Origin of the sequence: Rhodopseudomonas sp. P1, from assembly GCF_039642825.1 — a bacterium.
Classification (GTDB): Bacteria; Pseudomonadota; Alphaproteobacteria; order Rhizobiales; family Xanthobacteraceae; genus Rhodopseudomonas; species Rhodopseudomonas palustris_H.
The window spans coordinates 4709655-4764885 of record NZ_CP088006.1 but is presented as its reverse complement, the minus strand read 5'-3'; the positions used below and the strand labels follow the sequence as shown (position 1 = coordinate 4764885).

The 55231-nt window shown below is 65.1% G+C and carries 58 protein-coding genes (2 of these 58 only partly in view); 38 read left to right on the top strand and 20 right to left on the bottom strand.

Features of this window, described 5'->3' with window-relative positions; all coding sequences use genetic code 11:
• Nucleotides 1–751, bottom strand: partial view of a prolipoprotein diacylglyceryl transferase gene (lgt, locus tag LRC39_RS22040; protein ID WP_264053398.1) — the 5' portion only. 113 nt of this gene lie to the left of the window's left edge; only the first 751 of its 864 coding nucleotides appear in the window; its start codon is at nt 749–751; the stop codon falls past the left edge of the window.
• A gap of 12 nt (nt 752–763) precedes the next feature.
• Nucleotides 764–997 (bottom strand): hypothetical protein, encoded by a 234-nt coding sequence (locus tag LRC39_RS22035; protein ID WP_346295634.1) that lies wholly within the window; start codon nt 995–997, stop codon nt 764–766.
• On the opposite strand from LRC39_RS22035, the gene LRC39_RS22030 reads away from it, so the two are divergent.
• From LRC39_RS22030 to ychF, 4 genes are all read left to right on the top strand, one after another.
• Nucleotides 996–1274: an accessory factor UbiK family protein gene (locus tag LRC39_RS22030; protein WP_011159891.1), complete on the top strand. Its 279-nt coding sequence runs from the start codon at nt 996–998 to the stop codon at nt 1272–1274. The two genes, LRC39_RS22035 and LRC39_RS22030, sit on opposite strands and share 2 nt — an antisense overlap.
• 323 nt (nt 1275–1597) lie before the next feature.
• The gene (locus LRC39_RS22025; protein WP_107345931.1) at nt 1598–2290 is read left to right on the top strand and encodes a 50S ribosomal protein L25/general stress protein Ctc; all 693 of its coding nucleotides are present in this window, start codon (nt 1598–1600) and stop codon (nt 2288–2290) included.
• A 21-nt stretch (nt 2291–2311) separates the two neighbouring features.
• Nucleotides 2312–2929, top strand: coding sequence for an aminoacyl-tRNA hydrolase (pth, locus tag LRC39_RS22020; RefSeq protein WP_107356892.1), 618 nt, complete (start codon nt 2312–2314; stop codon nt 2927–2929).
• A 124-nt stretch (nt 2930–3053) separates the two neighbouring features.
• Nucleotides 3054–4151 (top strand): redox-regulated ATPase YchF, encoded by a 1098-nt coding sequence (ychF, locus tag LRC39_RS22015; protein WP_264053396.1) that lies wholly within the window; start codon nt 3054–3056, stop codon nt 4149–4151.
• 146 nt (nt 4152–4297) lie between these two features.
• Here the strand turns inward: ychF and LRC39_RS22010 are convergent, their stop codons facing one another.
• Nucleotides 4298–4591, bottom strand: a complete 294-nt coding sequence (locus LRC39_RS22010; protein ID WP_011159887.1) for a DUF4282 domain-containing protein — start codon at nt 4589–4591, stop codon at nt 4298–4300.
• Between the two features lie 85 nt (nt 4592–4676).
• Between LRC39_RS22010 and LRC39_RS22005 the strand changes: the two genes are divergently transcribed.
• From LRC39_RS22005 to LRC39_RS21995, 3 genes are all read left to right on the top strand, one after another.
• Nucleotides 4677–5153, top strand: a complete 477-nt coding sequence (locus LRC39_RS22005; RefSeq protein ID WP_107345928.1) for a MaoC family dehydratase — start codon at nt 4677–4679, stop codon at nt 5151–5153.
• Nucleotides 5154–5161: 8 nt separating this feature from the next.
• A complete protein-coding gene (locus tag LRC39_RS22000) occupies nt 5162–5644 on the top strand; it encodes a MaoC family dehydratase (RefSeq protein WP_011159885.1) in 483 nt (160 codons plus the stop codon).
• Nucleotides 5645–5792: 148 nt separating this feature from the next.
• Nucleotides 5793–5939 carry a hypothetical protein gene (locus LRC39_RS21995; RefSeq protein ID WP_199851768.1) on the top strand — a complete coding sequence of 49 codons (147 nt, stop codon included), beginning with the start codon at nt 5793–5795 and terminating at the stop codon, nt 5937–5939.
• 141 nt (nt 5940–6080) lie between these two features.
• Here the strand turns inward: LRC39_RS21995 and LRC39_RS21990 are convergent, their stop codons facing one another.
• The 3 genes from LRC39_RS21990 to LRC39_RS21980 form a co-directional block, all read right to left on the bottom strand.
• The gene (locus LRC39_RS21990; RefSeq protein WP_107345926.1) at nt 6081–6521 is read right to left on the bottom strand and encodes a hypothetical protein; all 441 of its coding nucleotides are present in this window, start codon (nt 6519–6521) and stop codon (nt 6081–6083) included.
• Between the two features lie 207 nt (nt 6522–6728).
• Nucleotides 6729–7160, bottom strand: a complete 432-nt coding sequence (locus LRC39_RS21985; protein ID WP_107345925.1) for a nuclear transport factor 2 family protein — start codon at nt 7158–7160, stop codon at nt 6729–6731.
• A 484-nt stretch (nt 7161–7644) separates the two neighbouring features.
• The gene (locus tag LRC39_RS21980) at nt 7645–8100 is read right to left on the bottom strand and encodes a hypothetical protein (RefSeq protein ID WP_346295633.1); all 456 of its coding nucleotides are present in this window, start codon (nt 8098–8100) and stop codon (nt 7645–7647) included.
• 213 nt (nt 8101–8313) lie between these two features.
• On the opposite strand from LRC39_RS21980, the gene LRC39_RS21975 reads away from it, so the two are divergent.
• Both LRC39_RS21975 and LRC39_RS21970 read left to right on the top strand, forming a co-directional pair.
• The gene (locus LRC39_RS21975; RefSeq protein ID WP_346295632.1) at nt 8314–9567 is read left to right on the top strand and encodes an acetyl-CoA C-acetyltransferase; all 1254 of its coding nucleotides are present in this window, start codon (nt 8314–8316) and stop codon (nt 9565–9567) included.
• 392 nt (nt 9568–9959) lie between these two features.
• Entirely contained in the window at nt 9960–10286 is a 327-nt protein-coding gene (locus LRC39_RS21970) for a (2Fe-2S) ferredoxin domain-containing protein (RefSeq protein WP_346295631.1), read from the top strand.
• A 36-nt stretch (nt 10287–10322) separates the two neighbouring features.
• Here LRC39_RS21970 and LRC39_RS21965 read toward each other — a convergent pair whose 3' ends face one another.
• Nucleotides 10323–10604 carry an addiction module antidote protein gene (locus LRC39_RS21965; protein WP_346295630.1) on the bottom strand — a complete coding sequence of 94 codons (282 nt, stop codon included), beginning with the start codon at nt 10602–10604 and terminating at the stop codon, nt 10323–10325.
• Between the two features lie 45 nt (nt 10605–10649).
• Between LRC39_RS21965 and LRC39_RS21960 the strand changes: the two genes are divergently transcribed.
• Nucleotides 10650–11288 (top strand): hypothetical protein, encoded by a 639-nt coding sequence (locus LRC39_RS21960; RefSeq protein WP_346295629.1) that lies wholly within the window; start codon nt 10650–10652, stop codon nt 11286–11288.
• Here the strand turns inward: LRC39_RS21960 and uvrB are convergent, their stop codons facing one another.
• Nucleotides 11289–14351, bottom strand: a complete 3063-nt coding sequence (uvrB, locus tag LRC39_RS21955; RefSeq protein ID WP_346295628.1) for an excinuclease ABC subunit UvrB — start codon at nt 14349–14351, stop codon at nt 11289–11291.
• A 117-nt stretch (nt 14352–14468) separates the two neighbouring features.
• On the opposite strand from uvrB, the gene LRC39_RS21950 reads away from it, so the two are divergent.
• Nucleotides 14469–14825 (top strand): hypothetical protein, encoded by a 357-nt coding sequence (locus LRC39_RS21950; protein ID WP_346295627.1) that lies wholly within the window; start codon nt 14469–14471, stop codon nt 14823–14825.
• A 119-nt stretch (nt 14826–14944) separates the two neighbouring features.
• Nucleotides 14945–16444 carry a hypothetical protein gene (locus LRC39_RS21945; protein ID WP_346295626.1) on the top strand — a complete coding sequence of 500 codons (1500 nt, stop codon included), beginning with the start codon at nt 14945–14947 and terminating at the stop codon, nt 16442–16444.
• A 100-nt stretch (nt 16445–16544) separates the two neighbouring features.
• Here the strand turns inward: LRC39_RS21945 and LRC39_RS21940 are convergent, their stop codons facing one another.
• On the bottom strand, nt 16545–17597 hold the full coding sequence (locus LRC39_RS21940; protein ID WP_346295625.1) for a hypothetical protein: 1053 nt from the start codon (nt 17595–17597) through the stop codon (nt 16545–16547).
• A gap of 228 nt (nt 17598–17825) precedes the next feature.
• On the opposite strand from LRC39_RS21940, the gene LRC39_RS21935 reads away from it, so the two are divergent.
• Together LRC39_RS21935 and LRC39_RS21930 are read left to right on the top strand one after the other, a co-directional pair.
• Nucleotides 17826–19811: an alkyl/aryl-sulfatase gene (locus tag LRC39_RS21935; protein WP_263989636.1), complete on the top strand. Its 1986-nt coding sequence runs from the start codon at nt 17826–17828 to the stop codon at nt 19809–19811.
• Between the two features lie 307 nt (nt 19812–20118).
• The gene (locus tag LRC39_RS21930; RefSeq protein WP_346295624.1) at nt 20119–20814 is read left to right on the top strand and encodes a glutathione S-transferase family protein; all 696 of its coding nucleotides are present in this window, start codon (nt 20119–20121) and stop codon (nt 20812–20814) included.
• On the opposite strand, the gene LRC39_RS21925 is transcribed toward LRC39_RS21930, so the two are convergent.
• A complete protein-coding gene (locus tag LRC39_RS21925; protein ID WP_346295623.1) occupies nt 20802–21593 on the bottom strand; it encodes a crotonase/enoyl-CoA hydratase family protein in 792 nt (263 codons plus the stop codon). The genes LRC39_RS21930 and LRC39_RS21925 overlap by 13 nt on opposite strands.
• Before the next feature lie 92 nt (nt 21594–21685).
• On the opposite strand from LRC39_RS21925, the gene LRC39_RS21920 reads away from it, so the two are divergent.
• The 3 genes from LRC39_RS21920 (at nt 21686) to LRC39_RS21910 (ending at nt 24025) form a co-directional block, all read left to right on the top strand.
• The gene (locus LRC39_RS21920; protein WP_346295622.1) at nt 21686–22336 is read left to right on the top strand and encodes a TetR/AcrR family transcriptional regulator; all 651 of its coding nucleotides are present in this window, start codon (nt 21686–21688) and stop codon (nt 22334–22336) included.
• A gap of 66 nt (nt 22337–22402) precedes the next feature.
• The gene (locus tag LRC39_RS21915; RefSeq protein WP_346295621.1) at nt 22403–22960 is read left to right on the top strand and encodes a DUF4142 domain-containing protein; all 558 of its coding nucleotides are present in this window, start codon (nt 22403–22405) and stop codon (nt 22958–22960) included.
• A gap of 66 nt (nt 22961–23026) precedes the next feature.
• A complete protein-coding gene (locus LRC39_RS21910) occupies nt 23027–24025 on the top strand; it encodes an SDR family oxidoreductase (protein ID WP_430624908.1) in 999 nt (332 codons plus the stop codon).
• A 173-nt stretch (nt 24026–24198) separates the two neighbouring features.
• Here LRC39_RS21910 and LRC39_RS21905 read toward each other — a convergent pair whose 3' ends face one another.
• The 3 genes from LRC39_RS21905 to LRC39_RS21895 form a co-directional block, all read right to left on the bottom strand.
• Complete coding sequence (locus LRC39_RS21905; protein ID WP_430624907.1) at nt 24199–24891, bottom strand: HAD family hydrolase; 693 nt, start codon at nt 24889–24891, stop codon at nt 24199–24201.
• The gene (locus LRC39_RS21900) at nt 24888–25097 is read right to left on the bottom strand and encodes a hypothetical protein (RefSeq protein ID WP_346295619.1); all 210 of its coding nucleotides are present in this window, start codon (nt 25095–25097) and stop codon (nt 24888–24890) included. The genes LRC39_RS21905 and LRC39_RS21900 overlap by 4 nt, the downstream gene beginning before the upstream one ends.
• A gap of 284 nt (nt 25098–25381) precedes the next feature.
• On the bottom strand, nt 25382–26323 hold the full coding sequence (locus LRC39_RS21895) for an aldo/keto reductase (RefSeq protein WP_346295618.1): 942 nt from the start codon (nt 26321–26323) through the stop codon (nt 25382–25384).
• 279 nt (nt 26324–26602) lie between these two features.
• On the opposite strand from LRC39_RS21895, the gene LRC39_RS21890 reads away from it, so the two are divergent.
• Complete coding sequence (locus LRC39_RS21890) at nt 26603–27322, top strand: DNA helicase (RefSeq protein ID WP_346295617.1); 720 nt, start codon at nt 26603–26605, stop codon at nt 27320–27322.
• Nucleotides 27323–27328: 6 nt separating this feature from the next.
• Here the strand turns inward: LRC39_RS21890 and LRC39_RS21885 are convergent, their stop codons facing one another.
• The 4 genes from LRC39_RS21885 to LRC39_RS21870 all read right to left on the bottom strand — a co-directional run bounded on the left by LRC39_RS21885 (nt 27329) and on the right by LRC39_RS21870 (nt 30625).
• Nucleotides 27329–28177 (bottom strand): lysophospholipid acyltransferase family protein, encoded by an 849-nt coding sequence (locus LRC39_RS21885; protein ID WP_346295616.1) that lies wholly within the window; start codon nt 28175–28177, stop codon nt 27329–27331.
• A 213-nt stretch (nt 28178–28390) separates the two neighbouring features.
• Nucleotides 28391–29554, bottom strand: a complete 1164-nt coding sequence (locus LRC39_RS21880) for a PQQ-dependent sugar dehydrogenase (RefSeq protein WP_346295615.1) — start codon at nt 29552–29554, stop codon at nt 28391–28393.
• A gap of 89 nt (nt 29555–29643) precedes the next feature.
• Entirely contained in the window at nt 29644–29835 is a 192-nt protein-coding gene (locus LRC39_RS21875) for an HtrA2 peptidase (RefSeq protein WP_263989624.1), read from the bottom strand.
• A gap of 136 nt (nt 29836–29971) precedes the next feature.
• Nucleotides 29972–30625, bottom strand: a complete 654-nt coding sequence (locus LRC39_RS21870; protein WP_011159866.1) for a glutathione S-transferase family protein — start codon at nt 30623–30625, stop codon at nt 29972–29974.
• A 413-nt stretch (nt 30626–31038) separates the two neighbouring features.
• Here LRC39_RS21870 and LRC39_RS21865 point away from each other — a divergent pair, with 413 nt between their 5' ends.
• The 7 genes from LRC39_RS21865 to LRC39_RS21835 all read left to right on the top strand — a co-directional run bounded on the left by LRC39_RS21865 (nt 31039) and on the right by LRC39_RS21835 (nt 39018).
• Entirely contained in the window at nt 31039–32241 is a 1203-nt protein-coding gene (locus LRC39_RS21865) for a pyridoxal phosphate-dependent aminotransferase (protein ID WP_012497537.1), read from the top strand.
• Between the two features lie 124 nt (nt 32242–32365).
• The gene (locus LRC39_RS21860; protein ID WP_346295614.1) at nt 32366–32887 is read left to right on the top strand and encodes a DUF992 domain-containing protein; all 522 of its coding nucleotides are present in this window, start codon (nt 32366–32368) and stop codon (nt 32885–32887) included.
• Between the two features lie 223 nt (nt 32888–33110).
• Nucleotides 33111–33584 carry a DUF992 domain-containing protein gene (locus LRC39_RS21855; protein WP_107356874.1) on the top strand — a complete coding sequence of 158 codons (474 nt, stop codon included), beginning with the start codon at nt 33111–33113 and terminating at the stop codon, nt 33582–33584.
• Nucleotides 33585–33795: 211 nt separating this feature from the next.
• Entirely contained in the window at nt 33796–35847 is a 2052-nt protein-coding gene (locus LRC39_RS21850) for an elongation factor G (RefSeq protein ID WP_346295613.1), read from the top strand.
• 170 nt (nt 35848–36017) lie between these two features.
• A complete protein-coding gene (locus LRC39_RS21845) occupies nt 36018–36287 on the top strand; it encodes a helix-turn-helix domain-containing protein (RefSeq protein ID WP_011159861.1) in 270 nt (89 codons plus the stop codon).
• Between the two features lie 41 nt (nt 36288–36328).
• A complete protein-coding gene (locus LRC39_RS21840) occupies nt 36329–38080 on the top strand; it encodes a SulP family inorganic anion transporter (protein ID WP_107345905.1) in 1752 nt (583 codons plus the stop codon).
• A gap of 101 nt (nt 38081–38181) precedes the next feature.
• Nucleotides 38182–39018, top strand: a complete 837-nt coding sequence (locus tag LRC39_RS21835) for a shikimate dehydrogenase (RefSeq protein ID WP_164637520.1) — start codon at nt 38182–38184, stop codon at nt 39016–39018.
• Between the two features lie 11 nt (nt 39019–39029).
• Here the strand turns inward: LRC39_RS21835 and LRC39_RS21830 are convergent, their stop codons facing one another.
• The 3 genes from LRC39_RS21830 to LRC39_RS21820 form a co-directional block, all read right to left on the bottom strand.
• Nucleotides 39030–39482 carry a response regulator gene (locus LRC39_RS21830; RefSeq protein ID WP_107356871.1) on the bottom strand — a complete coding sequence of 151 codons (453 nt, stop codon included), beginning with the start codon at nt 39480–39482 and terminating at the stop codon, nt 39030–39032.
• A 165-nt stretch (nt 39483–39647) separates the two neighbouring features.
• The gene (locus LRC39_RS21825) at nt 39648–40463 is read right to left on the bottom strand and encodes an enoyl-CoA hydratase/isomerase family protein (RefSeq protein ID WP_346295612.1); all 816 of its coding nucleotides are present in this window, start codon (nt 40461–40463) and stop codon (nt 39648–39650) included.
• A 142-nt stretch (nt 40464–40605) separates the two neighbouring features.
• Nucleotides 40606–41745, bottom strand: a complete 1140-nt coding sequence (locus tag LRC39_RS21820) for an alpha-hydroxy acid oxidase (protein WP_107345902.1) — start codon at nt 41743–41745, stop codon at nt 40606–40608.
• Nucleotides 41746–41908: 163 nt separating this feature from the next.
• On the opposite strand from LRC39_RS21820, the gene LRC39_RS21815 reads away from it, so the two are divergent.
• The 13 genes from LRC39_RS21815 to LRC39_RS21755 form a co-directional block, all read left to right on the top strand.
• Nucleotides 41909–42070, top strand: a complete 162-nt coding sequence (locus LRC39_RS21815; RefSeq protein ID WP_346295611.1) for a hypothetical protein — start codon at nt 41909–41911, stop codon at nt 42068–42070.
• 201 nt (nt 42071–42271) lie between these two features.
• On the top strand, nt 42272–43624 hold the full coding sequence (gene glmM / locus LRC39_RS21810; RefSeq protein ID WP_107345901.1) for a phosphoglucosamine mutase: 1353 nt from the start codon (nt 42272–42274) through the stop codon (nt 43622–43624).
• Nucleotides 43625–43795: 171 nt separating this feature from the next.
• Nucleotides 43796–45061 carry an MFS transporter gene (locus LRC39_RS21805; protein ID WP_263989617.1) on the top strand — a complete coding sequence of 422 codons (1266 nt, stop codon included), beginning with the start codon at nt 43796–43798 and terminating at the stop codon, nt 45059–45061.
• A 310-nt stretch (nt 45062–45371) separates the two neighbouring features.
• On the top strand, nt 45372–46217 hold the full coding sequence (locus tag LRC39_RS21800) for an outer membrane protein (RefSeq protein ID WP_346295610.1): 846 nt from the start codon (nt 45372–45374) through the stop codon (nt 46215–46217).
• Between the two features lie 145 nt (nt 46218–46362).
• Nucleotides 46363–47151 (top strand): outer membrane protein, encoded by a 789-nt coding sequence (locus LRC39_RS21795; RefSeq protein ID WP_042441295.1) that lies wholly within the window; start codon nt 46363–46365, stop codon nt 47149–47151.
• A gap of 65 nt (nt 47152–47216) precedes the next feature.
• Nucleotides 47217–47810: a glutathione S-transferase family protein gene (locus tag LRC39_RS21790; RefSeq protein ID WP_346295609.1), complete on the top strand. Its 594-nt coding sequence runs from the start codon at nt 47217–47219 to the stop codon at nt 47808–47810.
• 13 nt (nt 47811–47823) lie between these two features.
• A complete protein-coding gene (locus tag LRC39_RS21785) occupies nt 47824–48294 on the top strand; it encodes a GNAT family N-acetyltransferase (RefSeq protein WP_346295608.1) in 471 nt (156 codons plus the stop codon).
• 173 nt (nt 48295–48467) lie between these two features.
• Nucleotides 48468–48992 (top strand): PAS domain-containing protein, encoded by a 525-nt coding sequence (locus LRC39_RS21780; RefSeq protein WP_264074569.1) that lies wholly within the window; start codon nt 48468–48470, stop codon nt 48990–48992.
• On the top strand, nt 48967–50271 hold the full coding sequence (locus LRC39_RS21775) for a methyl-accepting chemotaxis protein (RefSeq protein WP_346295607.1): 1305 nt from the start codon (nt 48967–48969) through the stop codon (nt 50269–50271). Before LRC39_RS21780 ends, LRC39_RS21775 begins: the two co-directional genes overlap by 26 nt.
• A 103-nt stretch (nt 50272–50374) precedes the next feature.
• Complete coding sequence (locus LRC39_RS21770) at nt 50375–50776, top strand: hypothetical protein (protein WP_346295606.1); 402 nt, start codon at nt 50375–50377, stop codon at nt 50774–50776.
• Nucleotides 50777–51014: 238 nt separating this feature from the next.
• Nucleotides 51015–52187: a phosphoserine transaminase gene (locus LRC39_RS21765; protein WP_346295605.1), complete on the top strand. Its 1173-nt coding sequence runs from the start codon at nt 51015–51017 to the stop codon at nt 52185–52187.
• Nucleotides 52188–52356: 169 nt separating this feature from the next.
• Nucleotides 52357–53946, top strand: coding sequence for a phosphoglycerate dehydrogenase (serA, locus tag LRC39_RS21760; RefSeq protein WP_107356860.1), 1590 nt, complete (start codon nt 52357–52359; stop codon nt 53944–53946).
• Nucleotides 53947–54190: 244 nt separating this feature from the next.
• On the top strand, nt 54191–55231 hold the 5' portion of the coding sequence (locus tag LRC39_RS21755) for a methyl-accepting chemotaxis protein (RefSeq protein ID WP_264053363.1). The gene runs 645 nt beyond the window's last position; the window shows 1041 of its 1686 coding nt (coding positions 1–1041); its start codon is at nt 54191–54193; its stop codon lies beyond the right edge, outside the window.

Genomic DNA, 55231 nt, shown 5'->3' with positions numbered 1-55231 from the left:
GCATGCCCATGGTCAGGCCGCCCCACAGGAAGCCGAGCTGCGGATCGGGCTCGCGGAAGAATTCGCCGGTGATGCGGGCGAGGCCATAGAAGGTGAGAAACGCACCGATGATCAGGCCCGGCCGCTTCAGGGCGCCGGCGCGGATCATCAGCGCCAGGATCACGAACAGCCCGATGCCTTCGAGGCCGGCTTCATAGAGCTGGCTCGGATGCCGCGGCAGCGGACCGGCATTGGGAAACACCATCGCCCACGGCACCGAGGCATCGGCCGGGCGGCCCCACAATTCGCCGTTGATGAAGTTGGCGATGCGGCCAAGGAACAGCCCGATCGGGCCGACCGCGCAGGTGATGTCGCCGAGCGACAGGATCGGCACCTTGCGTTTCCACCCGAACAGCACGACCGCCAGCACGCAGCCCATGAAGCCGCCGTGGAACGACATGCCGCCTTTCCACAGCTCGAAGATCTCAGCCGGATGCCGGATGAAGAAGTCGAGATTGTAGAACAGCACGTAGCCGGTGCGGCCGCCGAGAATGATGCCGATGGTGATCCACAGGATGAAGTCGTCGAACGCTTCCAGCGAGATCGGCGACGGGCCGCCCCACAGCCGCTGTCGCTGCAGAAGCATCCGGGCATACAGCCAGCCGATGACGATGCCGGCAATGTAAGCCAGCGCGTACCAGCGGATCGCGAACGGACCGATCGCGACGGCCACCGGATCGAACACGGGAAAGGCGACGGCGAAGAATGGCATTGTTCGTTTGGCTTATCTCCAAAGCCCGCAACGGTACAGCGTCAATTGGCGCCGCGTGTCGTCCAGACCGATGCTTAAATCGACCTTGCGACGGGGGTGCGAACGTCGCAAGGAATGGCAAATCGGATCGGGCCGGCGCAGGTCCCGCCAGGCGGCCTTGAAGTAGGCCCGATCCATCGCCATTGTCACCGCCAACGCCCGTTTGGCTTGCAACCGCGCAAGACGCGCGACGGAGATCTCGACCATGACCCAGACCAACAACCGGCTTTTCGACGAGATCGGCCGCCTGATGAACGACGCTGCCGGTGCCGCCCAGGGCGTCAAGCGCGAGATCGACGGGGTGGTGCGCAGCCAGGCCGAGAAGATCCTGCGCGACCTCGATCTGGTGAAGCGCGAAGAGTTCGAGGCGTTCAAGGAAATGGTCCGCCTCACCCGCGAAGAGAACGAAGCCCTGAAGGCCCGGATCGCCGCGCTGGAAGCCCGCCAGGGTGGCGGCTCCGAGCCTCCGACCGCGCTGGCGTGAGGACGGCGAGCAGGCACCAGTTTGCCCTGCTCGAGTCCCTCATGGTGAGGAGGCCGCGAAGCGGCCGTCTCGAACCATGAAGGCCGATGAGGCTCAGCCTACACCCGGGCGCATCCTTCGAGACGTCCGCCGCCGCCTAGCGGGCGGCGCGGGCTCCTCAGGATGAGGCCGTGCTCGGGAAGCTTGATTTCCTTGTCATTTGCGGCCTTTGCGGCTAGAAACCGGCCACGTCCGCGGCCCCCGCACCCCTGGAGGCTTGCCGCGACGTGTGCAATGGGCCGCTTTGCGGCCTTTAACTTTTTACAGATCAAGGACTTAAGCAGATGACGAGCGTCTTGGAACTGAAGGCGACCGCACGTCCGAAGAGCGGCAAGGGGGCCGCCCGGGCTGAGCGTCGCGCCGGCCGCGTGCCCGGAGTGATCTACGGTGACAACCAATCCCCGCTGCCGATCTCGGTCGAAGAGAAAGAACTCCGCCTGCGGATTCTCGCCGGCCGGTTCCTGACCACGGTGTTCGACGTCGTCCTCGACGGCAAGAAGCATCGCGTCATTCCGCGCGACTATCACCTCGATCCGGTGAAGGACTTCCCGATCCACGTCGACTTCCTGCGGCTCGGCGCCGGCGCGACCATCCGCGTCAGCGTGCCGCTGCACCTGAAGGGCCTGGAAGTGGCCCCGGGCGTGAAGCGCGGCGGTACCTTCAACATCGTCACCCACACCGTCGAGCTCGAAGCCCCGGCCGAGAACATTCCGCAGTTCATCGAAGCCGACGTGTCGACCCTCGACATCGGCGTGTCGCTGCATCTGTCGGACATCGCGCTGCCGACCGGCGTCAAGTCGGTGTCGCGTGACGACGTCACGCTGGTCACCATCGTGCCGCCGTCGGGCTACAACGACGACAAGGCTGCGGCGGGTGCCGCGCCTGCGGCCGCTGCTGCCCCGGCTGCTGCGGCGAAGGCTCCGGCTGCTGCCGCCAAGGCTCCGGCCGCGGCTGCTGCGCCGGCCAAGAAGAAGTAATCCGGCGCGGGGTTCCGCGTCATGCGGCTGTTCGTTGGGTTGGGCAATCCCGGGTCGAAGTACCAGGGCAACCGGCACAACATCGGCTTCATGGTCATCGACGAAATCGCGCGGCGTCATGGCTTCTCGCCATGGCGCCGTCGTTTTCAGGGCGAGACCGCAGACGGCGTGCTCGACGGCGAGCGCATCACACTGCTCAAGCCGCTCACCTACATGAACGAGTCTGGCCGCGCCGTGCAGGAAGCGACGAGCTTCTACAAGATCGGCCAGAGCGAGGTCGCCGTGTTTCACGACGAGATCGAACTGCCGCCGGCGAAAGTTCGGGTGAAGGTCGGTGGCGGCATTGCCGGGCATAACGGCCTGCGCTCGATCTCGGCGCATATCGGCAACGATTATCTTCGCGTGCGGCTCGGCGTCGGCCATCCGGGCGCGAAGGAGCTGGTGCACAATCACGTGCTCGGCGATTTCGCCAAGAGCGAGCGGCCATGGGTCGAAGCGCTGTGCGAGATCGCCGCCGACAACGCCGGCCTGATCGCCAAGGGTAAGGACGCCTCCTTCGCCAACAAGGTGCATCTGGCGATGCAGGCGAAGGGTTTCTACGACAACGACAAGGGCGAGCCGAAGGGCAGCAACAAGTAACAGCGTCATCGCCGGGCTCGACCCGGCGATCCATCGTCTCGCGAAGGAGATGGATACGCGGGTCAAGCCCGCGTATGACGCGGTACCTTAGTTGCGGCGTCGGCCTCGAACAGCAGGACATATCATGGGCTTCAAATGCGGGATCGTCGGTCTGCCGAACGTCGGCAAGTCGACGCTGTTCAATGCGCTGACCGAGACCGCGGCGGCGCAGGCGGCGAACTATCCGTTCTGCACCATCGAGCCGAATGTCGGCGAAGTGGCCGTGCCGGATCCGCGGCTCGATAAGCTGGCCGAGGTCGGCAAGTCGCAGCAGATCATCCCGACCCGCCTGACCTTCGTCGACATCGCGGGTCTGGTGAAGGGCGCCTCCAAGGGTGAAGGCCTCGGCAACCAGTTCCTCGCCACCATCCGCGAGGTCGATGCGATCGCGCATGTCGTGCGCTGCTTCGAGGACGGCGATATCACCCATGTCGAGGGCCGGGTGGCGCCGCTCGCCGATATCGACACCATCGAGACCGAGTTGATGCTCGCCGATCTCGAGAGTCTCGAAAAGCGCGTCGACAATCTGACCAAGAAGGCCAAGGGCGGCGACAAGGATTCCAAGGAGCAGCTCGAGCTGGTCACCCGCGCGCTGACACTGCTTCGCGACGGCAAGCCGGCACGCTTCCTCGAGCGCAAGCCCGAGGAAGAGCGCGCGTTCCGGATGCTCGGGCTGCTGACCTCCAAGCCGGTTCTGTACGTTTGCAACGTCGAGGAAGGCTCGGCCGCCGAAGGCAACAGCTTCTCCGAACAGGTGATGGCGCGCGCCAAGGAAGAGGGCGCGGTCGCGGTGGTGATCTCGGCCAAGATCGAATCCGAAATCGCGACGCTGTCGAAGGAAGAGCGCACCGACTTCCTCGACACGCTGGGCTTGCACGAAGCCGGTCTCGACCGCCTGATCCGCGCCGGCTACGAGCTCTTGCACCTGATCACGTACTTCACGGTCGGTCCGAAGGAAGCCCGTGCCTGGACCATCACCAAGGGCACCAAGGCGCCGCAGGCTGCCGCGGTGATCCACACCGACTTCGAGAAGGGCTTCATCCGCGCCGAGACCATCGCCTATGACGACTACATTCGTCTCGGCGGCGAAGCCGGCGCCCGCGACGGCGGCAAGCTCAGGCTGGAAGGCAAGGAATACGTCGTCGCCGACGGCGACGTGATGCACTTCAGGTTTAATACCTAAGGCTGACGGCGAAACTCTTCGAGCGCCGTCCTTTCAGCGAGTCATTCCGGGGCGCGCGAAGCGCGAACCCGGAATCTCTGCTCGCCACAATCTCTGGATTCCGGGTTCGCGAACTATGTTCGCGCCCCGGAATGACGATGAGGTGGTCACCTGAATCCCTGCTGATCGCGGATCGCGCCGAGGTGTTCGTTGATGCGGAACACGATCAGCACGAATTCGGCGACGATGCGCGAGAACACGATCCCGACCAGGATCGAGGCGAGGCTGGACAGCACCAGGATGAAACCGCCGAACGGGCTCACCGCCATCGCCGCCAGCCCGGAAAACACGCCGGAAATGCCGAACAGCACGGTCAACGCGATCACCAGCCAGTAGAAGGTCTTGATGATGGTCGGCGTGATGAAGCGGTCCCATTGAAACAGGTCCCGAAAATTGAACATCGGTGGTCTCCCCCAACAAACCGAATGATGGGCTTGTGATCGACCGCAATAACGGCCACAATCGGGCCTCCCACCAGCAAATGCCATGACAACCCTGTTCTTCGAAAATTTCGCGCCCGGCCACTTCGGCCGCTATGGACCTCGCCGTGTGACGCGCGAGGAGATCATCGCTTTTGCTTCGGAATACGATCCGCAGCCGATGCATCTGGACGACCACGCCGCCAACGCCTCGATGCTGAAAGGCATGTCGGGTTCGGGCTGGCATCTGTCGTCACTGATGATGCGGATGATGTACGACGGCTTCATCAAGGACACCGCGTCGCTCGGCTCGCCGGGCGTCGACGAGATGCGCTGGATGTCGCCGCTGCGCCCCGGCGACGATCTGCTGCTCGACGTCGAAGTGATCGAAGCACGGGTGTCGAAGAGCCGGCCCGAAACCGGGATCGTCACCTTCAAGTGCTACGTGCGCAACGGCCACGGCCAGATGCTGAGCGAGATGGTGTCGCCGATCATCGTCAAGCGCCGCGACGCGGACGCGACCAGCGCCGGCAGCAACGGATAACGATCACCATGCGTTTCCTGGAAGACATGACGATCGGCGAACGCCGTGAGGTCGGTACGTTCACGTTCACGGCCGACGCGATCAAGACCTTCGCGGCGCAGTTCGATCCGCAGCCGTTCCACCTCGACGAGGAGGCCGGCAAGAACTCGCTGTTCGGCGGCCTCGCTGCCTCGGGCTGGCACGTCGCCGCGGTGTGCATGAAGCTGATGGTGGCGGACGCTCAGCGGGAATCTGCCGAGGCTGCCAAGCGCGGCGAGCTGGTTGCGACCGGCGGTCCGTCCCCGGGTTTTCGCGAGCTGCGCTGGCTCAAGCCGGTGCTGGCTGGCGACACCATCACCTACTACAAGCAGGTCGAAAGTCTGCGGCCGTCTGATTCGCGGCCGCAGTGGGGAATTATGCAGGCCCGTAACACCGGGATCAATCAGCGCGGCGAGGTGGTGTTCTCGTTCCTCGCCACGGCGTTCGTGCCGCGCCGGCCGAACGCGGAGTGAACTGAGGCGAGGGGGACACAGCCGTTCGCATTTTAACCAAATGCGAGGCTTTTGACCGAGACGGCCCCGGAACGGCCGGGATATTAAGACGTTGTGAACCCTGCGAGCGTCACGGTCGACGAACGCAGGGCTGAGGGAATTGAAGACAATGGCTGACCAAGCTGGACTGAAATGGGTGGGCGTGATCTTCGCCACCGTGACGCTGGCGGTGATGATCACCACCGGAATGGTTGTGAAGGGTTACGCGGTGGGCTCCTACAGCCTCGACTCCGCGACCACGCTCTCCGACCGCTGAGCTTAAAGCTCGCGGCTGCCGGCGTCCCCGCCGGCCATCCTCTCTAAAATCCGAGATCGCACGCAAAAAAGCAGCCACCTCGCGATGGCTGCTTTTGCGTTTTCAGAGCGGTGATTGCCGGGCTCGCCCGGCAACGCCGGATCAGCCGTGACGCAGGGTCTCGGCGGCGCGCTTCCACTGCGCGACGTTGTCGGCGATCATCCGGGTCGACTTCATCGCCGCCTGGCTGAGCTGCGCGTAGCTCGAGATCTCGCGCTGAACCCGCTGACCTTCGGCGTGCAGCAGGTCGCGCAGCGTCTCCAGTTCACCGATCAGGTTTTCGATCTCGCCGAGCGAGGTGCCGGCAACGCGCTGGATCAGCGAATTGACGTTGTTCACCGCGGCTTCGGCAGTGCCTTCAAGGCCGAGCGTCGCGGCCGGAGCGGCAGCGGTGTCGGTGGTCGAGGTCGTCGCCGAAGGGCGGCGCAGATAGGCGATGTCGTTGCGGACGAAGTCGCGGATCCCGGCTTCGACCTCGGAAACGGCGGCGAGGTTCTCGTCGGTTTCGGTGGTCTCGATCTTCTCGGAAGGAATGGCGTTCATTCGGTTGGTCCCCTGTGTGAGCGTCACGCCGCGCGGGGATCCCCCGCACGTAATCTGCCGCCGCATGACTCCAGCGCAATTTGACCGCATCGCGGCCGTTCTGCGGCGCCGTCTCGGTGTTTCGGCGACAATCCTCAACGTCCCATTAACGACGCGGCTGCCAGCCTCAGGGGAGACGCCGGCAGCACCACAACTTGGACGATTGTCTCAGGCGATCTTGGGCAGGTGGATCGGGCGGCCGAGCGCCTGTTCGACCAGGTCGAAGGTGTCGAGCACCATCCGCAGATTGGTCAGCCGGCCGCCGTGAAACTGCGTGAACAGCGCCATGCGCACGCTGATCGGCCGGTTAGTGCCGGCGGCGGTCAGCGAGTAGCGGACCATCGAGGCGGCGGAGTCGATCCCCAGCATCACCGACTCCCGGTGATAGCGATAGATCCGCACGCTGTCGGCGATCTGGCGGCAGACTTCGAGGACGGCTTCCTTGCCCTGGCGGGCGCCGAAGAACGGAAACATGTCGATCGGGCCGTAGATCGCCCAGTCGATATTGTCGTCGATGATGGTGGCGAGGTCTTCGGTCTGACGGTCGTTGAGGGCGCGATGCAATGCACGCGAGAACCGCCAGAGACTATGCTCTGTCATTGGCAATCCCGTTGGGAAAGGTTGATTGTCGATGCAAGCAGCGGCACCTGGCGACGCGGTGGTCGCCTTGCCCTTTGCAATTTGCTGCGCTGTGCGTTCCGATTAGTTACACTAAGAGCTAATTGCAATCGTCTTTTGTGCATTGCACAAATTTAGATTCGCAGGCTCAGAACGCCCGTTTCACAGGCATTCAACGGGCCAAACCGCCATGGTTTTGCCGGCTTCTCTGCAACTTTCGAGTAGTTGCGCCCGATATCGAGTAATCGCCCCGCGTGGGCCAGGAATAGTCCGAGGCGGATAGCGTACCGAGGCTGCAAACCTCAGCCAGGCGATACCGGCCGGTGAGCCGCACGGCGCATCAGCATCGCAAGATGGCGGCGCGCTGCGCCATCTGATTCGCGGATCGTGAGGAGATGCGGAGCGCAAGCCGCGGGCCTGGCGCGAGACGGGCGGACGAGCCGCCCATCTCAACAGCCGAGCTGGCTCAGCGCTTGGCCTTCTTGGCCGCCTTCTTCTTCGCGTCGGTCTTGGCCGGCTTGGTCTCGGCCTTGTCGGCCGCCGCCTTCGCCGGCTTCGGCTTGGCGGTCACCTTGGGCTTGGCAGTGGTCTTGGACTTAGCCGTCGGCTTGGGCTTGTCGTCCGCCTTCGGCTTGGAAGCCGCTGCGGCGGCCGCTGCTGCATCTTCGGCCGCCTTGCGCATCGCGCGGGCGTAGGCATCGGCAGCGTTGTCGGCGGCGGTCTGCAGCCGCTTTGCTGCGGCCAGTCCCTGCTCGTAGGCGGCGGTCGCCAGCGCCTTGCCCTGGGCCTTGCCGCCGGCATCCTTGGCCTTGGCGGCGCGGGCCAGCAGCGCGTCGCGGCGCTTCTTCACCGCGGCGGTGAGCGCCTTGGTCTGCTGTTTTGCGAGCTGCCGGATGATCGCGTCGAGATCGGCCTCGGCCATGTTGGTAGTCCCCCAGAAGTGTCTTGTTGGCGCGCGACTATGCAGAGGCGCACCGCGGTTGGCAATTCGTCAGTTCCGCCGCGCGGCATAAGCCGGCGCGCGCCACAGATTGCATGGTGCGGCATCGCTGCCGCGGCTTGACTTCGCTCTCGTCTCGGACAATCTCGCCGCCAAGCCCCAACAAACCGCAAACAACATCGGGAGAAGAACAAGATGGCAGACGCCTACATCATCGACGCAGTCCGCACCCCCCGCGGCATCGGCAAAGTCGGAAAGGGCGCTCTCGCCGACATGCATCCCCAGCACCTCGCCGCCACCGTGCTGAAGGCGATCGCCGAACGTAACAAGCTCGACACCGCCGACGTCGACGACATCATCTGGTCGACCTCGACCCAGCGCGGCAAGCAGGGCGGCGACCTCGGCCGCATGGCGGCGCTCGACGCCGGCTACGACATCAAGGCTTCCGGCACCACGCTCGACCGCTTCTGCGGCGGCGGCATCACCGCGGTGAACTTCGCCGCGGCGCAGATCATGAGCGGCATGGAAGACGTGGTGATTGCCGGCGGCACCGAGATGATGTCGCTGACCGCCGCGATGGCCGCCGAGGACATGGCGGCCGGCAAGCCGCCGCTCGGCATGGGCTCGGGCAACGCCCGCCTCGCCAAGGTGCATCCGCAGTCGCACCAGGGCATCTGCGGCGACGCGATCGCCAGCATGGAAGGCATCAGCCGTGAGACCCTCGATGCGCTCGGCCTCGAAAGCCAGCGCCGCGCCGCGATTGCGATCAAGGAAGGCCGCTTCGACAAGAGCATCGTTCCGGTGGTCGACGACGAAGGCAAGGTCGTGCTGGCGAAGGACGAGTATCCGCGCCCTGAAACCACCGCCGAAGGCCTCGCCGCGCTGAAGCCTGCCTTCACCGCGATGGCCGACTATCCGCTCGACGACAAGGGCACCACCTATCGCAAGCTGATCAACCAGAAGTATCCGGACCTCGAGATCAAGCACATGCATCACGCCGGCAACTCCTCGGGCGTGGTCGACGGCGCCGCGGCGCTGCTGCTCACCTCGAAGGAATATGCCGAGAAGCACGGCCTGAAGCCGCGCGCCAAGATCCTGGCGATGGCCAATATCGGTGACGATCCGACCCTGATGCTCAACGCCCCGGTGCCGGCCGCCAAGAAGGTGCTGCAGAAGGCAGGTCTCACCAAGGACGACATCGACCTCTGGGAGATCAACGAAGCCTTCGCCGTGGTCGCCGAGAAGTTCATGCGCGACCTCGACCTCGACCGCTCCAAGGTCAACGTCAACGGCGGCGCGATCGCGCTGGGCCACCCGATCGGCGCCACCGGCGCGATCCTGGTCGGCACCGTGCTCGACGAACTCGAGCGCCGCAATCTCAAGCGCGGCCTGGTGACGATGTGCGCCGCCGGCGGCATGGCCCCGGCGATCATCATCGAGCGGGTGTGAGGCGGGAGGACGCGTAGCGATGGGGTGAGCGTCAGCGAAACCCATCAATCCCGCGCAGCACTGCTGAAGTCATCGAAAAGGGCGGCGCCACACGCGTCGCTCTTTTTGCTTTTCACGACCTCGCCACGCCGTCATGGCCGGGCTCGTCCCGGCCATCCACGTCTTCGTTGTTACCTGGTCGAAGCCCTCAAACCGTCATTGCGAGCGCAGCGAAGCAATCCAGCCGCTCGCACGGAGCTGGATTGCTTCGTCGCTACGCCCCTCGCAATGACGGAGCAGCCGATGAGGCTTCGTAGGATGGGTTGAGCGAAGCGAAACCCATCATTCACGCGCGTGGAGTTCGATGGGTTTCGCTGCGCTCAACCCATCCTACGCGGCCCGATCGTGCCTATATGACGATCATGCCCGCCAAATCCTCCCCCGCCATCGCCCGCCCGAAACGCCCGCCGCCGGTGCTGATCTGCGGCAAATGCCTGTCGAAGATCGACGGCGGCAAAAAACTGAAGCAGGCGCTGAAGGCCGAACTGAAACACGCAGCCGCTGCGCAGGGCGGCAAGCGGCCGAAGCTTGTCACCACCGGCTGCCTCGGCATCTGCCCGAAACGTGCGGTGGTCACGGCGAGCGCCGCGACGTTGGTCAACGGGGAGTATGTGCTGGTGGAAGATCGGGGGGAGGTGGAAGAGGCGGTCAGCATCTTGACTGAGAGAACTTTTCCGTAGGCGCCGCGGGGCGCGCCGAGCGCAAAGCCGACCCGCCTACATCACCTTCGGCTGCGCTACCAGGTTGATGCCGAGCGCGTGCAACACTTTAAGGATGGTCGCGAACTCAGGCTCGGCGTCGCCGCCGAGCGCACGATACAAATTCTCCCGGCACAATCCCGTGTCCGCGGCGCCCTTGGCACGAGCCACGGTTCCGATCGCCTTGGTGATCAGTTCCGGGTCCTCGGATTCGAAGGCCTCGGTCAAATATTCGGCGATCATTTCCACACTATCGAGATGGTCCGCTGTATCAAATTTCCAAATTGTCGGCCTCGACATTTCTTGCTCTCCTGGTAGTAGCTGCAAAAGAAACAGGATTCTGTCGTGTTTGAAAAAATACTGTACGTTATTCTTGGTTGGTTGCTCGGGCTGCTGGGACCGATTGTTACCGATCAGATCAAATCTCTATTGCGAAGAAGGGAATTCGTCTCGGCTTTAAAGGTTGAGTTGGAGGATCTGCAGTTTCGACTCGCGATTTCAAGTTTGTCGCTTCTTCAGTCCCACGGAACGCTAGACAAGGACTTTGCTACGTGGGCATTGAGGATTGCATCCCGGTATTCTGGAAGTGAACCTAGCTCCAATATCGTAAGGTTTCTTGAAGGCTTTGTATCCGCGAGTGATGAAACGGTGCGCAATCTAAACGAACATGCGAGGGCCGCAGATGGAGTGGGTGCAAGCCTTAAGTCCTTTCAGGTCAGTTTTCTGGAGAATAACATTCCTGAGATACAAAAGCTAAATCCGGCAGTTCAACGGAAGCTTTACGAATTCCGAAATCAGCTTTCGATCATCAATCGTGATGTGGCCAGATCGGATGATTACCTAATGCTGACGTTCAACTCATCTCTGACTTCCGATAATCACAAGCGAATAACTGATGATCTTGGGCGATTATATCAACAAGTTCAGCGACGAACAAAGGACGCTGCTGATCGAATTGGGTCAATTTTGCCAGATTTGAAGTAGCTACCTCTTCTTCCACCCACCCCGCTTTCCCGGCGCGCCGCCGGTGCTACGCGGGGAGGGGCCGAACTCCGGGCCGGCTTCGCGGCTGGAGGTCGGCTGATAGATCTTGCTCTCGGTGCCAGGGCCCATCTCGTCGAGGGTGGGTTTGCGCGGCTTGGGGCGCTGGACTTTCTTGAACTCGTGAAAGCCGGCGATGCCCATTTCGTCGAGGTCGGGCTTGTGGACTTTCGACGCCGTGCTCGGGGTACCCCCACCCCGGCCTTCGGCCGACCCTCCCCGCAAGGGGGAGGGTGAAGCGGCGTCGCCGCCTCGTGATCCTGACTTGCCGCGGCCGCCTTTGCCTGCCTCCGCAGGCAAATTCGCTGCCGCGCCGTAGCGCTTATTGCCGGCGTAGCTGCCGGCCTTCGCCGCGACGCCGCGCTGTTTCACAGTTGGATCGTCGATCACCGCGAGCTCCGTGGCGCGCAGGCGTTTGACTTCGTCGCGCAGGCGGGCGGCTTCTTCGAAGTTCAGGTCGGCGGCGGCCTCGCGCATCCTGGTTTCGAGATCCGCCAGCACCGCCTCGAAATTGTGGCCGATCACCGCGGCGTCGTCGGTGAAGCCGGCGCCCGTGCCGTCGCCGATCTCGACCAGCACATGGTCGCGCTCGTACACGCTGTTGAGGATGTCGCCGATCGACTTCTTGACGCTCTCCGGCGTAATGCCGTGCGCGGTGTTGTATTCGATCTGCTTCTCGCGGCGGCGGTTGGTCTCGTCGATCGAACGCTGCATCGAGCCGGTGATCTGATCGGCGTACAGGATCACCTTGCCGTCGACGTTTCGCGCGGCGCGGCCGATGGTCTGAATCAGGGACGTTTCGCTGCGCAGGAAGCCTTCCTTGTCGGCATCGAGGATCGCCACCAGCGCGCATTCCGGAATGTCGAGGCCTTCGCGCAGCAGGTTGATGCCGACCAGCGCGTCGAACGCCCCGAGCCGCAGGTCGCGGATGATCTCGATGCGCTCGATGGTGTCGATGTCCGAATGCATGTAGCGCACGCGGATGCCCTGTTCGTGCAGGAACTCGGTGAGGTCCTCGGCCATCCGCTTGGTCAGCACGGTGATCAGCGTGCGATAGCCGCGCGCCGCGGTGGCGCGGACTTCGCCGACGAGATCGTCGACCTGGGTGCGGGCCGGGCGAATGTCGACCGGCGGATCGATCAGACCGGTCGGGCGAATGACCTGCTCGACGAACACGCCGCCGCTCTCGTTCAGCTCCCACGCCGCCGGCGTCGCCGACACCGCGACGGTCTGCGGCCGCATCATGTCCCATTCTTCAAAGCGCAGCGGCCGGTTGTCCATGCAGGACGGCAGCCGGAAGCCGTATTCGGCCAGCGTCGCCTTGCGGCGGAAGTCGCCTTTGAACATCGCGCCGATCTGCGGGATCGAGACGTGGCTCTCGTCGGCGAACACCAGCGCGTTGTCCGGCACGTATTCGAACAGCGTCGGCGGCGGCTCACCCGGCCGGCGGCCGGTCAGATACCGCGAGTAGTTCTCGATGCCGGCGCAGCTGCCGGTCGCTTCCATCATCTCGATGTCGAAGGTGGTGCGCTGCTCGAGACGCTGCGCTTCGAGCAGGCGGCCCTGCGCGTGCAGCTGATCGAGCCGCCATTTCAGTTCGGTCTTGATCGAGGAGATCGCCTGGATCAGCGTCGGCCGCGGCGTCACATAGTGCGAATTGGCGTAGATCTTGACGAACTCCAGCTCGTCCTGCTTGTGGCCGGTGAGCGGATCGAACTCCTCGATGCCCTCGATCTCGTCGCCGAACATCTTCACCCGCCAGGCGCGATCCTCGTAGTGCGCCGGGAAGATGTCGATGACGTCGCCACGCACCCGGAAGGTGCCGCGGGTGAAGTCGGCCTGGGTGCGCTTGTACTGCAGCGCCACGAGATCGGCGATCAGCTGGCGTTGATCGATCCGTTCGCCGCGCTTCAGCGCGAAGGTCATCGCCGTGTAGGTCTCGACCGAGCCGATACCGTAGATGCACGACACCGAGGCGACAATGATGACGTCGTCGCGTTCCAGCAGCGCGCGGGTGGCGGCGTGGCGCATCCGGTCGATCTGCTCGTTGATCGACGAATCCTTCTCGATATAGGTGTCGGTGCGCGGAACGTAGGCTTCCGGCTGGTAGTAGTCGTAATACGAGACGAAATACTCGACGGCGTTGTCGGGAAAGAAGTTCTTGAACTCGCCGTAGAGCTGCGCCGCCAGTGTCTTGTTCGGCGCCAGGATGATGGCCGGGCGCTGCGTCGCCTCGATCACCTTGGCCATGGTGTAGGTCTTGCCCGAGCCGGTGACGCCGAGCAGCACCTGGGTGCGATCGCTGCGGTCGATGCCTTCGACCAGCTCCTTGATCGCCTGCGGCTGGTCGCCGCGCGGCTGGTAGTCGGATTTCAGCACGAAGCGCACGCCGCCTTCGGACTTCTCCGGGCGCGGCGGCCGGTGCGGCACCCACAGCTTGACCCCGCCGTCCTCGCCCTTGAATTCGGGGCGGCCGTCGCGGATCAGGCTCTCCAGTGCGTCGGCCGTGGCCTTGACGCCGAGCGCCTCCATCTTGCTGCGCGGCGGACGGGCCAGCGCTTCGGCGTCGTCCTCCTCGGTCGGCAGGCCGAGCTGCCGCGCCAGCTCCGGATCGAGCGTCGGAATGGTGGCGGCGGTGCCGTAGTTGGCCTGCGGCGCTTCGTTCAGGCCGCCCCGACTCGCGCCGGGCGGCTGCGGATAGGGCTGCAGTGCCGTCGGCCGCGGCGTCGCGCCGTCGCCGGCCTTCGGCGTCGAAGCGCGGCCGCGATGCACCGCCGCTTCGCTGCCGCGGCGGTCGTGCGAATTGTCCGGCGGCGGCTGCAAGCCGGTGCCGGAGCCGAGACCCGCGTCGCCGCGATTGAGCGCCGGATTCAGAAGTTCGGCCAGCGCCGGGCCGATCGGCTTCACGTCGGGCCGGTGGGCCTTCGATTTTGGGGCTTTCGGCGCGGCGGATTTGGCCTTTGCGGCTTTCGGGGAGGTGTCGAAAGAGTCGGGAGATTTCGCCATGGCGGGAATATGGGGCCCGTCGCCAGTTCTGGGAAGCGATCGTCCCGATCATTTTAGGGTTGATTGCCGAAGGGTTCCATTTCTATCATTGCGCGAGATTGCGAACGGAGTTCTGCCATGCTCGGACCCGCGCTTTCCCACCTTCACGAGTTACTTGCCAGGCGCCGCGAGAAGCATGAGGAGCTCACGCCCTTCGAGCGTGCGCTGCTCGACGAGCTTACGGCAGCAAAGACGTTCGCCCCACCATTGACGAAAGTGCTGCAATTGTCGCGCGACGACAGGCTGCGCAGCACATTGCGAGACATGCCGGTCAGCGGGCTGAGCGATACGCTGGATGAGTTCCATCGCACCTTCCTGGACCTCGACAAGTCTTTGCGGACCGAGATCGAACTCGGGAGTGGCGGCTACACGGGTGACGATCGCATGCAGACCGCGTGCGACGAGCCCAACTGCCCCAACAAAAAAAGGAAGTAGTGGCGGTCTGTTCCAGGTCGCGCCGCTGTCGTTCGTCGGTGCGAACCAAGGGGAGACGATCGATGAAGTATCAAGTCTCTGATCACGTTCCCGCCCGGTTCGACCACGATTTCGACCTTGTGCCAGCGGCCGGCGTCGTTCCGACCGCCGCAGAACGCGATCTGCTTGGGCAGATCGAGACTGCCCTGGAGGTCATTTCGGCCGGACGAAAGGCCGATGATGCCGCTCGCCTTTGTCCTGCGCTTGCTGAAGCGCGGAAGCGGTGGTGGTTTGCCACGGCGGCGCAGTTGCGCGAGGCGGCAGAGCACTTCGCGAGCACCCAAAATGTGGATTCGACACTTGAGCGGGTCGCCACGATCGATGCTGAGCGGCGTCGCTCCGAGCCCGATATCGTCATCGAGAGCATTCCGGTGGCGGAGGCGAGATTCGCCAAGGAGTTCAGGGTCGACCCTCGACAATGCCCGCTCGGTCAGCCGGATCAGGACTATTTGACGGCCCTGAAAGAGGTGCTCGACGTGCTGGCGGCTGATGTGAAGAAAGAAAAGAAGTCGGACGGTTCGCCGCGTTACTCGGACGCGGTGCTGCGGGAGCGTGCCGTCTATCGCGAAGCTGCAGCGGACGAGCTGCGCGAGGACGCGATCAATTTCCGCAAGGGGACTGCCCCGGTGGTGGTCGCAAGCAACGCGCGGTTCATCAACGGCAAGTATCGCGGCCTGGTCGATCGTCTCGGCGGACGCCTGTTCGCGGTCAACATCAAGTACGAAAAGCGAGATGGAAAGGATGTGGCGGTCGATCTCAAGATCGGCGTCAACGAAGGTCTGCCGCCGCCGAACGACACGCCTTCGGTCGAGAAACAGGATCTCTATGTCCAGATCGACAACGCGATGACGGTGATCGGCACAGTGTGCCGCCAGCTCGAGGAGAGAACGCCCGTTCCGTATCGGGTGGACGCCATCGCGGCGGCAACGCAACGCGCGCGGAGTTTGCTCGATGAATACGTCCGGAAGCTCGCCGGCATTGCCGGTCTCGGGTTGGAAGGCCCGCACGTCGATCTCGCCAAAAAGGCGCTGATCGGCCTGAAGCTGGAGTTCGTCGGGCGCGAAGCAGGACGTATCAAGAACGATTATGTGCGCCGCCTCGGAGCGTGGGCGGCGTTGTTCTTCATCGGCTTCCTCGTTGCCTATGCGGCTATCCGAAGCGGCACCTGCAGCGTGACCATGATGAAGGAGCATGCCGCTCAGTGTCCGTCGCCATGGTGGAACGAACACAAGACGTTCCTGCTGGCTGCAGCAGGTGCATCGCTCGGCACCTGGCTGTCGTTCGCCATCCGCCGGCTCGATCTGCCGTTCGACGACCTGGCGCTTCTCGACGAGCATTCGCTCGACCCGCCGTTCCGGATTGCATTCGTCGTGGCGTTGACCCTGATGGCGTGTCTGTTGTTCTGGACCGGGGCTTTGAATATCGAGATCGGAAATCTCAAGACCGGCTCCGAGAGCTTCAAGGCCACCGGCTCGGTCGCCCTTGTCGTCGGCTTGTTTTGCGGTCTTTCGGAGCGTGCGCTAGCGACCGCGATGTCGAATCGCGGCGCGGCGTTTATCGCGGGGCTGGTGGGTCGTTAGTCGGTGAGGTGCACGCCGGCGCCTGTCCCGAGAGTGCCCGATCGCCGGTCGCAGCTGCGCATGGCCTTAGCATCTCGCCTGACGTGGAGTTCGGATGGGTTCAGCCCGGCGCCACCCGCAGCCGCTTCATCCCGTGGGGGAGCCTGGCGTCGCACCATGCCTCGATCGCCGGCTGGCGGCGATGCAGGAACAGTCCGAGCGCGATGATGGCGATGCCGATCAGCGACAGCGCGAACGGGAACAGCAGCGAGTCGCGGAACAGTTTTTCGGCGAGGTCGCCGAGATAGATCGCGATCCCGAACGCGCCGAACACCGCGAACACCCGCCGGCCCAGCACCACGGCGATGCCGAGGAAGATCACGTTCATGGCGCAATATAGCGCCTTGTCCAGATTGGTCCCGTTCGAGGTCGCGGTGATGCCGCCCCAGAACGTCATCACGCCGAACAGGTACAGCCAGAAGGCGAAGTCGCCGCTGCGCTGGCGCAGATGCACCAGCACCGCGGCGATCACCATGCCGGCGCCGAAGCCGATCGAGACCTTGCGGGCGGTTTCGAAATCGCCGTGCGGCGTGCCGGTGATCCACGGCACCAGGTCCATCGACAGGAACCACAGCGCCACCGCCATCAGAAACACGATGAACGGAAAGCGATAGAATGCCAGCGCCACCAGCGCCGCCGCGATGGTGGCGAGCTCCATGAAGATGAAGCTGCCTTTGACCCAGATGTAGAAGCTGCGAACGGTGTCGGGCTTGCCGAATTCCGACCACAGCCCGAACGCCTCCTGCACGCCATACACCGCCAGCGGCATCATCCCGACCGCCACGGCGATACACAGTCCGCCCGGCGTGCGCAGATTCTTCACGTGCCACAGATAGTGCCCGGTCCACCAGAACGCGACGGCGTAGATCAGCGCCGTGGCGGTCAGCGCCGCGCCGCCAAGGCCGGCGAACGCCATGGTCGAGAACAACCCCATGGCGCTGATCACGATCAGCGCGCCCGCGTACCAGAGCAGGTGCACGATATCGAAGCGCGGGCCTTCGCTCGCGGCCGCCGGCCGCCGGGTGTCCAGGAAGGTGCGGAGCGCCGCTTCCTGCGCCGGCGTGATCACGCCAGCCTGGGTCGCTGCCTGCAGGTCTTCGGCCGAATAGCGCATCGTCACTCTCCCTCCGCCGAGCCACCCGTTCCGGGGGCCGCCGCCGTTGGTGGTGTCAGTGAAGCGCGATCATGTTCAATTCGCGTTACGGAATACTTTGCAGTGCGGGAAAAACAGGAGCTGTGGAGAGCCGGGATCGCGGGAGGAAATTTCGATTTTGCGGGCGGGATTGAGATGGTCATGGCGGCGGGAACCGGGTGATGATCCGTGCCCTTCCGGAGATTGAGCATGGCACGAATTATACCGTCGATGATATTAGCGACCGCCGCGGCGCTATCGCTACTGGCTACGCCGCTGGTCGCCCAGCCCAACGACGCCGAGCCGGCGACCCGCGCCGCCAATGAGGCGATCACCAAGACCCTGCCGCTCGCCGACCGCGCCGATTTCGAGGACGCGCAGCGCGGCCTGATCGCGACGCTGCCGGACGGCGTCGTCCCCGGTCCGCCGGGTGCGCCGGCGGCGTGGGATTTGAAGCCGTATGATTTCCTCAAGGGCGATCAGCCCTCGGCGACGGTCAATCCCAGCCTGTGGCGGCAGGCGCAGCTCAATCTCGCCAGCGGGCTGTTTCAGGTCGCCGAGCGGGTCTATCAGGTCCGCGGGCTCGACATCGCCAATGTCACCATCGTCGAGGGCGACACCGGGCTGATCATCACCGACACCACGCTGACGGTGCAGACCGCCAAGGCGGCGCTGGATCTGTACTACCAGCACCGGCCGAAGAAGCCGGTGGTGGCGCTGATCTACACCCACAGCCATATCGACCATTTCGGCGGGGCGCGTGGCCTGATCGACGAGGCCGATGCGGCCAGCGGCAAGGTCAAGGTGATCGCGCCGACCGGCTTCATCGAGCATGCGGTCGCCGAGAATGTCATCGCCGGTAACGCGATGAGCCGCCGCGCCCAATTCCAGTTCGGCACCCAGCTGCCGGTCGGCGACCGCGGCCAGGTCGATGCCGGCCTCGGCAAGGCGCTGGCCAAGGGCACGGTGTCGCTGATCGCGCCGAACGACCTGATCAAGCAGCCTTATGAGACCCGCAGCATCGATGGCGTCGAGATCGAATTCCATCTGGTGCCGGAATCCGAAGCCCCGTCCGAGATGATCTCGTACTATCCGCAGTTCAAGGTGTTGAACATGGCGGAGGACACCACCCACACGCTGCACAACCTCTACACCCTGCGCGGCGCCGCGATCCGCGACGGCCGGCTGTGGTCGAAATATATCGGCGAGGCGATCGAGCGCTACGGCGACAAGACCGACGTGGTGATCGCCCAGCACAATTGGCCGGTGTGGGGCCGCGACCGCGTCGTCGGCTATCTGAAGAAGCAGCGCGACGTCTACAAGTTCATCCACGACCAGAGCGTGCGGCTGCTCAATCACGGTCTGACGCCGACCGAGATCGCCGAGCGGCTGACGCTGCCGCCATCGCTGACCAACGAATTCGCCGCGCGCGGCTATTATGGCTCGGTCAGCCACAACGCCAAGGCGGTGTATCAGTTCTATCTCGGCTGGTACGACGCCAACCCGGCCGATCTCAATCCGCTGCCGCGGGCCGAGCAGGCCAAGAAGGAGGTCGACTATATGGGCGGCGCCGCCGCGGTGCTGGCGCGCGCCCGTGACGACTACAAGGCCGGGCAGTATCGCTGGGTGGCGACGGTGGCCAGCAAGCTGGTGTTCGCCGATCCGTCCAACACCGAAGCCCGCGCGCTCGGCGCCGACGCGCTGGAGCAGCTCGGCTATCAGGCTGAAGCGTCGACCTGGCGCAACGCCTATCTGCTCGGTGCCCAGGAGCTCCGCAACGGCCTGATCAAGACCGATTCAGTGACGTCCAATCCCGATCTGCTCAAGGGCGTGTCGATCGATCTGGCGTTCGACTTCCTCGCGGTGCGGCTGAATGCGGCGAAGGCCGAAGGCAAGCACATCGTGGTGAACTGGACCTTCACCGATCTGAAGGAGACCTACACCATGAACCTGGAGAACTCGGCGCTGACTCACGTTTCCGGCAAGCTCTCCGACAACGCCGACGTCAGCGTCACTCTGAACCGCGCCACCTTCGACGCGATCTCGCTGAAGCAGCGCGGCTTCCTCGGCGCCGTGCTGAGCGGCGACCTCTGGGTCAGTGGCAACCCGCTGAAGCTGCGCGAACTGTTCGGCCTGTTCGAGGACTTCTCACCGAATTTCGAGGTGATCGAGCCGGTCAAGGCGAAGGTGGAGTAGGGGGCGCCCCTCGCGCACGTCATTCCGGGGCGCTCGCGCTGAGCGAGCGAACCCGGAATCCCGAGTTGTGAAGCACCTCTTTGTCCTTGCACGTCGAGATTCCGGGTTCGCCGCTGCGCGGCGCCCCGGAATGACGGTCGATGCATCACCAATCCCGTCATGCGCGGGCTTGACCCGCGCATCCATCATCTTGAAGAGATGGATCGCCGGACCTCGTCCGGCGATGACGTGACGTGTGTGGTGAGCGCCCGACGCCGGAATGTTCGGCGAGCGCCCACGACCAACGCGAGACCCGAGGACGCGCGACATGACTCTCAAACTGTTCGAACTGGTCGGGGCCGATGTGGGCCGGCCGTTTTCGCCGTTCGTGTGGCGGACGCGGATGGCGCTGGCGCACAAGGGGCTGCAGGCGGAGACGATTCCGTGGCGCTTCACCGATAAGGCGGCGATCGCGCCGTACGGCTCCGAGAAAGTGCCGGTGCTGCTCGACGGCGACAAGACGGTCGCCGACTCCTGGGCGATCGCCAACTACCTCGAAGACGCCTATCCCGATCGGCCGTCGCTGTTCGGCGGCGAGGGCGGCCGGGCGATGGCGCGGATGCTGAACTGGTGGGGCGATCTTGCGATCGTCGGCGGCCTGTTTCCGCTGATCGTCGCCGACATCGCCCAGCGGCTCGATCCGGACGACGCGGTGTATTTTCGGCAGTCGCGTGAGGCGCGACTGAAAAAGTCGCTGGAAGAGACCGCCGCGACCCGTGATCGCGCGGTCGATGGCTTCCGCAAGTCGCTCGACCCGCTACGGTTGACGCTGAAGACGCAGGCCTTCATCGGCGGCGCCGCGCCGAACTACGCCGACTACATCGTGTTCGGCGGCTTCCAATGGGCCCGGGTCGTTAGCGACTTCTCGCTGCTGCCGAGCGACGACCCGGTCTATGCCTGGCGCGAGCGGCTGCTCGACGCCTTCGGCGGTCTGGCCCGGGCCACGCCCGGCTATCCGGTCTGAGCCGCGGCGCGCGGCCGAGCCTGCCAGTCGGCGAAGCCGCGCACCAGCTCCTCGCGGCCGACCAGCGCGGCAAACTGGGCGCGTTCGACCAACAGGCCCTCGTCGATCGACAGGTTCAGCCCGCGCGTTGCGGCGGTGATCACCGCTGCGACTGCGCCGGGTGGATGCCGGATGATTTGCCGGGCCAGCGCATCCGCCGCGCCGAGCAGCTCGCCATGCGGCACCACCCGATTGACCAGGCCGATCGCCAGCGCATGCGCGGGTGAAAACGGCTCGCCGGTCAGCAGCAATTCCAGCGCCCGCTTGCGGCCGGCGAGGCGCGGCAGGCGCTGGGTGCCGCCGAAGGTCGGCGGCATCGCCAGCTTGATCTCCGGCTTGGCGAAGCGCGCGCATTCGCTCGCCACCGCCAGATGCACCGCCTCGGTGATCTCGCAGCCGCCGCCATAGGCGAGGCCATTCACCGCCGCAATCACCGGCTTGGGGAAGCTCTCCAGCCGCGCCGTCATGGTCTGGCCGCGGCGGACGAAGTCGCGCACCGCGTGGTCCGCGCCGCGCGCGACGCTGCCGGAGAACTCGGTGATGTCGGCGCCGGCAGAGAATGCCTGTTCGCCTGCGCCGGTGAGGATCACGGCGCGGATCGCGTCATCGACTTCGATCGCGTCCAGCCGCTGCATCAGCCGGTCGATCAGTGCGTAGTTCAGCGCGTTCAGCTTGTCGGGACGGTTCAGCGTTAAGAGCGCGATGCTGTCGCGCAGCTCGATCGGGATCAGCTCGGTCATGTCGTGGTCTCCATCGGTCACCCGATGGCTACCGCGGGCATCGCATTGTGTATATTCACTGGTCGGTATACATGGGCGAGATGACGGTCCGAATGTCAGCAGCAGCTCCGAAGACCCGCGAGGGCAATACCACCCGAAAGCGCATCATCGCGGCCGCCGCCAAGCTGTTCTATGCCGAAGGCATCCGTGCCGTCGGCGTCGACGCGGTGGCGGAGAAGGCCGGCGTCACCAAGCGGACGCTGTATTATCACTTCCGCAGCAAGGACGATCTCGTCGCGGCGTATCTCGAAGGCCGCGATCAGCCGAACCTGGCGCTGTTCCGGCAATGGTTCGAGGAGACGCCGGGCGCGCTGCCCGCCAAGGTCGAAGGCATCTTCCGCAATCTCGCGCGGGCTGCGCGGCATCCGAAATGGAAGGGCTGCGGTTTCCTGCGCACCTCGGCCGAGCTCGCCAATCTGCCCGGCCATCCGGCGATCAAGATCGGAGCCGCGCACAAGAAGAAGTTCGAGCGCTGGCTGTGCGAGACCTTCGCCGAGGCCGGCATCGCGACGCCTGAGGAACTCGCCCGGCAGATGCTGCTGCTGCTCGACGGCTCATTCGCGGTGGTGCTGCTGCATCGGGATGCGAGCTACATGGAGACCGCGGGCGCGGCTGCAGCCAAGCTGGTGGCCGCAGCCTTGCCGGCGCGTGCGAGCGGGCCGCGGCGCGCGGCGAAAGTCAGCGCGTCTCGCACCCGGAGCTGAGGAACGGGGCGCCGGGTCGGCGGTTGAGGGGGCGGTTCGCCGCCCACCTCTCCACGGAGCTGCCCGATGAATTTCGTTCCGGTGTTCGCTGCGCTCGCGTTCCTCGCCGTTGCGGCATGGCCTGCCGCGGCGCAGCCGGCGAACCCGCCGCATCATGCGGCTTTACGGGCCGACCCGCAGCCGCTCAGCGACGCCGACAAGCAGTTCCTGGCGTTCGCGGCCGAAGACAATCAGGCCGAGATTCAGCTGTGTCTGTTGGCTGAAAAGCGCGCCGTCGACCCGGCTCTCAAGGCGTTCGCGCGGTTGATGGTGACCGATCACGTTGCGATCCAGAGCCGGCTGGCCGCGCTCGCCAACGACGTTCAGGCGCAGTTGCCGGACGGCGTGGGCGATGAGGGCGAGCGCACCCGCGCCGAACTGAAGGGCCTCGCTGGCGATCAGTTCGACCGCAAGTTCCTCGCGGCGCAGATCGAGGATCACAGCAAGGACATCGAGAAGTTCTCCCAAGCCGCCGATCGCGGCAGCGAAGGTGCCAGCCGCTTTGCGTCCGAGACGCTGCCGATCCTGCGCCAACATCTGGCGCTCGCGCGCGCCGTGCAGACGCAGCTGAAGGCGGCCGAGTAACCGGCCTTCGGTCCGGAACGATCGCGTCAGGCGGCGGTTGCCGCTGATATCCACAGGATCACAGCCATGACCAACACGATCTCCCGCAGAGGTGTCGTCGGCGGAGCGGGGGCCGGCATGCTCGGCGTCGCGGCCGCAACCGCGCCTGCATTTGCCAAGGATGCTCAGACCATGACCGACGCCGCTCCGCTGCAGGACCCGACCTCGAAGTATCCGAAGCCGCCGTTCGAGCGGCAATCGCAGCCGTGGCCGGGATTGGCGTCGAAGATGAATCCGCGCCCGGACCACGGTGAGCAGAGCTACAAGGGTTCGGGCCGGCTCACCGGCCGCAAAGCGCTGATCACCGGCGGCGACAGCGGCATGGGCCGCGCCGCCGCGATCGCGTTCGCGCGGGAAGGCGCCGACGTTGCGATCAACTATCTGCCGGCCGAAGAAGAGGACGCGCAGCAGGTGATCAAACTGATCAAGGATGCCGGCCGCAACGGCGTGGCGATCCCGGGCGATCTGCGCGACGAGCAGTTCTGCAAGCAACTGGTCGAGCGCGCGGTGGAGAGCCTCGGCGGCCTCGACATCGTGGTCAACAATGCGGCCCGGCAGCAGACCCGCGCGTCGATCCTCGACGTCAGCTCCGAGGATTTCGACGCCACGATGAAGACCAACATCTACGCCCCGTTCTGGATCATCAAGGCGGCGCTGCCGCACCTGAAGCCGGGGTCGTGCATCATCGGCACCTCGTCGGAGCAGGCGGCCGACCCGTCGCCGGATCTCTACGACTACGCCCAGACCAAGGCCGCGACCACCAACTACGTCCGCTCGCTCGCCAAGCAGCTCGCTCCCAAGGGCATCCGCGTCAACGCGGTAGCGCCAGGGCCGATCTGGACGGCGCTGCAGGTGTCGGGTGGTGCGACCATGGAGAAGCTTGAGAAGTTCGGCAGCATGGCGCCGATGGGGCGCCCGGGCCAGCCGGCCGAGCTCGGCTCGATCTACGTCCAGCTCGCCGCCAGCGATGCCAGCTACGCGACCGGCCAGGTGTATGGCGCGATGGGCGGCGGCGGATTGCCGTAACTCTTACGCTCCTTTGACGCGATCGAAGCCTCTCGATGTGTCCCGCGATTGCGAGCGAAGCGAAGCAATCCAGCTCCGTGTACGAAGCTCCTGGATTGCTTCGTCGGCTATCGCCGCCTCGCCATGACGCTGAGAGATCATGACGACATCAGATCGTCCGCTCAGCCTGCTGATCAGGCTGGCACCGGCGCAAATCGTCCGCGGGTCTGCAGGACATCGAGCACGCCGTGCAGGTCCGGCAGCACCGCGGCGCATTTGCCGCGGGTGGTGGCGTCGGGCTGCAGCAGGTCCGGCACCATCAGCGTGATGGCGCCGGCCGTGAAGGCGGAGGCGACCCCGACGCTGGAGTCTTCCACCGCGACGCAATGTGCCGGCGGCACGCCGAGCCGGTCGGCGGCGAGCAGATACAGATCCGGTGCCGGTTTGCCGTGGGCGACGTCGTCCCGCGTGAGGATGGTGCCAAACCGCGCGCGGATGCCGGCGAGCGTCAGGTGCATGTCGGCCGTCTTGCGTGACGACGACGTCACCACGGCGACCGGGCAGCGGGCATCGTCCAGCGCATCGAGCAGTTCGCAGGTGCCGGGCTTCACGGGGAGGCCTTGCGCGAACCGCGCGTCGCGCTTGGCGACGAAGGCGCGGTTGATGTCGGACAGCGGCAGTGTCTCGCCGTAGCGCGCCACCAGCAGCGCCTGGCACTCCGGCCCCGGCAGCCCGACCATCGACTCGCAGGTCTTTGTCGCATCCGGCAGCCCGAACGCGTTGAGCACCTCGGTCAGGCTTTCCAGATACACGCGCTCGGTATCGACCAGCGTGCCGTCCATATCGAGCAGCACCGCTGCGATCAGCCAATCATGCGCACCGGTCACGATTTGCGGCTCGCCTTTGCGGCCTCGCGCAGACATTCCGGGCACAGGCAATCCACCGCGTCCGACGGCAGCGGCAGATGCGCCGGCTCGGCCGAGCACCAGCAGCCGCTGTCCATCGTGCACGAAAACTCGGCGCCGCAGCCGGCGCAGATCAACCGCCGCGGCGGCGGTGCAGGCGTGTCGGGCGAGGTCGGGCGGAGCGGCATGAGCAACGATCGGTGAACGCTGGTTGAAACACGCTCGCAGCGTACTCCGCCTGGGCCGCGATGCAATACGCGGAAGGTCGCGGAGCGGAGGGGCGTGCGGCAGTCAGGATCAAGAGAACGGGCGTGATCTCTCCACCTGTCATTCCGGGGCGCTCGCGCAGCGAGCGAACCCGGAATCCCGCTGTGCAGGGCGAAGGGGCTCAACGCAGAACACCTCGAGATTCCGGGTTCGCGCCCTTTCGGGCGCGCCCCGGAATGACGGTGCGACGAGGCGTTGCTGCAAACTACCCCTTCGTCATCGCGTCCACCTCGGCCATCTCTTCCGCGGTCAGCTTCCAGCTCGCGGCTTTGACGTTCTCCTCGATCTGCTCGGGCGTGGTGGCGCCGGCGATGACGCTGGAGACTTGCGGGCGGCAGGCGAGCCAGGAGAACGCCAGTTCGAGCAGCGAATGGCCGCGCGCTTCGGCGAACGCCTTCAGCCGGTCGACCAGATCGAGATTGGCCTCGGTGAAGTAGCGGTCGCGGATCGCCGGCATCTTGGCGAAGCGGGTGTGCGCCGGCGCTTCCGTGCCGCGCTGATACTTGCCGGTCAGAAGGCCGCTCGCCAGCGGGAAGAACGGCAGCAGGCCGAGCTTGTAGTCCTGCGCCGCCGGCAGCAGGTCCTTTTCGATGTCGCGCACCACCAGGCTGTATTCGTCCTGGCACGACACGTAGCGGTGGGTGCCGAGCGCACGCGCGACGTATTCCGCCTCGGCGATCCGCCATGCCGGGAAATTCGAATTGCCGATGTAGCGCACCTTGCCGGCGCGGATCAGGTCGTCGAGCGCGCGAAGCGTCTCGTCGATCGGCGTCAGCGGATCGTAATCGTGCTGCTGATACAGGTCGATCCAATCGGTCTTCAGCCGCTTCAGGCTGGCTTCGACCGCCTCGACGATGTAGCGCCGCGAGGCGCCCTGCTTGGTGCCGTCGGTCGCCATCGGCTTGCAGAACTTGGTCGCCAGCACGATGTCCTTGCGGCGATCGCCGAGCACGTTGCCGAGCACGGTCTCGGAGCCGCCCATGCCGGCATAGATGTCGGCGGTGTCGAACAGCGTGACGCCGAGGTCGATCGCCTTGTGGATCACCTTCTTCGAGGTTTCGGGGTCGGTGCGCTGGCCGAAATTGTTGCAGCCGAGGCCGACGACCGAGACCCGCAGGCCGCTGCCGCCGAGATTGCGAATGTCCATGAAGTGTCCTTGAGAGGTGCGTGGAGCCGCCCATTGTGGCGCGCGCCCCGCACCGCCGCAAGGCACAGCCCCGATCACACAAGCGTCAAGCGGCGTCGCCGGCGAAAGCTGTTCTCGGTCGCGGTGAGGCGCGCTACAATCTGATTCTGGCGTGGCCCGCGCCTCCCCCCTCCATTGGGAAAGTATCATTCATACGGGGCTGCACGACCGTCGAACCGCCCGTTCGAGCGCCTGCATGCGGAGGGATTGCGGAATGGCTCGATCGAGGAGGTTGTCGAGATGCGATTGTCTGCGCCGGTCTATCGCCTGAAACGTAAAGCCAAACTGCTGTCCCGCTCCCAAAACGTGCCGCTGCATGCGGCGCTCGATCAGGTCGCGGTGGCCGAAGGGTTCGCGCGCTGGAGCCTGTTGGTCGACTCGGCGGCAGCGTCGCCCGCGGCGCGTCTGTTCGCAGCGCTCAGCCCCGGAGATCTGGTGTTGCTCGGCGCGAGGCCGGGGCAGGGCAAGACGCTGCTCAGCCTCGAACTCGCCGTCGAGGCGATCAAGGCCGGGCGCGGCAGCGCCTTCTTCACGCTGGAGTACACCGAAGCAGAGGTGCTGACGCGGCTACGCGCGATCGGAGCCGATCCGGCGTCGTTAGCGGACAAGTTTGCGCTCGATACGTCGGATGCGATCTGCTCGGACTACATCATCGGCCAACTGGCGTCAGCCGAACGCGGGTCGCTGGCGGTGATCGACTATCTGCAATTGCTCGACCGGCGCCGCGACACGCCGGACTTGAACACTCAGATCCGCGCGCTGCGGGCGTTCGCCCGGAGCGCGGGCGTGATCCTGGTGGTCATTTCGCAGATCCACCGCTCTTACGATCCTGCCAAGAAGAGTTGCCCGGATTTGAGCGACGTCCGCTTGTTGAACGAACTCGATCTCGGCCTGTTCTCTCACGCCTGTTTTGTCGGAGCGGACGAGATCAGGTGGTCGCCGGTGCCCGCCGCCGCTTGAAGCGCGCTACGCCGCTTCCGGCTGCACGTCGGGCGTCGTCACCGGCACAGCGGCAGGGCGCGGGGCGATGGCGCCGCGCATGCCGGCGCGGCGGGCGGCTTCGCACATCCGGCGCACCGACTGCTCGGCGTCGCGGGTGATCTGCTTGCGGTCGGCGTCGATCGAGGTCGCGACCGCATCGCCCCAGCTGATGGTGACGTCGATCGCGCCGGCCGACAGCAGCTCGACGAAATGCGGCATCAGCTCGGCGTCGCCGTACCACGCCACGCGCTGGCGCAACTCGCGGCCGATCGGCAGGCCGCCGAAGCCGGTATACGTCACCGCCATCGGCTGCACCGCGACGCGGGCCCCGGTCTGTTCGCCGATCGCGTGGTGCACCGCGCCGACCAGCGCCGAGCGGAACGGCAGCACGCGGCTGCCGTCGGACGAGGTGCCCTCGGCGAACAGCACCATGGCGTCGCCATCCTGCAGCCGCGCGCCGATCTCGCGCGTCGCCTCGCCGGTGCGATGCCGGGCCTGGCGATCGATGAACACGGTGCGCTGCCAGCGTGCCAGCGCGCCGAACACCGGCCAGGTCGCGACTTCGCTCTTGGCGATGAACGACACCGGCGCCACCGCGGAGATCACGCAGATGTCGAGCCAGGAGACGTGATTGGACAGGATCAGCACCGGGCCGTCGCAGCGGCGGCCGACCTGATGAATGCGCACGCCGATCAGCGCGCAGACGATGCGATGATACAGCTGCGGAATCGTGCGCTGTGCGCGCCAGCCGAACCGGATCGCCAGCAGATGCACCGGCAGCAGGGACAACGTCAGCGGCACGACGGCGGCAATGACGAGGATGAATCGCAGCATGGCAATGACTTTGCGCCGCTCAAAAAGGTGCGGCCCCGGTCAGACGCGGCGACTGACGGGGACCGCTGGGGACGTTGATCGGCGACGGGGGGCCTCGATCAGACGCGAGCGGACCCTAGCGGTAGTTTGTTACACGGCGGTGACGCGTCAACTACATCTTAACGTGTGAGGCGAGCCGCGGCTGCGGGCGCACTTCTCCGCTGAAAATACCGCTTAGTTGGCGGCCGGTGCGACGCGCAAGAGTCGCCCGGTATCGCTGTCGGTCAACAGCCACAGCGCGCCATCCGGCCCCTGGCGCACGTCGCGAATCCGCTCGTCCAGCGTCTGCAGCAACCGCTCTTCGCCGGAGATCTTGTCGCCGTCGAGCGACAGCCGCACCAGCATCTGTCCGGACAATGCGCCGACGAACAGGCTGCCGGTCCAGGTCGGAAACAGCTTGCCGGTATAGAACGCCATGCCGCTCGGCGAGATCGAGGGCACCCAGTACTTTGCCGGCTGCTGCATGCCCGGCTTGGCGGTCGCCTCGTGGATCTTGGCGCCGTTGTAGTCGATGCCGTAGCCGATCACCGGCCAGCCGTAATTCTCGCCCTTGCGGATGATGTTGACCTCGTCGCCGCCGCGGGGGCCGTGCTCGACCTCCCACAGTTTGCCGTCGGCAGGGTTGAAGGCGAGGCCTTGCGGATTGCGGTGGCCGAGGCTCCAGATTTCAGGCTTGGCGCCGTCGCGGCCGGCGAACGGATTGCCGTCGGGCACGCTGCCGTCCGGCGCGATGCGGACGATCTTGCCGAGATGATTGGACAGGCTCTGCGCCTGGTCGCGATACGCGTAGTGCTCGCCGAGCGTCACGAACAGATTGCCGCTGCTGTCCTGCGCGATCCGGCAGCCATAGTGATTGCCGGACGACAGCGGCCCCTGCTGGCGGAAGATCACCTTGATGTCGTTCAGCCGCGGTGCATCGCCGGTGTCGACAGACGCACGCGCTACCGCGGTCCGGCCACCGTTGCCGTCGCGCTCGGCGTAGCACAGGTAGATCGTGTGGTTGCTGGCGATGTCCTTGTCGGCCGCGACGTCGAGCAGGCCGCCCTGGCCCGAGGCCCACACCTCGGGCACGCCCTGCAGCGGCTTCGAGACCTGGCCCTGCGGCGTCACAAGACGAAGGCGACCGGGGCGCTCCGTCACCAGCATCCGGCCGTCGGGCAGAAACGCCAGGCCCCAGGGGTGTACCAGCTTCTGCGCCACGGTCTGGACGGTCAGCGGGCCGGCAGAGGATTCGTACGTGGTGATTTCGCCGCGGCTGGCGGTCACGATCAGCAGCGAGGCAAGCAGCGCGGTGGCCGCGCTCAGCGTACCGGAAACCCAGACGATCGGAGCCTTCATCGCACTGCCTCCTCGCAGGATGGCCGTCGCGGCTGCGGTGCGGCGCGCCAGTCAACGCGCCGTGATGGGAAAGGACGTTGCCGAGCCGATCAGAGCGCGAAAGGCGTCCCCATGCCGCAGGCCGGCCCGCATTGGGTCGACAGCAGCGTCAGCGCGAGGATGGTGCCGAGCGAGGCGACCGCGATCACCAGGGAGGCGGCGACGGCTCGCACCAGACGGGGAGAGGTGGCGGGCGCGGCGGGGCGGATGAAGCCGGAGGCCGTGCCGGACGACGAAAGCATGACTCGAAATCCTCGAACCAAACGCCGGCGAATCACCGGCATTTGTGGATTGTCGTGCGATCACGGGCGTTTATGCGGCGCCGAAGGGCGCCAATCATGGTCAAATCGCGGCGGAATTCGAGCGCCGCGGCCGGACTTAGGCCTCGGCCGCGAAGCTGGTCGGATCGGCCGCGATGGTTTCCGGGGTCCAATCCATGGTGATGAAGCCCGGGGTCTGCTCGACCCGCCGCAGCCACGCATTCACCGCCGGAAACGTCGACAGGTCGAAATCACACTGGTCGGCGACGTGGGTGTAGCCGTACAGCGCGATGTCGGCGATGGTGAGCTGACCGGCCGCGAAGTAATCGTTGGTCTTCAGATGATTTTCCATCACCTGCAGCGCCGCATAGCCGCGCTCCAGCCAATCCTCCAGCGCGTGAGTCTGCAGGTCGCGGCCACCCTTGACGAGGCACAGCCAGAAATACGCGGAGCCGATATTCGGCTCGAGCGCATGCTGCTCGAAGAACATCCATTGCAGCGCTTCGGCGCGGTCCATCCGGGTGTCCGGCGCCAGCGAGGTGCCGACGGCGAGATACCACAGGATCGCGTTGGATTCGGCGAGGTAGCGGCCCGGCGCAGTTTCCAATAGCGGCACCTGGCCGCTCGGATTCTTGGCGAGGAAATCGGGCGTGCGGCTCTCGCCGCGCAGAATATCGACCTCGACCGCACGGTAGGGGGCATCGAGAAGCGCCAGCGCAAGGCGAACCTTGTAGCTGTTTCCCGATCGCTGCATCGAATAGAGCTTGTACATCCTGAAGGTCGCTTCGCTCTCCCTGCCGCCGGCATCTGCCGCGCCTAACGCGGCTAAACAATGATGTCCCCCGGCAGGCCCCGCAAGCCCCAAGCGCTGGAAAGGGTCGAAATCCCATGCCGCATTGCACAGGGCGCGGCGGCACCGCGAAAATCCCGCCGCAGCGACAGATTTCGTCCTTTCGCTATGCGAAATCGCGCAGGTGCGCGCAATGCCGCGCATGACTGGCAACTGCCGTTCTCGGCAAGGCGGCGCGCGGCCTCTCCTGGCGGTTGTGCCGACGACCGGACAATGCCGCTATTCCAGCAAGCTTCTTGCGATGCAACGTGGCCGCGCTTAGTGTGGGGATATTCCCGTCAGAGATGGAAGAGTCGCGCCAAATGCCGACTCATGACGGCTGCAAGGAGAAGACGATGCCGTTCCTCGCCACCGCGCTCGATCGTGTGAAGCCGTCCGCGACCATCGCGGTCACGGACAAAGCGCGTGAGCTGAAAGCGGCCGGGCGCAACGTCATCGGCCTGGGCTCCGGCGAGCCGGACTTCGATACTCCCGCCAACATCAAGCTGGCGGCGATCCATGCGGTCGAGGCCGGCAAGACCAAGTACACCGCGGTCGACGGCATTCCGGAGCTGAAGCAGGCGATCATCGCCAAGTTTCAGCGCGAGAACGGCCTGACCTACAAGCCGAACCAGATCATCGTCGGCACCGGCGGCAAGCAGGTGCTGTACAACGCCCTGATGGCCACCATCAATCCGGGCGACGAGGTGATCATCCCGGCGCCGTATTGGGTCAGCTATCCGGAGATGGTGGCGCTCGCCGGCGGCGAAAGCGTGCCGGTGGTATGCACCGCCGAGTTCGGCTTCAAGCTGCAGCCGGCGGCGCTGGAAGCGGCGATCACGCCGAAGACCAAGTGGATCATCCTCAACTCGCCGTCGAACCCGACCGGCGCGGCCTACAGCCGTGCCGAGCTGAAGGCGCTCACCGACGTTCTGGTCAAGCACCCGCATGTCTGGGTGATGACGGACGACATGTACGAGCACCTCGTCTATGACGACTTCGAGTTCACCACCCCGGCGCAGATCGAGCCGAAGCTGTTCGATCGCACCCTGACGGTGAACGGCGTGTCGAAGTCGTATTGCATGACCGGCTGGCGGATCGGTTACGCCGGCGGCCCGGCCGAGCTGATCAAGGCGATGTCGACGATCCAGTCGCAGTCGACCTCGAACCCTTGCTCGATCGCCCAGTGGGCCGCCGTCGAGGCGCTCAACGGTCCGCAGGACTTCATCGACACGCACAACAAGGTGTTCAAGGAGCGCCGCGACCTCGTCGTGTCGATGCTGAACCAGGCGGCCGGCATCGACTGCCCGCGTCCGGAGGGGGCGTTCTACGTCTATCCGTCATGCGCCGGCACCATCGGCAAGACCGCGCCGTCGGGCAAAAAGATCGAAACCGACCAGGACTTCGTCACCGAGCTTCTGGAAGCGGAAGGCGTGGCGGTGGTGCAGGGCTCGGCGTTCGGCCTCGGCCCGGCATTCCGCATCTCCTACGCCACCAAGACCTCGGATCTCGAGGATGCCTGCAAGCGCATTCAGCGGTTCTGCGGAAATTTGCGGTAAAGATTTCATTAACAATCCGCAAGGTTCACAGGATTCGTTCCAAAACTGTGAAAGCGCCTTGTTTTGGACAAGACGTTTCCTTTTTGTCGCCGTCGCAATCTCAATCCACATGTGGAGTGCTTATATGTTTACCCTGAGACAGTTCGGCATCGCTGCGGTCGCGTTGATCGCCTCGGTTGCGAGCGCGAGCGCGAGCGCGCAGCAGCGCGTGCAGGTCGGCGTGATCGAATGCGCCGGCGGTCCGAACGTCGGCTACGTGGTCGGCTCGACCACCCAGCTCGAGTGCCTGTTCCGGGCCGACGGCCGTCGTCCCGAGCCGTACATCGCGCACGTGCAGCGCATCGGCGTCGACCTCGGCTTCACCCAGAACACCGGCCTGGCCTGGGCCGTGTACGCCCCGACCCAGCGCGTCGGCCGCGGTGACCTCGGCGGCAGCTACGGCGGCGTCGGCGCCAACGCGTCGTTCGGCTTCGGCGTCGGCGGCAACCTGCTGATCGGCGGTTCGAACAACGCCTTCGCGCTGCAGCCGCTCAGCCTGCAGGGCCAGACCGGTCTCAACGCGACCGCGGGCATCGTCGACGTGCAGCTGCTGCCGGCCCCGATCGCCAAGAAGCACTATCGCAAGCATCGCCGTCATCATCACTAAGTGACAGCGTTTACGAAGCATTAGCGTCGTAACGAAAAGGGCCCGCCAGCGCGGGCCCTTTTTGCGTCTGGGCGTCTCGGTACGCTCGAACACCGGTCTTGGCGCTACGCCGGGTGTCATTGAAGATTTGCCGATGCTGTGACTAGATGGCGAGCACTCGTTTGCGCGTTTGCCCGAATCGGGTCGTCTTCCGCATCACCTTCCCACGTCGGAGATCTTCGCTATGCGCCGCCTCTCGCTTCTCGCCGGCCTCGCCGCCGCCGCGCTGATAACAACCGCCGCCGATGCTCAACAGGGCCGGGTGCGTGTCGGCATGCTCGAATGCCGCGGCGGTGCCAGCATGGGCTTCATCGTCGGTTCGGTGACCAATCTCGGCTGCGTCCTGCGCAGCGAAGGTCGGCCGGATACGCCCTATGTCGCCACCATCCGCAAGGTCGGTCTCGATATTGGTATCACCCCGGAAACCGCGCTCGGCTGGGCGGTGTTCGCGCCGGTTGAACGCTTCGGCCCCGGCGACCTCGCTGGTAACTACGCGGGCGCGCAGGGCTCGGCTTCGGTCGGCGTCGGCCTTGGCGCCAACGTGCTGATCGGCGGCTCGGCGAATTCGATCGCCCTGCAGCCGGTCAGCCTGCAGGGCCAGACCGGCGTCAACGTTGCGGTCGGTCTGCAGGAACTCGAACTGCGTCCGGGCCGCTAACTAACAGCGCGCCGCCAGATCAATTCCTGTTTTGCAACATTGCGCTGCGATGCAAACGCGTCGCAGCGCAAATTTCTGGTGTCCTTGATCCTGCTCAACACCGACATCATCGCGTCGTAATTTTTCGCGCTTGCCAAGTGTCGTGTGTTGCGAAAGCATCACGTCTTGCCGACCCAATCACGGGCCGAGCTCCAGATAGAAGGAGGCGGCGATGGGACAAGACGTCAGAAGTCCCCGTGGTCCCCGGTGCATCGCACTGGTGGGCCCATTCCAAAGCGGAAAAACCACACTACTTGAAGCGATCCTGGCACGAACCGGTGCCATCCCGCGGGCCGGCTCGGTCGATGCGGGCACCTCGCACGGCGACTCCAGCCCCGAGGCGCGCCAACACAAAATGGGCCTCAGCCTGACCGCCGTCACCACCCAGTTCATGGGTGAGAGCTACACCTTCCTCGATTGTCCCGGCTCCGTCGAATTCGCGCACGACATGCGCGCGGCGCTTCCCGCCGTCGACGCCGCCGTGGTGGTGTGTGAAGCCGACGAGCGCAAGCTGCCGCAGTTGCAGCTGATCCTGCGCGAACTCGAAGATCTCGGCATTCCCAGATTTTTGTTCCTGAACAAGATCGATCGCGCCAACAAACGCATTCGCGAAGTGCTCGACAGTCTGCAGCCGGCCTCGCGTATCCCGCTGGTGCTGCGCCAGATTCCGATCTGGAACGGCGACCTGATCGCCGGTTACGTCGATCTCGCGCTGGAGCGCGCCTTCGTCTATCGGGAGCACAAGCCTTCCGAAGTGGTCGACCTCGAAGGCGGCAATCTCGACCGTGAGAAGGAAGCGCGGTTCTCGATGCTCGAGAAGCTCGCCGATCACGACGACGCGCTGATGGAGCAGTTGCTCGACGACATCCAGCCGCCGCGCGATGCGGTGTTCGATGATCTTGCGCGTGAACTGCGTGAAGGCGTGATCTGTCCGGTGCTGCTCGGCTCGGCGCTTCGCGAGAACGGCGTACTGCGTCTTCTCAAGGCGCTGCGTCATGAGGCGCCCGACGTCACCGAAACCGCGGCACGCCTCGGCGTCACCGCCGGCAAGGATGCGGTCGGCTACGTCTTCAAGACTCAGCATCTGCAGCACGGCGGCAAGCTGTCGCTGGCCCGGCTGTTCGCCGGCACGCTCGCCGACGGCGACAATGTTCAGTCGTCGGCCGGTGAGGCGTCGCGCGTCTCCGGCATCCAGACGGTCGGCGGAGGTCACGACAGCAAACGCTCGTCGGCGACGGCCGGTGAGGTCGTCGCGCTCGGCAAGCTCGATGCGATCAAGACCGGCGACACCTTCGGCAACGGCAAGGCCGCGCCGGCATCGCTGGTTGAAGTCACCGCCGCGCCGCCGGTGCTCGCAATGGCGCTCGCTGCCACCGATCGCAAGGACGACGTCAAACTCGGCCAGGCGCTGCAGCGGCTGAACGAGGAAGATCCCTCGCTCACCATCGTGCACGATCCGCAGAGCCACGAGATGGTGCTGTGGGGACAGGGCGAGATGCATCTGCGCGTGGCGCTGGAGCGACTGCACGACCGCTACGGCGTCACCGTGAAGTCGCATGCGCCGGGGATCGGCTATCGCGAGACCATCCGCAAGCCGGTGACTCAGCGCGGCCGCCACAAGAAGCAGTCGGGCGGCCATGGCCAGTTCGGCGACGTGGTGCTCGACATCAAGCCGCTGCCGCGTGGTGAGGGCTTCGCCTTCGCCGAGACCGTGGTCGGCGGCGCGGTGCCGCGCAACTACATGGGCGCGGTGGAGGAGGGCGTGATCGATGCCCTGCGTGCCGGGCCGCTCGGCTTCCCGGTGGTCGACGTCCACGTCACCCTGACCGACGGCTCGTATCACAGCGTGGATTCGTCCGACATGGCGTTCCGCACCGCGGCGCGGATCGGCATCACCGAGGCGTTGCCGCAGTGCCAGCCGGTGCTGCTGGAGCCGATCCACACCGTCGAGATCGTCTGCCCGACCGAGGCGACCGCCAAGGTCAACGCCATCCTGTCGGGGCGGCGGGGCCAGATCCTCGGCTTCGACACCCGCGAGGGCTGGCCGGGTTGGGACATGGTGCGCGCCACCATGCCGGAGGCGGAGATCGGCGATCTGATCGTCGAACTGCGCTCGGCCACGGCTGGTGCAGGCAGCTTCACCCGCAGCTTCGACCATATGGCCGAAGTCAGCGGGCGGACCGCCGACCAGATCGTTGCGGCCCACCGTCAGGCAGCGGCCTGACCCCAGGAGAGCAAGGGGCGGGAACCTCTCCCGCCCCGCTCACTAAAATATGACTGCTCCGAAGCGGCTGGACTGATGTCTCAGACATCAGTCCAGCCGTTTTTTGTTTGCTTGATGCTATTAAAAGCATCATATTGGCATCTTCAGACATCAGAGTTCATGCTTCATCCATGATGACCGCAGCCCAATTGCGCGCCGCGCGCGCGCTGCTTGGCATCGACCAGCGCACGCTGGCCGAACTGTCGGGCGTGTCGCTGCCGACCATCCAGCGGATGGAGGCGAGCGAAGGCAACGTCCGTGGTGTGGTGGAATCCCTCACCAAGGTGATCGAGGCCCTCGACCGCTGCGGCGTGACCCTGATCGGAGACAATTCCCGCAGCGAAGGCGGCGGCCGCGGCGTCCGGTTCAAAGAGCCGGCGCCGCCCCGCAACGAGGCCTAACGGTTTCGGTGCAGCAGCGGGGCGGACCAGGAGCAAACAGCATGGACACCTCCCGGCGACTTGTGGCTGCCACCAAACCGAGCTTCCGCGAGCTGTTCACCCCAAAGCTGATCACGGCGCTGCGCGAGGGCTACGGCCTCGGCGACTTCCGCGCCGACCTGATCGCCGGTCTCACGGTCGCGATCGTGGCGCTGCCGCTGTCGACCGCGATCGCGATCGCCTCCGGCGTCACGCCGGATCGCGGCCTCTACGCTGCAGTGGTCGGCGGATTTCTGGTGTCGCTGCTCGGCGGCTCGCGGTTCCAGATCGGCGGCCCAGCCGGCGCCTTTATCGTGCTGGTGATGCTCAGCGTGCAGCGCCACGGCATCGACGGCGTGCTGCTCGCGACCTTCCTGGCCGGCATCATGCTGGTGATCGCCGGCTTCCTGCAGATCGGCACCTACGTCAAATTCATTCCGTATCCGGTCACGGTCGGCTTCACCGCCGGCATCGCGGTGATCATCTTTGCCAGTCAGCTCAAGGATCTGCTCGGTATCGAGCTGGCGCACGAGCCGGGGCCGTTCCTTCCCAAGCTCGAAGCGCTGGCGCAGGCGTTGCCGACCATGAATTTCTATGCGCTCGGCATCGCGCTGACCGCGATCGTGCTGATCGTCGGCCTGAAGAAGCTGCGGCCCAACTGGCCGGGGCTGCTGATCGCGGTCGCCGTCACTGCGGCGCTGGTGTGGGGCTTCTCGCTGCCGGTCGCCACCATCGGCACCCGGTTCGGCGGCATTCCCGAGAGCTTCCCGCTGCCGTCCTGGCCGGTGTTCTCGGTCGCCAAGGTGATCGAAGTGCTGCCCGACGCGATGGCGTTCGCGCTGCTCGGCGCGATCGAGTCGCTGCTCTCCGCCGTTGTGGCCGACGGCATGACCGGGCGGCGGCATCGCTCGAACTGTGAACTGGTGGCGCAGGGCTTCGCCAATATGGGTTCGGCGCTGTTCGGCGGCATCTGCGTTACCGGCGCGATCGCCCGTACCGCGACCAACATCCGCACCGGTGCGCGCACGCCGATCGCCGGCATGCTGCACTCGGTGTTCCTGCTGGTGTTCATGCTGGTGGCGGCGCCGCTGGCGAGCTACATCCCGCTTGCGACGCTCGCCGCGGTGCTGGCGATCGTCGCCTGGAACATGGCGGAGAAGCACGAATTCGCCACGCTGGTACGCTCGTCGCGCGGCGACGCGGTGGTGGTGCTGGCGACCTTCCTGCTCACCGTGTTTCGTGACCTCACCGAAGGCATCGTGGTCGGGTTTGCGCTCGGCGCGGTGCTGTTCATTCACCGCATGTCGGAAGTCACCGGCGTGGAGGCGTATTCCGGGCTGGCGCAGGAAGATCGTGCCGACGAGAGCGGCAAGCGCCGTGGCACCGCCGCCGATCTGTCGCTGGTCACCGATCCGGACGTGGTGGTGTATCGCATCACCGGGGCGTTCTTCTTCGGCGCTGCTGCGACGGTGTCGTCGGTGCTCAACAACATCGCCGATCGCCACAAGGTGTTCGTGGTCGATTTCGCCGCGGTGCCGTTCCTGGACTCCACCGCCGCGAACGCGATCTACCGGGTGGCGCTGTCAGCGCAGCGCAAGCGCATCAAGCTGATCGTCACCGGGGCCTCACCGACCGTCCGCCGCGCGCTGCTCACCCACGGCGTCAAGCCGCCGCTGGCGCATTACCGTGCCGACATCGCGAGCGCGGTCGACGAGGTCAAGGGCAAGACCCCCGCGCCCCAGGAGGCGACCGCACCGCAGCCCGCCTCGGTCTGACGTCCCCGACTTCCGTCGCGGCGCCGCGTTTTGCGATTGACGCTGGCGCGGCAGCCTGATTTTCACAGGCTTCGGAGGTCTCGCGTCTGTTGGAGGGCGAAATGGCTGCGACCAAGCGCGCCGCGTGTCTGATCGGCTGGCCGGCGGCGCATTCGCGCTCGCCGCTGATCCATCACTACTGGCTTCGCCAGCTCGGCATCGAGGGCGGCTATTCGATCGAAGCGGTGCCGCCGGAAGGCTTTGCCGAATTCGTGCTGCACCTGAAGACGCACGGCTATGTCGGCGCCAACGTCACCATCCCGCACAAGGAACGCGCGCTGCAGCTCACCGAGCCGGACGAGCGCGCCCGCGCCGTCGGCGCCGCCAACACGCTGTACTACGACGGCGATCTGTTGCGCTCCACCAATACCGACATCGAAGGCTTCATCGGCAATCTCGATGCCTCGGCGCCGGGCTGGGATCGCTCCCCGCATGCCGTGGTGCTCGGGGCCGGTGGCTCGTCACGGGCGGTGGTGTTCGGCCTGTTGGAGCGCGGCGTGCAGCGGATCGCGCTCGCCAACCGTTCGATCGAGCGGGCCCAGGCGCTGCGCGATCTGTTCGGCGACCGTGTGGTGCCGATCGCCTGGAGCGACATCCCCGCGGCGCTGCCGGGCGCGGGTCTGTTGGTCAACACCACCTCGCTCGGCATGAAGGGACAGCCGCCGCTGCAGATCGACCTGTCGGCGCTGCCGGCGGACGCGGTGGTGGCGGACCTGGTCTATGTGCCGCTGGAGACCGATCTGCTCGCCGCCGCCAAAGCGCGCGGGCTGCGCACCGCGGACGGTCTCGGCATGCTGCTGCACCAGGCGGTGCGGGGGTTCGATCTGTGGTTCGGGGCGCGGCCGCACGTCACCGCGGAGCTGCGGGCGCTGGTCGAGGCCGATCTGGTGCCGAAGTAAGCGTTCGGGTGTTACGCGGCGTGGTGCATGATCCGCCACGTCCGCGCGATGATCGAAAGCTGCTCGCGCAGTTCGGTGAGGTCGACCGGCTTCGACACCGCTTCCAGCATGGTGAGATCGAGCGACTCGCCGAAATCGTGTGCCTTGCGCGCAATCTCGCTCTTGGCGCCGCTGAGGATGATGATCGGCGCCCGGAAGTCGCGATCGGCAAAGTGGCGCAGCACCTCGGTGCCGGCCTGCTCGCCGAGCGACAGATCCAGCGTGACGCCTTCGAAATCATTGTAGGTGGTCAGCTCGACGACTTCGTCGAGCGTGCCGGCTTCGACCGGTTCGAACCCGGCGCGCACCGCGATCTTGCAGATGATCGTGCGGTGGACCTGGTCGTCATCGATCACCAGGAGGCGCGGCTTCAACTCTGCTGAACCCGCCGCAGTCGCGGCGGAGCTCTCGGGATGGTCGGTCATAGCGCTCCGATCGAGCTGGCTGCGATAGCGGACACGCGCCGAGCCGTCTGCAGCAAGGCAGCAGTCGGCTCGCGCTGTATCCCACAGTGTCGTCCGATCGGTGAATCAAACCGTAAGACGGCGCCGCGTAGGACTACGTGGCACAGGACTGAGTGGCGCGAGGGCTTACTTGCCCTGGAAGTTCGGCTCGCGCTTTTCCAGGAAGGCGCGGATGCCTTCGGCCATGTCCTTGGATTTGAACAGCGGCAGCAGCTGCAAGTACACGTGATGGACGTGATCCGGGAAGGTCTCGTTGAGGCCCATCCGCATCATGCGCTTGGCCGCCTGCACCGCCAGCGGCGCGTTGCCGGCGATTTCCTTGGCAACCGCGCGGGCGCGTCCCATCAGTTCGCCGTCTGGGACGACTTCGTTGGCGAGGCCCCATTCCAGGCTCTCGCGCGCGCTCAGCGTCCGGCCGGTGAAGATCAGCTCGGATGCCTTGGCCCAGCCGATCATTCGCGGCAGAAACCAGGTGCCGCCGCTCTCCGGCACCACGCCGCGCTTGACGAAGGCGGCAGCGAGCTTGGCGGATTCCGCCATGATGCGGATGTCGCAGCCGAGCGCGGTATCCATGCCGTAGCCGGCCGCACCGCCGTTGACGGCGCAGATCACCGGCTTGTCCATCGCCTGCAGCACGGTCGGTGGCGTGTTGCGCAGGTCGAGCGTGGTCGGCGACGACGCCGCGCTGAGGCCTTCGTCGCCGCGCTCCTTGTTGAGATCGAGCCCGGCGCAGAACGCGCGGCCGTTGCCGGTGAGGATCACGCAGCGGACGTCCGGGTCTTCATTGGCCTTGGTGAGCAGTGCCGCCAGCGTGTTCAGCATCGGCCCGGAGATGGTGTTGAGCCGCTCCGGCGCGTTGAGCGTGATCGTGGCGATGTGATCCTCGACCGCATAGAGCACTTCGCTGGAAGCGGGCTGGGTCGCGCGTTGCGTATCAGTCATGGATTTCCTCCGGTTGTTGTTTTTGTTGTTAGTTCTCTCCCCGTCATTGCGAGGAGCGAAGCGACGAAGCAATCCAGCTCAGTGCACGGAGCTCCTGGATTGCTTCGCTGCGCTCGCAATGACGTGGAGAGGGCAGGCGGAATTACTCCGCCAGCACCTTCTCGTCGATCTCGTGGATCGAATTGACGCCGCACAGGCCCATCGTGGTCGACAGCTCTTTGCCGATGATGTCGATCGCCTTGGCGACACCCGGGCCGCCATAGGCGCCGAGGCCGTAGATATAGGCGCGGCCGATCATGCAGCTCTTGGCGCCGAGCGCGAGCGCGCGCATCACGTCCTGGCCGGAGCGGACGCCGCCATCGAACATCACTTCGATGTGCGAGCCGACGGTGTGGACGATCTCCGGCAACACCTCGATCGACGACGGCGCGCCGTCGAGCTGGCGTCCGCCATGGTTCGACACCACCAGCGCCTCGGCGCCGACCTTCACCGCCTCGCGCGCGTCCTCGACGTCAAGGATGCCCTTGATGATCAGCTTGCCCGGCCAGATCGAGCGGATCCAGTCGATGTCGCGCCAGTTCAGCGAGGCGTCGAACTGCGATGCAACCCAAGCCGACACCGACTCCAGATCCTTGGAGCCGGGCAGATGGCCGGCGATGTTGCCGAAGTTGCGCCGCGGCGTGCCGAGAATGCCCTTCACCCAGCGCGGCTTGGTGGCGATGTCGATGACGTTCTTCAGCTTGAACAGCTGCGGCGGCACCGTCATGCCGTTCTTGATGTCCTGATGGCGCTGGCCGATCACCTGCAGGTCGACCGTGAGCACCAGCGCGCTGCACTTGGCGGCGATCGCGCGCTCGATCAGCGCTTTGACGAAGCCGCGGTCACGCATCACATAGAGCTGAAACCAGAACGGCTTTTCGACGTTCGCGGCGACGTCCTCGATCGAGCAAATCGACATCGTCGACAGCGTGTAGGGGATGCCGGCGGCCTGCGCGGCGCGGCAGGCATGGATCTCGCCGTCGGCGTGCTGCATCCCGGTGGAGCCGACCGGCGCCAGGATCAGCGGCATCGCATAGGTGTCGCCGAGGATCGTGGTGGCCAGATCGCGCTTGGAGATGTCGACCAGAATGCGCTGGCGGAACTTGATCCGCTTCAGGTCTTCCACATTCGCCCGCAGCGTCTCCTCGGCATAGGAGCCGTGGTCGACGTAGTCGAAGAACATCTTCGGCACCCGGCGCTTGTGGATCTGGCGGAGGTCTTCGATGCAGGTGATCTCTTTCATGGAAATGCCGTCCGCCTCTTGCGGGTTGTTGCGAGCCGCTCGTCCTGTAGCACGCGGACGCCATGTGCAAAATCGTCGCGTCGGGCTTCGCCGATCCTTGGGAACCCGGTGCACCGCAGCGCGTTTTCCTTTGAATTCTCAAGGTTCGAGCAGGAGGACCGCGATGACCGACGCCAAGACCGCCCAGACCCCCACCAAGAACAAGAAGGAGCTGGAAGATCAGCTCAATGAAGGGCTGGAGGAGTCGTTTCCGGGCTCCGACCCGGTCAGCGTGACCCAGCCGGCGCCGTCGAAACCGGATGGGGATAAGCGCCGCAAGGATTAATCACCCGACGCTGGATACGGCTCGATAGATTATATTTCTCAGATAGTTACGCCGTCGGCCCAAGCCGGCGGCGTAATCTTTGATTACATTTTTTGAAGTCCCCGCAACTATTTTGGGCCTATAAGGCCGTTTCGCCGTACGGCAAGCCCCGGACGAATCGTGGGTTTTTGACCGTGATCGGCAAGGGCGGGGGATGATTGGATGAGCCGCAGATATTTCGGGACGGACGGAATCCGGGGCCGCGCCAACGGTTTGATCACGCCGGAGCTGGCTCTCAAGGTCGGCCAGGCCGCGGGCCTCGCGTTTCAGCGCGGCGAGCACCGTCACCGCGTGGTGATCGGCAAGGATACGCGCCTGTCCGGCTACATGATCGAGAATGCGCTGGTCGCAGGCTTCACCTCGGTCGGCATGGACGTGCTGCTGGTCGGCCCGATGCCGACCCCGGCGGTCGCGATGCTGACCAAGTCGATGCGCGCCGATCTCGGCGTGATGATTTCGGCCTCGCATAATCTGTTCGAAGACAACGGCATCAAGCTGTTCGGCCCGCTCGGCTACAAGCTCAGCGACGATGTCGAAAAGCAGATCGAGCTGATGCTCGACGAATCCCTCGACAAAAAGCTCGCGCAGAGCGCCAGCCTCGGCCGTGCCCGCCGCATCGACGGCGTCCACGATCGTTACATCGAATTCGCCAAGCGCACGCTGCCGCGCGAGCTGAGCCTCGAGGGCCTGCGCGTGGTGATCGATTGCGCCAACGGCGCCGCCTACAAGGTGGTGCCGGAAGCGCTGTGGGAGCTCGGCGCCGACGTGATCTCGATTGGGGTCGAACCCGACGGCTTCAATATCAACAAGGAATGCGGCTCCACCGCGCCGCAGGCGCTGTGCGCCAAGGTCCGCGAGATGCGCGCCGATATCGGCATTGCGCTCGATGGCGACGCCGACCGTGTGATCCTGGTCGACGAGCGCGGCCACGTGGTCGACGGCGACCAACTCTTGGCAGTGATCGGCCAGAGCTGGAAGGAAGACGGCCGCCTTGCCAAGCCCGGCGTGGTCGCCACCGTGATGTCCAATCTTGGGCTCGAGCGCTTCTTGGCAGGCGAAGGCATCGCGCTGCTGCGCACCCCGGTCGGTGATCGCTACGTGCTCGAGCAGATGCTGAAAGAGGGCTACAACGTCGGCGGCGAGTCCTCGGGTCACATCATCCTGTCCGACTTCAACACCACCGGCGACGGTTTCGTCGCTGCGCTGCAGGTGCTGGCGATGGTGCAGAAGCTCGGCCGTCCGGTGTCCGAAGTTTGCCACCGGTTCGATCCGCTGCCGCAGATCCTGAAGAACGTGCGCTATCGCAGCGGCCGGCCGCTCGATGACAGCGGCGTGATCTCGGCGATCCAGGACGGTGAGAAGCGGCTGAACGGCCACGGCCGTCTGCTGATCCGTCCGTCGGGCACCGAGCCGGTGATCCGGGTAATGGGCGAGGGCGACAATCACGATGTGGTCGAGGAAGTGGTCGACAGCATCGTCGACGCGCTCGGCAACGCGGCGGCTGCGGCCGCCTGAGGCCTGCTCCCGCCGCATCAGGCGGGGTGCAACGCTGCCATCGCAAATCCGCGCTACACACACGCAGCGCCTGGAACTACTTTATGAACGGTCGGCCAACGTGCCGGCCGTTCGTCGTTCTTGCGCCAGCGACGGTTGCGCCGGCGTCCCAAGCCCACTTCAGGAAACGCCGTGAACAAGCCTGTCACCGTCGATGCGGATATCGCTGCTCCGGTCAATCCGGCCGAGCTGCCGCTCCCCGAACTCACCAAGCCGGCGGCGCCTGCCGCGGCCGGGCCGGCCTATATTGTGCTTGGTGGCATCAGCTTCTCGCACTTCCTCAACGATACGATGCAGTCGCTGATTCCGTCGGTGTATCCGATCCTGAAGGCGAACTACGCGCTCGATTTCGGCCAGATCGGCATGATCACGCTGGCGTTCCAGTTCACCGCCTCGCTGCTGCAGCCGGTGGTCGGGCACATCACCGACAAGAAGGCGCAGCCGTTCTCGCTGGCGATCGGCATGGGCTCGACCTTCCTGGGGCTGCTGCTGCTCAGCGTCGCGCATTCTTATGCGGTGATCCTGATCGCTGCGGCGATGATCGGGCTCGGCTCGGCGGTGTTCCACCCCGAGTCGGCGCGGATCGCGCGGCTCGCCTCGGGCGGTCGCCATGGCATGGCGCAATCGGTGTTTCAGGTTGGCGGCAATGCCGGCACCGCGCTCGGCCCGGTGCTGGCGGCGCTGATCGTGGTGCCGTTCGGCCAGCCGTCGATCGCCTGGTTCTCGTCGATCGCGTTCCTTGCCATCATCGTGCTGTGGCGGATCGGCGTCTGGTACAAGCCGCAGGTCGCCGGCAAGAAGAAGATGGTGGTGCAGCCGCATCCGCACGCGCCGAGCCGGCGCCGGGTGATGGTCGCGCTGGTGGTGCTGGTGGCGCTGCTGTTCTCCAAGCAGCTCTATCTGTCCAGCCTGTCGAGCTACTACACATTCTATCTGATCGAGAAGTTCCACGTCTCGACCCAGACCGCGCAGATCTTCCTGTTCATCTTCCTGGCTGCCACCGCGGCCGGCGTGTTCTTCGGCGGCCCGCTCGGCGACCGGTTCGGCCGCCGCTACGTGATCTGGTTCTCGATCCTCGGCATCCTGCCGTTCACCCTGGCGCTGCCCTATGCCGGGCTCACCGCCAGCGCAGTGCTGACGGTGTTCATCGGCTTTATCTTGGCGTCGGCGACGCCGGCGATCATCGTGTTCGCCCAGGAGCTGATGCCGCACCGCTTCGGCATGATCTCGGGGATCTTCTTCGGCTTCGCCTTCGGTATCGGCGGTCTCGGCGCGGCGGCGCTCGGCCAGGTCGCCGATATCCGCGGCATCGACTTCGTCTATCAGGTCTGCTCGTTCCTGCCGGCGCTCGGCCTGCTGGCGGTGCTGCTGCCGAAGATGCCCCGCCACGCCCACTAGCGCGGCGTTGGGCAGGGCGCCGCCCTGATCCGCTCAAATCGCGGCTCCGGTTCCGATGGAACTGGAGCCGTTTTTTGTTGGTGTGCCGGCCAGTCAGGATCGCATTCGTCGGTAATGATTTGTTAGTCATTGCGGCGCCGGCGCGGCCTGCCGTTTGGAGTTGTTACCAGCGCAAAACGTTGTGACACCAAATATCAACCTTAAAAATTAGGGTTAAGTCGCGCTTAAGAAATTGATGGCATCGTTCGGTCTCATAGGTTTCCGGGTGTGGGGCCTTCGTAATTGATCATTGGACCAAAGGACGAAGCCAATGCGTAGCGTGAAGATGTTGATGGCCGCCGGAGCGGCTTCGCTGGTTGCCTCGGCCGCGATGGCGGCCGATATGCCGATTGCCCCGCCGCCTGCCTATGCGCCGCCCCCGGTTGAAGATTTCGGTGGCTGGTACCTGCGCGGCGATATCGGGTTCAGCAACCAGCAGGTCAAGGATCTGCGTTACGGGCGTGAATCAGCGTACTCGCAGCTCACGTCGTTCGACCAGCAGACTTCGTTCGACTCGGCTGGCATCTACGGTCTTGGCGTCGGCTATCAGTTCAATCCCTGGCTGCGCGCGGACTTGATCGGTCAGTACCGTGGCAATTCGAATTTCAAGGGCACCGACCGCTTCACCGGCACCTCCAGCGGCGCGCCCTATAGCGCCATCGACAATTACGGCGCCTCCAAGTCCGAATGGCTGGTGATGGCGAACGCCTATGTCGATCTCGGGACCTGGTGGTGCATCACCCCGTTCGTCGGCGCCGGCGTCGGCGCTGCTCGGGTGACGATGGCGAACTTCACCGACACCGGCGTCAACACCATTCCGGGTTCGACAACGAGCTTCGCCAGCGCGCCGACGGCATCAAAGTGGAACCTGGCCTGGGCGGTGCACACCGGTCTCGCCTACAAGGTCAATCCCAACCTGACGCTCGAATTGGCATACAGCTATCTCAATCTGGGTGATGGCTACACCGGTTCGCTGTCGACTTACGATGGCCGCACCAGCAACAACAGCTTCAAGTTCAAGGATATCACCTCGCACGACGTGAAGCTCGGCGTGCGCTGGAATCTCGACGCAGGTCCGGTCTACGCCGCACCGCCGCCCTTGATGCGCAAGGGCTGATCGTCGCCCTCGATCGTTTACAAGTATTAACGGCGCGGGAGCTTCCCGCGCCGTTTTTCTGTGCCGGACACCTCGGGCGACAACGAAGAATTAAGGTTAACAGCCGATGATTTGTATCGTGGAAAGTTCGTCGAGGAGTGTGGCGATGCGTAGAGTTGTGGTGGCTGCGGCGGTCGGCGTGATGGCTCAGACGGCGTATGCGGCCGACATGCCGGACTACGGTCCGCTCCGCGGTGCGCTGGTGGAAACACCCCGTGTGATCAACTGGGAAGGTTTCTACGTCGGCGGTCAGGGTGGCTACGGCACCTCCGATATGGACTTTACCAATTCGACCCAAGGTATTGTTTCCAACCTCCTCGTGAACACGGCAGTCCAGGGGGCTCTCGGCGTGTCGTCGTGGCCAGTGCTGGGCAAATCTTCATCCCATGGCCAGGGCTGGGGCGGCTTCGTCGGCTACAACGCTCAATGGGACGATGTCGTGCTCGGTATCGAAGCCAACTACATGCACGGCAATTTCGGAGGCTCGACCTCGGGATCGATGGCCCGGCAGATCTCTTCTGGTGGCGTGAACTACGGCGCGATCTACGGTGCAAGTGCTGGGATCAACGTCCACGACGTCGGTTCGGCGCGGCTGCGTGCCGGCTATGCGTTCGGCAGCTTCCTGCCTTATGCGTTCGGCGGCGTGGCGCTTGGACAGGCGGACATCGTCCAATCGGCGAGCGTTATCGGTACGGACGCCGGTGGCACCTGGGTGCTGAGCGGAAGCCAAGTCCAAAACAGCCATTTCATCTACGGCTATTCGGGCGGCGTCGGCATGGACATGATGCTTTACCGCGGACTTTTCGTCCGTGCGGAGTGGGAGTATCAGAAATTCGCGGCTCCGATCAACACGGCGGTCTCCACCGTGCGCGGCGGTATCGGCTACAAGTTCTGATCTGACGTTGCTGCACGCTCCGGCGACTGCTCGTCTCTGTCCGGAGACGCGAGGGCCCTCCGCGCATGAAGATCTACGGCGACCTCAACTCCGGCAACTGCCTGAAGGTGAAGTGGACCTGCGATCGGCTGGGTCTGCCTTATGAGTGGATCGCGATCGACACGATGAAGGGCGAGACTCGGACGCCGGCGTTCCTGGCGTTGAACCCGGCCGGGCAGGTGCCGGTGGTGGCGTTCGACCATGGCCGCTCGCTGGCGCAATCCAACGCCATCATCCGCTATCTCGCTCGCGGCACTGACCTGATCCCTGCCGATCCGTGGCTCGAGGCCAAGATGGATGAGTGGCTGTTCTGGGAGCAGTACAGCCACGAGCCCTATATTGCGGTGTGCCGCTTCCAGATGGTCTATCTCGGCAAGCCGGCCAGTGAGCTCGATCCGGACAAGGTTCGCCGCGGCCACGCCGCGCTGGCGCGGATGGAGCAGCATCTGGCCAATAACGAGTTTCTTGCCGGCGAGACGCTGTCGCTCGCCGATGTGGCGCTGCTCGCCTACACCCGGATGGCGGAGCAGGGCGGCTTTGCGCTGCAAGACTATCCGGCCATTCGGAGCTGGATTGGCCGCGCTGAAGCCGGGCTCGGCCTGCCGGCCTTCCGTCCGTGAGTTGAGTGACCCGATGAGTGCTGATCCCACCGTCAGAATCCGCCCCGCACGCCGCGGCGATGTGTTCGCGATCGTGGCGATGCTGGCCGACGACCATCTCGGTGCCGGCCGCGAGAAGCTCGAAGAGCCGCTGCCGGAATTGTACTATGCGGCATTCGACGCCCTGGAGCGCTCGCCGCATATTCAGATGGTGGTGGCGGAAGATCACGATGACCGGGTCATCGGCTGCCTGCAGCTTGCGGTGCTGCCGGGACTGAGTTCGCAGGGCGCGTCCCGGGCGATCATCGAGGACGTTCGTGTGGCCCGTGATTGCCGCAGCCGCGGCATCGGCGAAGCGCTGGTGCGCTGGGCGATTGCACAGGCGCGCGACCAGGGTTGCAGGCTGGTCGAACTATTTACGCATCAGAGCCGCGTCGATGCGCAGCGGTTCTACGTCCGACTCGGATTTCAGCCGTCTCATGTCGGCATGACGATGCGGTTTTGAATCGATTATTCCCCAAGCCCATCATAACCCGGTATTGCTACTGAGTGGCAGTTTAACGGCGGGGTAACGGGCTCAATAAGATTCTACTCCGTATAAGAAGCGCCGTTTCTCAGGGGAGGCAACCGGCCTGAGACCTGCCAATTCAGGTTTCAATTATCAGGAGTGCACGACCGATGGCTCGGCCGCAGGTGAAGCCGACGGGCATCGAATGCCCGTTCGACGAAGATGAATTGATCGTCTCCAAAACGGATCTCAAAGGGCACATTACCTACGCCAACGATGTCTTCGTTCGTCTGGCAAAATTCCCGCGCTCGGAAGTAATCGGCGCGCCGCATTCGCTGGTGCGCCACCCGGATATGCCGCGGTCGATCTTCAAGCTGCTGTGGGACACCATCCAGGCCAAGAAGGAGATCTTCGCCTATGTGGTGAACATGGCGAGCGATGGCGATCATTACTGGGTGTTCGCCCATGTCACGCCGACGCTCGACGCCAACCGCAACGTCACCGGCTTCCACTCCAATCGGCGCAAGCCCGATCGCGATCAGGTCACCCGGATCGAGGCGCTGTATCGGCAATTGCGCGACGAGGAGAACCGGCATCGCAACGCCAAGGACGGCATGCTGGCGGGCTACGCGTTGCTGATGAGCATGATCAAGGATCGGGGCGTCGAGTATGATGAGTTTGTCTTCTCTGTCTAAGGCGATGATCGCCGTCGCCGGTGCCGCCGTGGTCATGCTCGGCTTGGCCGCGGCGCGTATCCTGATCGGGCCGCTCGGCTCGGCCGTGGAAATCGTCGGGTTGCTGCTCGGTCTCGGCTCGATCGGTGTCGCGGCGTGGCTGCTGCATGGGGCCGCAGGCGCGGTCGGCGAGATTGCTGCGGTTGCCGAAAGTGCCGCGCATGGCGATCTCGAAGCGCGGGTGCAAGGCCGCCGAGATGGCGGTGACATCGGCAAGGCGCAGGCCGGTGTCAACAACATGCTCGACATCGTCGACGCCTTCGTCCGCGAGGCCTCGGCGTCGATGGACTACGTCAGCCAGGGCAAGACCTTCCGCAAGGTGCTGACGCGCGGACTACCCGGATCGTTCAAGGTGGCGTCGACCACGATCAACAACGCCACCGGCGTGATGGATCGCCGGGTGCGCGACGTTGCCAAGGAGGCGCAGTGCTTCGCGGCCGGCATGGACAATGTCGCCAGCATGCTGGTGACCGCGTCGACCGGCCTGAAGGGTGATGCCGGCGCGATGGCCAATGCAGCCGAAGAGACCAGCCGCCAGTCGGTGAGTGTCGCCTCGGGCGCTGAGCAAGCCTCTGCCAACGTGCAGACGGTCGCCAGCGCGGCGGAGGAACTCACCGCTTCGATCGCCGAGATCTCGCGGCAGATCCAGCACTCGACCACCAGCACGCATCAGGCGGTCGATGAGGCGGCGCAGACCACTGACAAGATCCGGCAACTGGCCGATGCGGCGCAGCGGATCGGTGACGTCGTCAAGCTGATCAACGCAGTCGCGGCGCAGACCAATCTGCTGGCGCTCAACGCCACGATCGAGGCGGCGCGGGCCGGCGAGTCCGGCCGAGGCTTCGCCGTTGTGGCTGCCGAGGTGAAGGCGCTCGCCAGCCAGACCGCCAAGGCGACCGAGGAGATCACCGCGCGGATCGGCGAGATGCAGTCGATCACCGAGCAGTCGGTCGGCGCCGTCGAGGCGATCAGCCGCCGGATCAGCGAGATCAACGAGGTGAGTACGACGATCGCGTCGGCGGTCGAAGAGCAGGGCGCGGCGACACGCGAAATCGCCAGCAATGTGCAGCAGGCTTCGGCCGGCACCGCGCTGGTGTCGTCGAACGTCGTTGGTATCAGCCATGCCGCCGACGATGCCGGCAAGATCGCGGTACGGGTCAACGGCGTCTCGGGCGAGATCGCCGGTCAGGTCGACCGGCTGCGGAGCGAAGTGCAGCGGTTCATCTCGCAGGTCGCATGATCGCGTTCTGTTGTTCCTGCACCTCCGCCCTAACTCGTGTGTGATGGCGCGGAACGACATTGCGCCGGCCTCCGTTCTCCCCTCACAGCAAAGGGAGAACGTCATGCGATCGAAGAGTGGTTTGACCAAGAGTGGGGTGATCATCGCGGCCGTGCTGTTGGCGGCGTCAGGTGCATCCGCCCAAACCGGTGGCACAGGCGGCGGCAGCGGAGCCGGCGGCACTGCAGGCGGTGCGGCTTCGCCGGGTGGCATCAGCGCGCCGAGCTCAGTGCCGCAGAATTCCGGCAGTGCCGGTATTTCATCGGCGCCGGGTGGATCGAGTACTTCGGCGACCGGAACCGGCATGTCGGGTACGACGACCGGATCGAACCTCAATTCGGGAACTAATCAACCTGGCGTTCCGAACACCTCGACGCCGGGCAGTATCGGCACCGGCGCGTCGCCGAGTGGTCTGCCAGGTGATTCCACCAGCAACCCCGGCCATCCCGGGCAGGTCGGCAAGTAGCAGGTCGGTTTGAACTCACTGATTTCCAACGCGCGTCGGCCAATCCTGCCGGCGCGCGTTGTTCGTTCCTGCTCGTCATGGTCGCGTCGTATTTGCCGCCAACGCGGCGGCTTTCGAAAGTCTAAGCTGTCCGTGATCTCCCGGATGGCGAAGTTCCTTGACTTTCGAGGCCAAAGGACTATCCCCAGCAGCGGGAAACCTCTCCCCACCGAGAGGCAGCTATCTGGAAGGATAGACTATGACTGTAGCGAAGCCCGCTTCGCGGCCCAATGCGCCGCAATTCTCCTCCGGCCCCTGCGCGAAGCGCCCCGGCTGGTCTCCCGAAAATCTCAAGGACGCCCCGCTCGGCCGCTCGCATCGCGCGAAGGTCGGCAAGGCCAAGCTCAAGCTCGCGATCGACCTGACTCGCGACGTGCTCGAGGTCCCCGCCGACTACAAGATCGGCATCGTTCCGGCCTCCGATACCGGCGCCGTCGAAATGGCGCTGTGGTCGCTGCTCGGGCCGCGCCCGGTCACCACGCTGGCCTGGGAATCGTTCGGCGACGGCTGGGTCGGCGATATCACCAAGGAGCTGAAGCTCCCCAACGTCACCAAGCTCAAGGCTGGTTACGGCGAAATTCCCGACCTCTCCAAGGTCGATTGCAACACCGACGTCGTCTTCACCTGGAACGGCACCACCTCCGGCGTCCGCGTTCCGAACGCCGACTGGATCAAGGCCGACCGTGAAGGCCTGACCATCTGCGACGCCACCTCGGCCGCCTTCGCGCAGCCGCTGGATTGGGCCAAGCTCGATGTCGTCACCTTCTCCTGGCAGAAGGCGCTCGGCGGCGAAGCCGCGCACGGCATGCTGATCCTCTCGCCGCGCGCCGTCGCCCGTCTCGAGAGCTACACGCCGACTTGGCCGATGCCGAAGATCTTCCGCCTCACCAAGGGCGGCAAGCTGATCGAGGGCATCTTCCAGGGCGAGACCATCAACACCCCGTCGATGCTGTGCGTCGAGGACTACATCGACGCGCTGCAGTGGGCGAAGTCGGTGGGCGGCCTCAAGGGCCTGATCGCCCGCGCCGACGCCAACACCAAGGTGCTGACCGATTGGCAGGCGAAGACCCCGTGGGTCGACTTCCTCGCCAAGGATCCGGCGATCCGCTCCAACACCTCGGTCTGCCTCAAGGTGGTCGATCCCGCCATCACCGCGCTGTCTCCGGAAGCCCAGGCGGACTTTGCGAAAAAGCTGGTCGCGGCGGTCGAGAAGGAAGGCGCGGGCTTCGACCTCGGCGCTTACCGCGATGCCCCTCCCGGCCTGCGGATCTGGTGCGGCGCGACGGTTGAGACTGCCGACGTGCAGGCCCTGACGCAGTGGCTGGACTGGGCGTTCGAGACCACCAAGGCCTCGCTGACTCAGGCGGCCTGATTAGTCACCCTCCCCTAGAGGGGGAGGGTCGACGCACCGTAGGTGCGGCGGGGTGGGGTGACAGACTCTCCCCGCCCTCGGACTCCAATTTCCATTTTCGACGCTTTCACCCCACCCCGGCGCTGCGCGCCGACCCTCCCCCTCAAGGGGAGGGTGTAGGAGAAATCCCATGACCGCTCCCAAAGTCCTCATTTCCGACGCGCTGTCGGAAGCCGCCGTGCAGATCTTCAAGGATCGCGGCATCGACGTCGATTTCCAGCCGAACCTCGGCAAGGACAAAGACAAGCTCGCCGAGATCATCGGCAATTATGACGGCCTCGCGATCCGCTCCGCCACCAAGGCGACCGCGAAGATCCTCGAGAAGGCCAACCGTCTCAAGGTGATCGGCCGCGCCGGCATTGGTGTCGACAACGTCGAGATTCCCGCGGCGACCGCCAAGGGCATCATCGTGATGAACACTCCGTTCGGCAATTCGATCACCACCGCCGAGCACGCCATCACCATGATGCTGTCGCTGGCCCGCGAGATCCCCGCCGCCGACGCCTCGACCCAGGCCGGCAAGTGGGAAAAGAACCGCTTCATGGGCGTCGAAATCACCGCCAAGACCCTCGGCGTGATCGGCTGCGGCAACATCGGCTCGATCGTCGCCGACCGCGCGCTCGGCCTGAAGATGAAGGTGATCGCGTTCGATCCGTTCCTGTCGCCGGAGCGCGCCAAGGATCTCGGCGTCGAGAAGGTCGAGCTCGAAGACATCTTCAAGCGTGCCGACTTCATCACCCTGCACACCCCGCTCACCGACAAGACCAAGAACATCATCGACGCGGCTGCGATCGCCAAGATGAAGAAGGGCGTCCGCATCATCAATTGCGCGCGCGGCGGTCTGGTCGACGAGAATGCACTCGCCGAAGCCCTGAAGTCCGGTCACGTTGCCGGCGCGGCGTTCGACGTGTTCTCCGAAGAGCCGGCCACCAAGAACGTGCTGTTCGGCCTGCCGAACGTGATCTGCACCCCGCATCTCGGCGCCTCGACGACGGAAGCGCAGGAGAACGTCGCGCTGCAGGTCGCCGAGCAGATGAGCGACTACCTGCTGACCGGCGCGATCACCAACGCGATCAACTTCCCGTCGATCACCGCGGAAGAAGCCCCGAAGCTGAAGCCGTTCATCGAGCTCGCCGAAAAGCTCGGCTCGTTCGCCGGCCAGCTCACCGAGACCGGCATCACCAAGGTCACCATCACCTACGAGGGTGAGGTGGCCGAGATGAAGATCAAGGCGCTGACCTCGGCGGTGCTGTCGGGCCTGCTGCGTCCGATGCTGGGCGACATCAACGTCGTGTCGGCGCCGGTGATCGCCAAGGAGCGCGGCATGGTGGTGGACGAAGTCGTCCGCGCCGCCGAGAGCGACTATGAGAGCCTGATCACCCTGACGGTGACCACCGAGAAGCAGGAGCGTTCGGTGTCCGGCACGGTCTATGCCGACGGCAAGCCGCGCCTGGTCGACATCAAGGGCATCCGCGTCGACGCCGAGTTCGGCGCCTCGATGATCTACGTCACCAACGAGGACAAGCCGGGCTTCATCGGCAAGTTCGCCAGCCTGCTCGGCGACGCCAAGGTCAACATCGCGACCTTCAACCTCGGCCGTCACACCGAAGGCGGCGACGCCATCGCGCTGGTGACGATCGACGGTCCGGCGCCGGCAGAGGTACTGGAGAAGGTCCAGGCGCTGCCGCAGGTCAAGCAGGTCAAGGCGCTGACGTTCTGATCGAAAGGTCGGATCGTACCGCTGCGGAGCAGCTCAGCTCTGCAGCTTGATCCCGAGAACGACGACATCAAGCCCTCTCCCCGGTAACGGGGGGAGGGCTTTTGTTTGCACGCCGAGCGCGAAGTGGATGACAAGTTCGCAAAATGGATGATTGCGTGCGCTGCAGTAACCGTCCGGGAAGATTTCCCGCGTAGTTGTACGAGGCGCAAAGTTCTCGCGCGGCGTCGCATCTCGGGAGAAGTCCGTGAAGTTCAGTAATCTTCGAATTACTCCGAAGCTGGGCCTGCTGGTCGCAGGTACCCTGATCGGCTTGTGCGTGGCCGGCATTCTCGCCGGTGTGATGATGCAGCGTGAGATGCTCAACGCGAGATTCGAGCAGGCCAAGGCGATCACCGAGATGGGCCGCAATCTCGCGATCGGCCTGCAGAAGAAAGTCGAGGCCGGCGAGCTCACCAAGGAGCAGGCGATCGCCCAGTTTGCCCGCGATGCCGCGCTGCTGACCTACGACAACGGCCAGGGCTATCTGTTCGCCTACACCATGGACGGCGTCACCATCGCCACCCCGGACAAGAAGGCGGTCGGCACCAACCGGATGAACACGCCGACCGGCGACCGTTATCTGGTGCGCGAGCTGCGCGACGGCGTCGCCGCCAAGGGCGACGTCACCCTGTATTATGATTTCCGCCGGCCCGGGACCGAGGAGAACATCCGCAAGATGTCCTATGGCCTGGCGATTCCTGGCTGGGACATGTTCGTCGGCACCGGCGCCTATCTCGACGATCTCGACGCCAAGCTGAAGCCGATCTTCTGGACGCTGGGCGGCGCAATCTTCGCGATCGCAATCGCTGCCGGCCTGTTCGCGGTGCTGATCGCCCGCGGCATCACCCGGCCGCTCGCCAAGCTCGGTGCCCGGATGGATTCGCTCGCGCATGGCGAGCTGGAGCAGCCGATCCCCGGCATCGAACGCGGCGACGAGGTCGGCGAGATGGCCAAGACCGTGCAGGTGTTCAAGGACAACGCGCTTCGCATCCGCGATCTGGAGCGCGCCGAGGAGGCGGCCAAGGAGCACGCCGAAGCCGAGCGCCGCGCCGCCATGGAGCGGCTTGCCGACGAGTTCGAGCACAGCGTCAACGGCGTGGTGCAGTCGGTGGCCACCGCGACCTCCGGCATGCAGCAGACCGCGCAGTCGATGACCGCGACCGCAACCGACGCCAGCGCCCGCGCCGCGACCGTGTCGTCGGCCTCGGCCAGCGCCTCCAACAACGTCAGCACGGTGGCGTCGGCC

Bases quoted from the DNA above. Each gene is read 5' to 3' on its own strand.
- LRC39_RS22025 (WP_107345931.1), top strand. From the start codon at position 1,598: ATGACGAGCGTCTTGGAACTGAAGGCGACCGCACGTCCGAAGAGCGGC.
- LRC39_RS21830 (WP_107356871.1), bottom strand. From the start codon at position 39,482: ATGACCGACCATCCCGAGAGCTCCGCCGCGACTGCGGCGGGTTCAGCA.
- LRC39_RS21795 (WP_042441295.1), top strand. From the start codon at position 46,363: ATGCGTAGAGTTGTGGTGGCTGCGGCGGTCGGCGTGATGGCTCAGACG.
- LRC39_RS21790 (WP_346295609.1), top strand. From the start codon at position 47,217: ATGAAGATCTACGGCGACCTCAACTCCGGCAACTGCCTGAAGGTGAAG.
- LRC39_RS21880 (WP_346295615.1), bottom strand. From the start codon at position 29,554: ATGAAGGCTCCGATCGTCTGGGTTTCCGGTACGCTGAGCGCGGCCACC.
- LRC39_RS21980 (WP_346295633.1), bottom strand. From the start codon at position 8,100: ATGGCCGAGGCCGATCTCGACGCGATCATCCGGCAGCTCGCAAAACAG.
- LRC39_RS21765 (WP_346295605.1), top strand. From the start codon at position 51,015: ATGACTGTAGCGAAGCCCGCTTCGCGGCCCAATGCGCCGCAATTCTCC.
- LRC39_RS22030 (WP_011159891.1), top strand. From the start codon at position 996: ATGACCCAGACCAACAACCGGCTTTTCGACGAGATCGGCCGCCTGATG.
- LRC39_RS21865 (WP_012497537.1), top strand. From the start codon at position 31,039: ATGCCGTTCCTCGCCACCGCGCTCGATCGTGTGAAGCCGTCCGCGACC.
- LRC39_RS21930 (WP_346295624.1), top strand. From the start codon at position 20,119: ATGACTCTCAAACTGTTCGAACTGGTCGGGGCCGATGTGGGCCGGCCG.
- pth (WP_107356892.1), top strand. From the start codon at position 2,312: ATGCGGCTGTTCGTTGGGTTGGGCAATCCCGGGTCGAAGTACCAGGGC.
- LRC39_RS21910 (WP_430624908.1), top strand. From the start codon at position 23,027: ATGACCAACACGATCTCCCGCAGAGGTGTCGTCGGCGGAGCGGGGGCC.
- LRC39_RS21860 (WP_346295614.1), top strand. From the start codon at position 32,366: ATGTTTACCCTGAGACAGTTCGGCATCGCTGCGGTCGCGTTGATCGCC.
- LRC39_RS21845 (WP_011159861.1), top strand. From the start codon at position 36,018: ATGATGACCGCAGCCCAATTGCGCGCCGCGCGCGCGCTGCTTGGCATC.
- LRC39_RS21920 (WP_346295622.1), top strand. From the start codon at position 21,686: ATGTCAGCAGCAGCTCCGAAGACCCGCGAGGGCAATACCACCCGAAAG.
- LRC39_RS21770 (WP_346295606.1), top strand. From the start codon at position 50,375: ATGCGATCGAAGAGTGGTTTGACCAAGAGTGGGGTGATCATCGCGGCC.
- LRC39_RS21800 (WP_346295610.1), top strand. From the start codon at position 45,372: ATGCGTAGCGTGAAGATGTTGATGGCCGCCGGAGCGGCTTCGCTGGTT.
- LRC39_RS22010 (WP_011159887.1), bottom strand. From the start codon at position 4,591: ATGTTCAATTTTCGGGACCTGTTTCAATGGGACCGCTTCATCACGCCG.
- LRC39_RS21820 (WP_107345902.1), bottom strand. From the start codon at position 41,745: ATGAAAGAGATCACCTGCATCGAAGACCTCCGCCAGATCCACAAGCGC.
- LRC39_RS21825 (WP_346295612.1), bottom strand. From the start codon at position 40,463: ATGACTGATACGCAACGCGCGACCCAGCCCGCTTCCAGCGAAGTGCTC.
- LRC39_RS21985 (WP_107345925.1), bottom strand. From the start codon at position 7,160: ATGACAGAGCATAGTCTCTGGCGGTTCTCGCGTGCATTGCATCGCGCC.
- LRC39_RS21975 (WP_346295632.1), top strand. From the start codon at position 8,314: ATGGCAGACGCCTACATCATCGACGCAGTCCGCACCCCCCGCGGCATC.
- ychF (WP_264053396.1), top strand. From the start codon at position 3,054: ATGGGCTTCAAATGCGGGATCGTCGGTCTGCCGAACGTCGGCAAGTCG.
- LRC39_RS21970 (WP_346295631.1), top strand. From the start codon at position 9,960: ATGACGATCATGCCCGCCAAATCCTCCCCCGCCATCGCCCGCCCGAAA.
- LRC39_RS21775 (WP_346295607.1), top strand. From the start codon at position 48,967: ATGATGAGTTTGTCTTCTCTGTCTAAGGCGATGATCGCCGTCGCCGGT.
- LRC39_RS21850 (WP_346295613.1), top strand. From the start codon at position 33,796: ATGGGACAAGACGTCAGAAGTCCCCGTGGTCCCCGGTGCATCGCACTG.
- serA (WP_107356860.1), top strand. From the start codon at position 52,357: ATGACCGCTCCCAAAGTCCTCATTTCCGACGCGCTGTCGGAAGCCGCC.
- LRC39_RS21840 (WP_107345905.1), top strand. From the start codon at position 36,329: ATGGACACCTCCCGGCGACTTGTGGCTGCCACCAAACCGAGCTTCCGC.
- LRC39_RS21815 (WP_346295611.1), top strand. From the start codon at position 41,909: ATGACCGACGCCAAGACCGCCCAGACCCCCACCAAGAACAAGAAGGAG.
- uvrB (WP_346295628.1), bottom strand. From the start codon at position 14,351: ATGGCGAAATCTCCCGACTCTTTCGACACCTCCCCGAAAGCCGCAAAG.
- LRC39_RS21780 (WP_264074569.1), top strand. From the start codon at position 48,468: ATGGCTCGGCCGCAGGTGAAGCCGACGGGCATCGAATGCCCGTTCGAC.
- LRC39_RS21870 (WP_011159866.1), bottom strand. From the start codon at position 30,625: ATGTACAAGCTCTATTCGATGCAGCGATCGGGAAACAGCTACAAGGTT.
- LRC39_RS21965 (WP_346295630.1), bottom strand. From the start codon at position 10,604: ATGTCGAGGCCGACAATTTGGAAATTTGATACAGCGGACCATCTCGAT.
- glmM (WP_107345901.1), top strand. From the start codon at position 42,272: ATGAGCCGCAGATATTTCGGGACGGACGGAATCCGGGGCCGCGCCAAC.
- LRC39_RS21900 (WP_346295619.1), bottom strand. From the start codon at position 25,097: ATGCCGCTCCGCCCGACCTCGCCCGACACGCCTGCACCGCCGCCGCGG.
- LRC39_RS21935 (WP_263989636.1), top strand. From the start codon at position 17,826: ATGGCACGAATTATACCGTCGATGATATTAGCGACCGCCGCGGCGCTA.
- LRC39_RS21925 (WP_346295623.1), bottom strand. From the start codon at position 21,593: ATGACCGAGCTGATCCCGATCGAGCTGCGCGACAGCATCGCGCTCTTA.
- LRC39_RS22000 (WP_011159885.1), top strand. From the start codon at position 5,162: ATGCGTTTCCTGGAAGACATGACGATCGGCGAACGCCGTGAGGTCGGT.
- LRC39_RS21940 (WP_346295625.1), bottom strand. From the start codon at position 17,597: ATGCGCTATTCGGCCGAAGACCTGCAGGCAGCGACCCAGGCTGGCGTG.
- LRC39_RS21995 (WP_199851768.1), top strand. From the start codon at position 5,793: ATGGCTGACCAAGCTGGACTGAAATGGGTGGGCGTGATCTTCGCCACC.
- LRC39_RS21875 (WP_263989624.1), bottom strand. From the start codon at position 29,835: ATGCTTTCGTCGTCCGGCACGGCCTCCGGCTTCATCCGCCCCGCCGCG.
- LRC39_RS22005 (WP_107345928.1), top strand. From the start codon at position 4,677: ATGACAACCCTGTTCTTCGAAAATTTCGCGCCCGGCCACTTCGGCCGC.
- LRC39_RS21915 (WP_346295621.1), top strand. From the start codon at position 22,403: ATGAATTTCGTTCCGGTGTTCGCTGCGCTCGCGTTCCTCGCCGTTGCG.
- LRC39_RS22035 (WP_346295634.1), bottom strand. From the start codon at position 997: ATGGTCGAGATCTCCGTCGCGCGTCTTGCGCGGTTGCAAGCCAAACGG.
- LRC39_RS21890 (WP_346295617.1), top strand. From the start codon at position 26,603: ATGCGATTGTCTGCGCCGGTCTATCGCCTGAAACGTAAAGCCAAACTG.
- LRC39_RS21990 (WP_107345926.1), bottom strand. From the start codon at position 6,521: ATGAACGCCATTCCTTCCGAGAAGATCGAGACCACCGAAACCGACGAG.
- LRC39_RS21785 (WP_346295608.1), top strand. From the start codon at position 47,824: ATGAGTGCTGATCCCACCGTCAGAATCCGCCCCGCACGCCGCGGCGAT.
- LRC39_RS21895 (WP_346295618.1), bottom strand. From the start codon at position 26,323: ATGGACATTCGCAATCTCGGCGGCAGCGGCCTGCGGGTCTCGGTCGTC.
- LRC39_RS21855 (WP_107356874.1), top strand. From the start codon at position 33,111: ATGCGCCGCCTCTCGCTTCTCGCCGGCCTCGCCGCCGCCGCGCTGATA.
- LRC39_RS21885 (WP_346295616.1), bottom strand. From the start codon at position 28,177: ATGCTGCGATTCATCCTCGTCATTGCCGCCGTCGTGCCGCTGACGTTG.
- LRC39_RS21835 (WP_164637520.1), top strand. From the start codon at position 38,182: ATGGCTGCGACCAAGCGCGCCGCGTGTCTGATCGGCTGGCCGGCGGCG.
- LRC39_RS21950 (WP_346295627.1), top strand. From the start codon at position 14,469: ATGCTCGGACCCGCGCTTTCCCACCTTCACGAGTTACTTGCCAGGCGC.